Annotated in this window: 45 protein-coding genes and 1 tRNA gene (2 of these 46 only partly in view); 24 read left to right on the top strand and 22 right to left on the bottom strand. The window is 57.2% G+C overall.

Annotated elements, in window-relative coordinates; all coding sequences use genetic code 11:
• The 7 genes from menD to KGP25_RS16385 form a co-directional block, all read left to right on the top strand.
• On the top strand, positions 1-1,529 hold the 3' portion of the coding sequence (menD, locus tag KGP25_RS16415) for a 2-succinyl-5-enolpyruvyl-6-hydroxy-3-cyclohexene-1-carboxylic-acid synthase (protein ID WP_063622166.1). Its footprint begins 142 nt before the window's first position; 1,529 of the gene's 1,671 nt are visible here — the last part of the coding sequence; its start codon lies beyond the left edge, outside the window; its stop codon occupies positions 1,527-1,529.
• A complete protein-coding gene (gene menH / locus KGP25_RS16410) occupies positions 1,526-2,302 on the top strand; it encodes a 2-succinyl-6-hydroxy-2,4-cyclohexadiene-1-carboxylate synthase (RefSeq protein ID WP_223539303.1) in 777 nt (258 codons plus the stop codon). The genes menD and menH overlap by 4 nt, the downstream gene beginning before the upstream one ends.
• On the top strand, positions 2,299-3,156 hold the full coding sequence (gene menB / locus KGP25_RS16405; RefSeq protein WP_039023994.1) for a 1,4-dihydroxy-2-naphthoyl-CoA synthase: 858 nt from the start codon (positions 2,299-2,301) through the stop codon (positions 3,154-3,156). The genes menH and menB overlap by 4 nt, the downstream gene beginning before the upstream one ends.
• Positions 3,156-4,121 carry an o-succinylbenzoate synthase gene (gene menC, locus KGP25_RS16400; RefSeq protein WP_223539302.1) on the top strand — a complete coding sequence of 322 codons (966 nt, stop codon included), beginning with the start codon at positions 3,156-3,158 and terminating at the stop codon, positions 4,119-4,121. Before menB ends, menC begins: the two co-directional genes overlap by 1 nt.
• Positions 4,118-5,479, top strand: a complete 1,362-nt coding sequence (gene menE / locus KGP25_RS16395; protein ID WP_223539301.1) for an o-succinylbenzoate--CoA ligase — start codon at positions 4,118-4,120, stop codon at positions 5,477-5,479. The genes menC and menE overlap by 4 nt, the downstream gene beginning before the upstream one ends.
• A gap of 124 nt (positions 5,480-5,603) precedes the next feature.
• Entirely contained in the window at positions 5,604-6,143 is a 540-nt protein-coding gene (locus KGP25_RS16390; protein WP_023616384.1) for a YfaZ family outer membrane protein, read from the top strand.
• A gap of 93 nt (positions 6,144-6,236) precedes the next feature.
• Positions 6,237-7,436, top strand: a complete 1,200-nt coding sequence (locus KGP25_RS16385; protein WP_223539300.1) for a nicotinamide mononucleotide deamidase-related protein YfaY — start codon at positions 6,237-6,239, stop codon at positions 7,434-7,436.
• 33 nt (positions 7,437-7,469) lie between these two features.
• Here KGP25_RS16385 and glpC read toward each other — a convergent pair whose 3' ends face one another.
• From glpC to glpA, 3 genes are read right to left on the bottom strand one after another with little or no spacing between them, the layout of a single operon-like run.
• Entirely contained in the window at positions 7,470-8,660 is a 1,191-nt protein-coding gene (gene glpC / locus KGP25_RS16380; protein ID WP_063417583.1) for an anaerobic glycerol-3-phosphate dehydrogenase subunit GlpC, read from the bottom strand.
• A complete protein-coding gene (gene glpB / locus KGP25_RS16375; RefSeq protein WP_223539299.1) occupies positions 8,657-9,874 on the bottom strand; it encodes a glycerol-3-phosphate dehydrogenase subunit GlpB in 1,218 nt (405 codons plus the stop codon). Before glpB ends, glpC begins: the two co-directional genes overlap by 4 nt.
• A complete protein-coding gene (gene glpA / locus KGP25_RS16370; RefSeq protein WP_167211668.1) occupies positions 9,864-11,492 on the bottom strand; it encodes an anaerobic glycerol-3-phosphate dehydrogenase subunit A in 1,629 nt (542 codons plus the stop codon). Before glpA ends, glpB begins: the two co-directional genes overlap by 11 nt.
• Before the next feature lie 251 nt (positions 11,493-11,743).
• On the opposite strand from glpA, the gene glpT reads away from it, so the two are divergent.
• Complete coding sequence (gene glpT / locus KGP25_RS16365; protein WP_045354273.1) at positions 11,744-13,096, top strand: glycerol-3-phosphate transporter; 1,353 nt, start codon at positions 11,744-11,746, stop codon at positions 13,094-13,096.
• An 11-nt stretch (positions 13,097-13,107) separates the two neighbouring features.
• A complete protein-coding gene (gene glpQ / locus KGP25_RS16360; protein ID WP_223539298.1) occupies positions 13,108-14,163 on the top strand; it encodes a glycerophosphodiester phosphodiesterase in 1,056 nt (351 codons plus the stop codon).
• An 89-nt stretch (positions 14,164-14,252) separates the two neighbouring features.
• Here the strand turns inward: glpQ and yfaE are convergent, their stop codons facing one another.
• The 4 genes from yfaE to ubiG all read right to left on the bottom strand — a co-directional run bounded on the left by yfaE (position 14,253) and on the right by ubiG (position 19,099).
• Positions 14,253-14,507 (bottom strand): class I ribonucleotide reductase maintenance protein YfaE, encoded by a 255-nt coding sequence (yfaE, locus tag KGP25_RS16355; protein ID WP_025757202.1) that lies wholly within the window; start codon positions 14,505-14,507, stop codon positions 14,253-14,255.
• Positions 14,507-15,637, bottom strand: a complete 1,131-nt coding sequence (gene nrdB, locus KGP25_RS16350) for a class Ia ribonucleoside-diphosphate reductase subunit beta (protein ID WP_045908711.1) — start codon at positions 15,635-15,637, stop codon at positions 14,507-14,509. The genes yfaE and nrdB overlap by 1 nt, the downstream gene beginning before the upstream one ends.
• A 100-nt stretch (positions 15,638-15,737) precedes the next feature.
• Positions 15,738-18,023, bottom strand: a complete 2,286-nt coding sequence (nrdA, locus tag KGP25_RS16345) for a class 1a ribonucleoside-diphosphate reductase subunit alpha (RefSeq protein WP_045908710.1) — start codon at positions 18,021-18,023, stop codon at positions 15,738-15,740.
• Between the two features lie 347 nt (positions 18,024-18,370).
• Positions 18,371-19,099, bottom strand: coding sequence for a bifunctional 2-polyprenyl-6-hydroxyphenol methylase/3-demethylubiquinol 3-O-methyltransferase UbiG (ubiG, locus tag KGP25_RS16340; protein ID WP_045908709.1), 729 nt, complete (start codon positions 19,097-19,099; stop codon positions 18,371-18,373).
• Positions 19,100-19,245: 146 nt separating this feature from the next.
• On the opposite strand from ubiG, the gene gyrA reads away from it, so the two are divergent.
• Both gyrA and rcsC read left to right on the top strand, forming a co-directional pair.
• Entirely contained in the window at positions 19,246-21,882 is a 2,637-nt protein-coding gene (gene gyrA / locus KGP25_RS16335) for a DNA topoisomerase (ATP-hydrolyzing) subunit A (RefSeq protein ID WP_048224205.1), read from the top strand.
• Between the two features lie 135 nt (positions 21,883-22,017).
• Positions 22,018-24,864 (top strand): two-component system sensor histidine kinase RcsC, encoded by a 2,847-nt coding sequence (gene rcsC, locus KGP25_RS16330; protein ID WP_223539297.1) that lies wholly within the window; start codon positions 22,018-22,020, stop codon positions 24,862-24,864.
• 110 nt (positions 24,865-24,974) lie between these two features.
• Here the strand turns inward: rcsC and rcsB are convergent, their stop codons facing one another.
• Together rcsB and rcsD are read right to left on the bottom strand one after the other, a co-directional pair.
• On the bottom strand, positions 24,975-25,625 hold the full coding sequence (rcsB, locus tag KGP25_RS16325) for a response regulator transcription factor RcsB (RefSeq protein WP_003859405.1): 651 nt from the start codon (positions 25,623-25,625) through the stop codon (positions 24,975-24,977).
• A 16-nt stretch (positions 25,626-25,641) separates the two neighbouring features.
• A complete protein-coding gene (rcsD, locus tag KGP25_RS16320) occupies positions 25,642-28,314 on the bottom strand; it encodes a phosphotransferase RcsD (protein ID WP_063622157.1) in 2,673 nt (890 codons plus the stop codon).
• A 743-nt stretch (positions 28,315-29,057) separates the two neighbouring features.
• On the opposite strand from rcsD, the gene KGP25_RS16315 reads away from it, so the two are divergent.
• The 6 genes from KGP25_RS16315 (at position 29,058) to mgtE (ending at position 36,402) form a co-directional block, all read left to right on the top strand.
• Entirely contained in the window at positions 29,058-30,146 is a 1,089-nt protein-coding gene (locus tag KGP25_RS16315) for a porin OmpC (protein ID WP_032663173.1), read from the top strand.
• Between the two features lie 116 nt (positions 30,147-30,262).
• Complete coding sequence (gene apbE / locus KGP25_RS16310) at positions 30,263-31,318, top strand: FAD:protein FMN transferase ApbE (protein ID WP_045908705.1); 1,056 nt, start codon at positions 30,263-30,265, stop codon at positions 31,316-31,318.
• Positions 31,319-31,390: 72 nt separating this feature from the next.
• Positions 31,391-32,449, top strand: a complete 1,059-nt coding sequence (gene ada, locus KGP25_RS16305; protein WP_223539296.1) for a bifunctional DNA-binding transcriptional regulator/O6-methylguanine-DNA methyltransferase Ada — start codon at positions 31,391-31,393, stop codon at positions 32,447-32,449.
• Positions 32,449-33,105 carry a DNA oxidative demethylase AlkB gene (alkB, locus tag KGP25_RS16300; RefSeq protein WP_223539295.1) on the top strand — a complete coding sequence of 219 codons (657 nt, stop codon included), beginning with the start codon at positions 32,449-32,451 and terminating at the stop codon, positions 33,103-33,105. The genes ada and alkB overlap by 1 nt, the downstream gene beginning before the upstream one ends.
• A 69-nt stretch (positions 33,106-33,174) precedes the next feature.
• On the top strand, positions 33,175-34,818 hold the full coding sequence (locus tag KGP25_RS16295) for a multidrug ABC transporter permease/ATP-binding protein (protein WP_045908765.1): 1,644 nt from the start codon (positions 33,175-33,177) through the stop codon (positions 34,816-34,818).
• A 147-nt stretch (positions 34,819-34,965) separates the two neighbouring features.
• Complete coding sequence (gene mgtE, locus KGP25_RS16290) at positions 34,966-36,402, top strand: magnesium transporter (RefSeq protein ID WP_045414667.1); 1,437 nt, start codon at positions 34,966-34,968, stop codon at positions 36,400-36,402.
• Here mgtE and KGP25_RS16285 read toward each other — a convergent pair.
• A complete protein-coding gene (locus KGP25_RS16285; protein WP_223539294.1) occupies positions 36,365-37,654 on the bottom strand; it encodes a SulP family inorganic anion transporter in 1,290 nt (429 codons plus the stop codon). The genes mgtE and KGP25_RS16285 overlap by 38 nt on opposite strands.
• A 187-nt stretch (positions 37,655-37,841) precedes the next feature.
• On the opposite strand from KGP25_RS16285, the gene mqo reads away from it, so the two are divergent.
• Entirely contained in the window at positions 37,842-39,491 is a 1,650-nt protein-coding gene (gene mqo / locus KGP25_RS16280; protein WP_023344564.1) for a malate dehydrogenase (quinone), read from the top strand.
• A gap of 93 nt (positions 39,492-39,584) precedes the next feature.
• Here the strand turns inward: mqo and eco are convergent, their stop codons facing one another.
• On the bottom strand, positions 39,585-40,088 hold the full coding sequence (gene eco / locus KGP25_RS16275; RefSeq protein ID WP_223539293.1) for a serine protease inhibitor ecotin: 504 nt from the start codon (positions 40,086-40,088) through the stop codon (positions 39,585-39,587).
• 209 nt (positions 40,089-40,297) lie between these two features.
• Between eco and KGP25_RS16270 the strand changes: the two genes are divergently transcribed.
• On the top strand, positions 40,298-40,558 hold the full coding sequence (locus tag KGP25_RS16270; RefSeq protein ID WP_010433451.1) for a DUF2534 family protein: 261 nt from the start codon (positions 40,298-40,300) through the stop codon (positions 40,556-40,558).
• A gap of 125 nt (positions 40,559-40,683) precedes the next feature.
• On the top strand, positions 40,684-41,871 hold the full coding sequence (locus tag KGP25_RS16265; protein ID WP_223539292.1) for an MFS transporter: 1,188 nt from the start codon (positions 40,684-40,686) through the stop codon (positions 41,869-41,871).
• 38 nt (positions 41,872-41,909) lie between these two features.
• Here KGP25_RS16265 and KGP25_RS16260 read toward each other — a convergent pair.
• From KGP25_RS16260 to KGP25_RS16250, 3 genes are all read right to left on the bottom strand, one after another.
• Positions 41,910-41,986: transfer RNA gene (locus KGP25_RS16260), tRNA-Pro, on the bottom strand.
• 72 nt (positions 41,987-42,058) lie between these two features.
• Positions 42,059-43,819 carry an LPS biosynthesis-modulating metalloenzyme YejM gene (gene yejM, locus KGP25_RS16255; protein WP_223539291.1) on the bottom strand — a complete coding sequence of 587 codons (1,761 nt, stop codon included), beginning with the start codon at positions 43,817-43,819 and terminating at the stop codon, positions 42,059-42,061.
• A 19-nt stretch (positions 43,820-43,838) separates the two neighbouring features.
• Entirely contained in the window at positions 43,839-44,066 is a 228-nt protein-coding gene (locus tag KGP25_RS16250; protein WP_008500958.1) for a YejL family protein, read from the bottom strand.
• A gap of 134 nt (positions 44,067-44,200) precedes the next feature.
• On the opposite strand from KGP25_RS16250, the gene yejK reads away from it, so the two are divergent.
• Positions 44,201-45,208 carry a nucleoid-associated protein YejK gene (yejK, locus tag KGP25_RS16245; RefSeq protein ID WP_008500957.1) on the top strand — a complete coding sequence of 336 codons (1,008 nt, stop codon included), beginning with the start codon at positions 44,201-44,203 and terminating at the stop codon, positions 45,206-45,208.
• Positions 45,209-45,258: 50 nt separating this feature from the next.
• Here yejK and rplY read toward each other — a convergent pair whose 3' ends face one another.
• On the bottom strand, positions 45,259-45,543 hold the full coding sequence (gene rplY, locus KGP25_RS16240; protein WP_008500956.1) for a 50S ribosomal protein L25: 285 nt from the start codon (positions 45,541-45,543) through the stop codon (positions 45,259-45,261).
• A gap of 125 nt (positions 45,544-45,668) precedes the next feature.
• On the bottom strand, positions 45,669-47,429 hold the full coding sequence (locus KGP25_RS16235) for a DEAD/DEAH box helicase (RefSeq protein WP_223539290.1): 1,761 nt from the start codon (positions 47,427-47,429) through the stop codon (positions 45,669-45,671).
• Between the two features lie 152 nt (positions 47,430-47,581).
• Between KGP25_RS16235 and rsuA the strand changes: the two genes are divergently transcribed.
• The 3 genes from rsuA (at position 47,582) to KGP25_RS16220 (ending at position 50,124) form a co-directional block, all read left to right on the top strand.
• Positions 47,582-48,289, top strand: coding sequence for a 16S rRNA pseudouridine(516) synthase RsuA (rsuA, locus tag KGP25_RS16230; RefSeq protein WP_021241522.1), 708 nt, complete (start codon positions 47,582-47,584; stop codon positions 48,287-48,289).
• A 15-nt stretch (positions 48,290-48,304) separates the two neighbouring features.
• Positions 48,305-49,501 (top strand): Bcr/CflA family multidrug efflux MFS transporter, encoded by a 1,197-nt coding sequence (locus tag KGP25_RS16225; RefSeq protein ID WP_223539289.1) that lies wholly within the window; start codon positions 48,305-48,307, stop codon positions 49,499-49,501.
• A 278-nt stretch (positions 49,502-49,779) separates the two neighbouring features.
• Positions 49,780-50,124, top strand: coding sequence for a YejG family protein (locus KGP25_RS16220; protein ID WP_008500952.1), 345 nt, complete (start codon positions 49,780-49,782; stop codon positions 50,122-50,124).
• Between the two features lie 3 nt (positions 50,125-50,127).
• Here the strand turns inward: KGP25_RS16220 and yejF are convergent, their stop codons facing one another.
• The 6 genes from yejF to mepS form a co-directional block, all read right to left on the bottom strand.
• Positions 50,128-51,717, bottom strand: coding sequence for a microcin C ABC transporter ATP-binding protein YejF (yejF, locus tag KGP25_RS16215; protein ID WP_223539288.1), 1,590 nt, complete (start codon positions 51,715-51,717; stop codon positions 50,128-50,130).
• Between the two features lies 1 nt (position 51,718).
• The gene (locus KGP25_RS16210; protein ID WP_048224178.1) at positions 51,719-52,744 is read right to left on the bottom strand and encodes an ABC transporter permease; all 1,026 of its coding nucleotides are present in this window, start codon (positions 52,742-52,744) and stop codon (positions 51,719-51,721) included.
• Entirely contained in the window at positions 52,744-53,838 is a 1,095-nt protein-coding gene (locus KGP25_RS16205) for a microcin C ABC transporter permease YejB (protein ID WP_008500949.1), read from the bottom strand. Before KGP25_RS16205 ends, KGP25_RS16210 begins: the two co-directional genes overlap by 1 nt.
• Positions 53,839-53,847: 9 nt before the next feature.
• Positions 53,848-55,653: an extracellular solute-binding protein gene (locus KGP25_RS16200; RefSeq protein WP_048028192.1), complete on the bottom strand. Its 1,806-nt coding sequence runs from the start codon at positions 55,651-55,653 to the stop codon at positions 53,848-53,850.
• A gap of 74 nt (positions 55,654-55,727) precedes the next feature.
• The gene (locus KGP25_RS16195) at positions 55,728-57,284 is read right to left on the bottom strand and encodes a cyclic di-GMP phosphodiesterase (RefSeq protein ID WP_045334347.1); all 1,557 of its coding nucleotides are present in this window, start codon (positions 57,282-57,284) and stop codon (positions 55,728-55,730) included.
• Between the two features lie 127 nt (positions 57,285-57,411).
• Positions 57,412-57,671: the 3' end of a bifunctional murein DD-endopeptidase/murein LD-carboxypeptidase gene (mepS, locus tag KGP25_RS16190; RefSeq protein ID WP_008500946.1), read on the bottom strand. 310 nt of this gene lie beyond the right edge of the window; the window shows 260 of its 570 coding nt (coding positions 311-570); its start codon lies beyond the right edge, outside the window — the gene reads right to left on this strand; its stop codon occupies positions 57,412-57,414.

The raw sequence follows: 57,671 nt of genomic DNA, 5'->3' as shown, positions 1-57,671 counted from the left end.
TTCACCACACCCACTTTGATGAGCGTGGCCTCGGGCATCTCGCGCTGGGTCTGGCAAAGGTCAGCAAAGAACCCGTGGCGGTGATTGTTACTTCCGGTACTGCCGTGGCGAACCTCTATCCGGCTCTGATTGAAGCCGGGTTAACCGGTGAAAAGCTGATTCTGCTGACGGCTGATCGTCCCCCTGAGCTTATCGACTGCGGCGCCAATCAGGCCATCCGTCAGCCGGGACTCTTTTCTTCGCATCCTTCGCAGACGATTTCGCTGCCCCGTCCCACCCAGGATATTCCGGCAAGCTGGCTGGTCTCCACCGTCGATCATGCTATGGAGACGCTGCGCAGCGGGGCGCTGCATATTAACTGCCCGTTTGCCGAGCCGCTCTACGGCGAGCTGGACGATACGGGTCTTGACTGGCAGCAGACCCTTGGCGACTGGTGGCAGAGTGAGAAACCGTGGCTGCGCGAGCAGACGCACCTTGAGAGCGCGAAACAGCGCGACTGGTTCTTCTGGCGGCAGAAGCGTGGCGTGGTTATCGCCGGGCGCATGAGCGCCGCCGAAGGCAAGCTGGTCGCCGAGTGGGCGCAAACTCTGGGCTGGCCGCTGATAGGCGACGTGCTTTCCCAGACCGGGCAGCCGCTGCCGTGCGCGGATCTCTGGCTGGGTAATGCCAAAGCGGTCACCGAGCTGTCGCAGGCGCAGATTGTGGTCCAGCTTGGATCGAGTTTAACCGGCAAACGGTTACTGCAGTGGCAGGCCACCTGCACACCGGACGAATACTGGCTGGTGGACGCGCTGGAAGGGCGTCTTGACCCGGCGCACCATCGCGGTCGTCGTCTGGTCAGCCGTATCGACGCCTGGCTGGCGCTCCATCCGGCTGAAAAACGCAAACCCTGGGCGGTTACCCTCCCGGACCTGTCGCGGCAGGCGTGGGAATTGACCCATGCGCGCTGTGAAGCGTTCAGCGAGGCCGGGCTGGCGCACCGTATTCGCCAGTACCTGCCCGAGCAGGGGCAGCTGTTTGTCGGCAACAGCCTGGTCGTGCGGCTGATAGACGCCTTTTCGCAGCTGCCAGCAGGCTACCCGGTGTACAGCAACCGTGGCGCCAGCGGCATCGACGGACTGATCTCCACGGCGGCAGGCGTGCAGCGCGCCAGCGCGAAATCGACGCTGGCCATCGTGGGGGATCTCTCCGCGCTCTACGATCTCAATGCGCTGGCGCTGCTGCGTCAGGCGTCAGCCCCGTTCGTGCTGATTGTGGTCAACAACAACGGCGGGCAGATTTTCTCCCTGCTGCCTACGCCGCAGAGCGAGCGCGAGCGCTTCTATCTGATGCCGCAGAACGTACAGTTCGAACACGCCGCGGCGATGTTCAGCCTGAAATATCATCGCCCGGAAAGTTGGGAACAGTTGGGTGCCGCGCTCGGTACAGCCTGGAAACAGCCCGGCGCGACGCTGATTGAGCTGGTGGTGAACGAGGCTGACGGTGCGCAGACCCTGCAAAGCCTGCTGGCGCAGGTGAGCCAGCTGTGATCCTCTCGGGCGTGCAGCAGGCCGGAAAACCAGGCTATCCCTGGCTGGTCTTTTTGCACGGTTTTTCCGGCGATTGCCGCGAGTGGCAGGGTATTGGGGAGCGACTTCGTGACTATCCCCGGCTGTATCTGGATCTGCCGGGTCACGGTGCATCCCGGCACCTGGGCGTCGAGGGCTTCGACGAGATGAGCGCGTTGCTCACCCGAACTCTGATTAGTTACAACATACTGAAGTTCTGGCTCGTCGGGTACTCCCTCGGCGGCCGCATTGCGATGTTCCATGCCTGCCAGCAGCCAAAGGGGCTGTTGGGCCTGACGGTAGAAGGGGGACATCCGGGCCTGCAGGATGCCGATGCGCGACAGGCGCGGCTGGCATCCGACCGCCACTGGGCAGCACGTTTTCGCAGCGAACCGCTGGATAACGTATTCGCTGACTGGTACCAACAGCCCGTGTTTGCCTCCCTGACGGACGCCCAGCGCGACGCGCTGATTACCCTGCGCAGCCAGAACCGCGGCGCGACGCTGGCGATGATGCTCGAGGCAACATCGCTGGCCGTGCAGCCCGACCTGCGTGCTGCCCTGAGCGCGCGCCATTTCTCTTTTGATTATCTCTATGGCGAACGTGATGAGAAGTTTGCGGCCCTTGCCGCGGAGCTGAACGCTGTTCGCCATGCAATTCCCAACGCCGGACACAACGCCCACCGGGAAAACCCCGATGCGGTTGCGGCAAGTCTGGCTCAGATACTGCGTCTTCGAATAAAGGACACTCTATGATCTACCCTGATGAACACATGCTTTACGCCCCGGTTGAATGGCAGGACTGCTCCGAAGGCTACACCGACATTCGTTACCACAAATCCACCGACGGCATTGCCAAAATCACCATCAACCGCCCGCAGGTGCGTAACGCCTTCCGTCCGCTGACCGTGAAAGAGATGATTCAGGCCCTGGCGGATGCGCGCTACGACGACAACATCGGCGTGATTGTCCTGACCGGCGAAGGCGAGAAAGCGTTCTGCTCCGGTGGCGATCAGAAAGTGCGCGGTGACTACGGCGGATACCAGGACGACGCGGGTACGCATCACCTGAACGTCCTCGATTTCCAGCGTCAGATCCGCACCTGTCCAAAACCGGTGGTGGCGATGGTGGCGGGCTACTCCATCGGCGGTGGCCACGTGCTGCACATGATGTGCGACCTGACCATTGCCGCCGAGAACGCCATCTTCGGCCAGACGGGCCCGAAAGTGGGATCTTTCGATGGCGGCTGGGGGGCCTCCTACATGGCGCGCATCGTCGGTCAGAAAAAAGCCCGCGAAATCTGGTTCCTGTGCCGTCAGTACAATGCGCAGGAAGCGCTGGATATGGGCCTGGTGAACACCGTGGTGCCGCTTGCCGAGCTCGAAAAAGAGACCGTGCGCTGGTGCCGTGAAATGCTGCAAAACAGCCCGATGGCGCTGCGCTGCCTGAAGGCCGCGCTCAACGCCGACTGCGACGGTCAGGCGGGTCTGCAGGAGCTGGCGGGCAACGCCACCATGCTGTTCTACATGACCGAAGAGGGTCAGGAAGGGCGCAACGCGTTTAACGAAAAACGCCAGCCAGACTTCAGCAAATACAAACGGAACCCGTAATGCGTCGCGCGCAGGTTTACCGCTGGCAGATACCGATGGACGCGGGCGTGGTGCTGCGTGAACGGCGGTTAAAAACCCGTGATGGCTTCTTCGTGCTTCTGCAGCAGGGCGAGCGGGAAGGCTGGGGCGAGATTTCGCCTCTGCCGGGGTTTAGCCTCGAGTCGCTGGATGACGCGCGGGCGGCCTTGCTGGCGTGGGCGGACGCGTGGTGCGAGGGTGCAAATCCGGCGCTGCCGGAGGTGCCTTCCGCGGCCTTTGGTATCAGCTGCGCGCTGGCCGAACTGGACGGCAGCCTGCCGAAAGCGGGGAATTACCGCGCGGCGCCGCTCTGCACGGGCGATCCGGACGAGCTGTTCGCGCTGCTCTCCGCCATGCCGGGCGAGAAAGTCGCGAAAATCAAAGTTGGGCTCTACGAGGCGGTGCGTGACGGCATGGTCGCCAACCTGCTGCTGGAGGCGATCCCCGATCTGCATCTGCGTCTGGACGCCAACCGCGCCTGGACGCCGCTTAAGGCGCAGCAGTTTGCGAAGTACGTCAACCCGGCCTACCGGAGCCGCATTGCCTTCCTCGAAGAGCCGTGCAAAACCCGCGAGGATTCGCGCGCGTTTGCCCGCGAAACGGGGATTGCCATCGCCTGGGATGAAAGCCTGCGCGAGGCCGATTTTGAATTTGCCGCAGAGCCCGGCGTCAGCGCAGTGGTGATTAAACCGACGCTGACCGGCAGCCTGGCGAAAGTGCGCGAGCAGGTCGCGGCGGCGCATGCCCTAGGGCTGACGGCGGTGATCAGCTCGTCGATTGAGTCCAGCCTTGGGCTAACCCAGCTGGCGCGCGTGGCCGCCTGGCTAACGCCGGATACGGTTCCTGGCCTCGACACGCTGAACCTGATGCAGGCTCAGCTTCTCCGCCCGTGGCCGGACAGCGCGCTGCCGTGCCTCGACGTCGCGGCGCTGGAGCCGTTGCGATGAGTTTTACCGACTGGCCGTGGCGACACTGGTGCGCGCTGTTTGCCGATAAACCGGCCCTGAGGCTGAACGACGAGGTGCTCAGCTGGCAACAGCTGTGCGCGCGCATCGATAGCCTTGCGGCAGGCTTTCACCAGCAGGGCGTGGAGGAGGGCTGCGGCGTGCTGCTGCAGGCCCATAATCATCCGCAAACCCTGCTGGCGTGGCTGGCGCTGCTCCAGTGCGGGGCGCGTATTCTTCCCGCTAATCCGCAACTGCCGCGCCCGCTGCTGGACGTGCTGCTCCCGCAGATGACGCTGCGCTTTGCGCTGGTGCTGGACGGCAGCTACGACGCTCTTCCTGCCCTGCGCATGCACGAGACAGCCGATGCGTATCGCGCTGCGTGGCAGCCGGCGCGGCTGGCCTCCATGACGCTGACTTCAGGCTCCACCGGACTGCCGAAAGCGGCGGTCCATACCTGCGAGGCCCATCTTGCCAGCGCGCGCGGCGTTTTGGCGCTGATGCCCTACGGTGAAGACGACGACTGGCTGCTTTCGCTGCCGCTGTTTCACGTTTCCGGCCAGGGGATTTTATGGCGCTGGCTGCAGGCCGGCGCGCGGTTAACCGTACGCGAGAAACAGCCTCTGGAGCAGGCGCTGTGCGGCTGCACCCACGCCTCACTGGTGCCAACCCAGCTCTGGCGCTTGCTGAATGCCCACCAGCCTGTCGCACTGAAAGCGGTGCTGCTGGGCGGGGCGGCCATCCCTGTTGAATTGACCGAACAGGCGCGAGAGCAGCATATACGCACCTTCTGCGGCTACGGTCTGACCGAGTTTGCCTCTACCGTCTGTGCGAAAGAGGCGGACGGCGAGCCGGACGTGGGCTGTGCGCTGCCGGGCAGAGAGGTGCAGGTCGTTAACGGTGAAGTCTGGATCAGGGCGCAAAGCATGGCCTCAGGCTACTGGCGGGATGGCGAACTGATTTCGCTGACCAACGCGCAGGGTTGGTTCGCCACACGCGATCGCGGCGAATGGCATGACGGCCGTCTGACGATCCTTGGCCGCATGGACAACCTCTTTTTTAGCGGTGGAGAAGGGATCCAGCCGGAATCGCTGGAGCGCGTTATCGCCACGCACCCGCAGGTTAACCAGGTGTTTGTCGTTCCGCTGGACGACGCTGAATTCGGGCAACGCCCGGTGGCGGTCGTGGAGTGCGAGCCGGGAACGGATATCACCTGCTTACCCGACTGGGTGAGGGACAAGGTGGCGCGTTTTGAGCAACCCGTCCGCTGGCTGCTGCTGCCGACTGAACTCAAAAATGGCGGCATTAAAGTTTCGCGCCGCGCGCTGCAGGAGTGGGTTAACGCAACGCTGAAGGGATAATAGCCGTTTCAAATAGTTACAATCTACTGACCGGCCGCACGCAGAGTGCTTGATCCCCGAAAGACCCAGGTTAAAATCTCGCGGTTTTGGGACTTCTCTATAAAAATTGTGCGGGATCACGACAATGAAAAAAGTGGCATTACTGGGCTTCGGCCTGATGGTTGTATCTGCGGCGGCGAACGCCATTAGCATTAACGGCTCGGCGGGTCAGGATTATACCCACCTGGGCTTTGGCATGGGTACCGAGACATCCGGTCTGGCGATGACCGGCGGCTGGACGCATAACGATGACGACGGCGACGCGGCCAGCCTCGGCCTGGGTCTCAACGTTCCTCTTGGCCCGTTCCTGGCGACCGTCGGTGGTAAAGGTATCTATACCAACCCAAATGACGGTGATGAAGGGTACGCGGCGGCAGTGGGCGGCGGTCTGCAGTGGAAAATTGGCGACAGCTTTGGCCTGTTTGGTGAGTACTACTACTCTCCGGACTCCCTCTCAAGCGGTATCGACAGCTATGAAGAGGCCAACGCTGGCGCACGCTGGACCATCATGCGTCCAATCACCATCGAAGCAGGCTATCGCTATCTGAACCTGGCCGGCAAAGACGGTAACCGCGATAACGCGCTGGCCGACGGCCCGTACGTGGGCGTCAGCGCAGGCTTCTAATCTCTCCGGCGCGGCATGCTGTCGCGCCAGTTTCTCTCTGCTCCACCCCGCGTTTGCGCTATAGTGTTTTGACCAAATAAGCGGGAGAACACAATGATTAACGTGGAGATGTTATCCACCGGCGACGAAGTGCTGCATGGACAAATTATTGATACCAATGCTGCCTGGCTGGCCGATCTTTTCTTTGAGCAAGGATTACCGTTAACGCGCCGCAATACGGTGGGCGACAATCTTGAGTCACTGGTCGCTGTTCTGCGCGAGCGCAGTGAACAGTGCGACGTGCTGATTGTGAACGGCGGGCTCGGCCCCACCAGTGACGATCTCAGTGCCCTGGCCGCCGCGACCGCAAAAGGCGAAGGGCTGGTGCTGCATGAGGCGTGGCTCTCGCAGATGGCGCGTTTTTTCTCCGAACGTGGCCGCGTCATGGCCCCCAGCAACCGCAAACAGGCTGAAATTCCCGCCAGTGCTGAACTGGTCGATAACCCGGTCGGTACCGCGTGTGGGTTTGCCATGCAGCTGAACCGCTGTCTGATGTTCTTCACGCCGGGCGTGCCCTCAGAATTTAAAGTGATGGTCGAGCAGCAGATCCTGCCGCGCCTTCGCGATCGTTTTACCCTGCCGGAACCGCCGCTGTGCCTGCGTCTGACCACCTTTGGCCGCTCGGAAAGCGATCTGGCCCAGAGCCTCGATCACCTTCCTCTGCCGCCGGGCGTGTCCATGGGCTATCGCTCCTCCATGCCGATCATTGAACTTAAGCTGACAGGCCCGGTCGAACAGAAAGAGGCGATGCTGGCGTTGTGGCCCGAGGTGCAGCGCGTGGCGGGCGAAAGCCTGATCTTTGAAGGTACGGAAGGGTTGCCCGCGCAGATTGCGAAGCAGCTGCAGGCGCGTCAACTGAGCGTGACCTTAAGCGAGCAGTTCACCGGTGGCCTGCTGGCACTTCAGCTGTCGCGCGTCAACGCGCCGCTGCTGGCGAGCGAAGTGGTGCCGTTCCAGCAGGAGACCCTGGCGCAGACCGCCCGCTGGGCGTCCGAGAGAAGGGTGAAGCATTTTGCCGGTCTGGCGCTGTTTGTCGGTGGGCTGGATGAAGAACATCTCAACTTCGCGCTGGCGACGCCCGAGGGCACCCACGCCCTGCGGGTAAAAATGAGCATTACCCGCCACAGCCTGACGGTGCGTCAGGAGGTGTGCGCTATGATGGCACTGAACATGCTGCGCCGTTGGCTGAATGGCAAAGAGGTGGCCAGCGAGCACGGCTGGATTAACGTGGTTGAGTCGCTGTTCGTGGAGTAACGCCTGTGCCGGGGCCTTTCGCCCCGGCCATGTTCACCCGAGCGCCTTTGCCAGCAGCGTAATCGGATGCTCGCAGCGCTTGCTGGTGGACATCTCAATCTGCCACTTGCAGGTTTCGCAGTCCGTCACCACGATATCCGCGCCGCTCTCCTCAATCTGACGGAACAGCGGAGCGCCGATCGCCTGAGACGTTTCGTAGTTTTCACGCTTAAAGCCGTAGGTTCCCGCGATCCCGCAGCAGCGCGAGTCCAGCACCGTCAGCTCCAGCCCCGGGATTAACCGCAGCAGCTCCAGCGTATAGAGCGACCAGCCCATCTTCTCCATATGACACGGCGTGTGGTACACCACTTTCAGCGGCAATTTCCCCAGCGGCAACGTCTGCCCGCTGTCCAGCTTGCGCCACAGGAAGCGTGTTGCCAGCTCGATGTGCTCTCGCAGGCCGGTGTTGTCCACGTCCAGCAGATGCGGATACTCATCGCGCAGGGTGAAGGTACAGGTGGACGAGGTCGCCAGCACCGGTATGCCCTTGTCGACGATGGCTTCGCGCAGGGAGGTGACATTGCTTTGAGCCTGCCTGCGCGCTTTATCGGTAAACCCGTTAGCAATCAGCGGCACGCCGCAGCACTTCTCCTTGCTAAGCAGCTGTACGCCGGTTCCCATGGCGTTCAGCACCTTCAGCAGATCTTTACCCAGCTGCGGATGGTTGTAGTTCACATAGCAGCCGTGGAAAAAGGCCACCTGCTCGGCGTACTGCGCCTGCTCCGCCGCCACGGATTTATACCAGCGGCGGAAGGTGCCGTGAGAATATTTCGGCAGGCTGCGGTGATGGTCTATCTTCAGCGTGGCATCCAGCAGCTGGCGCACCGGTTTGAGAGCGGTCGCGGCATTCACCAGCGGGGCAAACGGCGTAGAGACGCTGCCCATCAGATCGGTGTGGCTCAGAATCGCGTCCCGCAGCGACGGCTTTTGCGTACTGTAGCGCGCCCGGGCACGCTGGATAATATCGCCGATTTTCACATCCGACGGGCAGGCGACTTCGCAGCGTTTGCAGTTGATGCAGTATTTCAGGGCTTCATCGTACAGCTTGCCGTCCTTCAGGCGCAGGCGCTCGCCGTCCGGGCCGGCCTGTTTAGGCCCGGGATAGCGTGGGTTCACGCCGCTGACCGGGCAGACGGTGGTACACACCGTGCATTTGATGCAGCTTTCAAAACGGGTGTCGTTCATTGTTCAGCCTCCGTGCGCTGGCTAATCTGCTCTGCCACATACAGCGCCGTGACGGCACAGACGCCGCCACCGCATCCCTGGGCAATGGGATCGTATCCGCCCAGCAGCGAGCCGATGGCGAAGAGATTTCTGACGGGTTTGCCGGAAAGCTGCGGATGCAGCTGGTTATCGACAATCACGCCGAACTGCTGCCAGGGCTGCGGCGAGAAGAAATCACTCTGATACCAGTCCGCGCGGGAGGCTCGCTGGCGAACATCCAGGCCCATAATGGCTTCCCGAATGCCTTCCCGGCTGCTTAGCAGCCCGTTGCTGAAGAAACTGCCGCTTGCCAGCACCGTATAGCGGGCGCGAAGCGGAATATCCTCGTGGTTTCGCGTCCAGATTTCGCTTACCGCGCCGTCCACCAGGGTAATTTTCTTCACCTCATCCCCCGCCATCCACACGCCGCCCTGGGCAACAAACTGGCGCTGGAGCTGGGTGTGCAGGCGGATGCCGGGCACGGACGGGGGCAGCGTGGGCAGCAGGCCGAGCGAGCAGGGCAGACGATCCGAGAGCCAGCGCCAGAGCCGGTTGTCGCGTAAACCGAAGCAGGCGGGCATCAGCAGGGCGTCACAGTTGTCGCTAAGCGGCCTGAGGGCGTCATACAGCAGCGGCCATTTCTCTTCGTTATCCAGAAAACGGGCGATATTCACCGCGCGAAACTCGCTCGGGTTATCGCGCAGGACATCAAGCTCAGGCAGTTCTATCTCTGCCGTTTCGGCGTTAACGCCCTGGCGACAGAGCGACGCCGCCGCGAGATGGGGCTGGAAATCCAGAAAGCCGCTAATCCCTACCACCCGCACGCGTTCCGCGCGAATGGGGGCAACGGGCACCTCCTCCGGGCTGAGCCACGCGGAACGCAGGGTGCCGAGCGGCGTGACGCGCTGGTGATTGAGCCGGGCGCTGCCCTGCAGACGTGCGCCGCAGTCTGCCAGCAGCGCTTCGGTCTCCAGCGCAAAGCGGTCAATATGCTGCGCGCCAATCAGGTGATACGGATGCTCGGGTGGCAGCTTATCGCGGTACGCTTCGTCCACCAGATCCAGCGAGCCCGACGAGAAGTGCAGGGCGCTCTGCCCCCAGGTGATAATCGCGCAGCGCAGCCCCTGCTTCGTGAGCTTAATGCCGCAGAGCAGGCCCGCCAGCCCGCCGCCGACAATCACGGTATCAAATTTCATCGTGTTGCTCCTTCTCAAGACCGCAAAGCCCCTGGTAGACCCAGCGGGTAAATTCACTTTCACGCAGGGCATCGCCCCAGGCGACAGGCTGAATACCTTTCCAGCGCTCGTTTAAAAACGCGCTGAGCTGATCGAGCGACTGGGTAGCGGTGGTGGTGTGAAAACGCTGCAACAGCCCGGCGGCGCGACAGGCGCACAGTTCGCCCTGGCAGGTGCCCATTCCGACGCGGGTGCGTCGGCGAAGATCGAGCAGGCTGGTGACCGTCAGGTTCTCCACCGCGTACTGCACCTCACCGGCGGTGACGGCTTCGCACTCGCACACGAGGCTGCGGCTTACTCGTCCTTCACCGAGCCACGGTGGCGTTCTGTCGCCGTGGCGGTATACCGCGGACCCGCGCAGCGGCGCGGGCAGAGAGATGATTTTTTGCAGCGTTTTTTCGGTGGACTGCCGCGATCCCGGCAGCGGCTGTTCTGCCGTCACGCACGGCCTGGTATTCCCCAGCTTGCGGCAGACGGCATCGGTTGCCCACTCGGCCATCAGGCGATAGGTCATCAGCTTGCCGCCAGTGATGGTGATAAACCCGTCCATGCCGTCGCGCGCGGCGTGATCGAGCAGCACGATGCCCCGGCTGACGTTACGTCCGCTCGGATCGTTGTCGCTGGCGACCAGCGGACGCACGCCCGCGTAGGCGCGCAGAATGCGCGTCTGCGCCATCACCGGCGCCAGTTTTTCCCCTTCGCGCAGCAGGATATCCACCTCTTCAGCGGTGACGCGGTTGTAGTCAATTTCGCTGTAGTCCACGTGGGTTGAGGTCGTCCCGATTAACGAAATGGTATCTCCCGGCACGAGGATATCGGCGTCAGACGGTTTGCGGCAGCGGTTGATCACGTGGTTATTGATGCGGTGGTCGAGGATCAGCAGCGAGCCTTTCGCCGGGAACATGCGCACCGACAGGTCAGCGTATTCCGCAATCCGCTGCCCCCAGATCCCCGCCGCGTTGACCACCACGGTGGCATACAGCTCGCTGTGCTCATTGTATTGCGTATTAAAAAGCCGCACACCGCAGATGCGGTGGCCTTCGCGGATAAGGCCGGTCACTTCGTGCCCGGTGAGGATATGTGCGCCATGCTCCCGGGCGTCCAGCATGTTGGCGGCGGTCAGGCGGAACGGATCGACGGTGCCGTCAGGGACTTTCACCGCGCCGATAAGCGCCGGGTTAACTGACGGTTCCAGCCTACGCGCCAGCGCCGGATCCATGGCTTCAGCCTGAATGCCCGCGGCGCCGCAGGCGGTAATAAAGGTGTCCTGAAAGGCGAGGTCATCTTCAGGAAGGGTAATAAAGAGGCCGTCGGTCGGTTCAATGCAGTGTCGGGCGATACGCTTGAGGATCTGGTTTTCAGCAATACATTCGCGTGCGGATTCCGCGTCGGTGACCGCATACCGGGCGCCGCTGTGCAGCAGGCCGTGGTTACGCCCGGTTGCGCCCGTGGCGATATCATGGCGTTCCAGAAGCGTGACGCTTAAGCCGCGAAGGGCGCAATCGCGCGCGATCCCGGCGCCGGTTGCGCCACCACCAATGATTATCACATCGCTATAACGAGGATCGTGACTGGTCATTGTTTACCCTCTATGTTCGTTTTTTATCATTTAGCCATATTAATTTTGTGGTTTGTTTGATTTCGAACATAAACGCGCGGAATTCGAAAGTGAAGTGTGATTTCATGCGCTTTTTTGCGCATTCTGTCATATTTCTGTAACAATCTGTGCGTTGATTCACAGTAACAATCACCGTGATTTCTTAACATCCCCGCCTCTGGAATTCAGGTGCGAGCCACCTGCTCATTCATTTCAAGGCCACGGAGGCTGTTATGCTCAGTATCTTCAAACCTGCGCCCCACAGGGCGCGTCTGCCAGAGGCAGAAATAGATCCGCTCTATCGCCGCCTGCGTTGGCAAATCTTCCTGGGGATCTTCTTCGGGTACGCGGCGTACTACCTTGTACGTAAAAACTTCGCGCTCGCTATGCCGTATCTGGTGGAGCAGGGCTTTTCCCGCGGCGATCTGGGGTTCGCGCTGTCGGGGATCTCTATCGCCTACGGTTTTTCCAAATTCATCATGGGCTCCGTGTCGGATCGCTCGAATCCGCGCGTGTTCCTGCCCGCCGGTCTGATCCTGGCGGCCGCGGTCATGCTGTTCATGGGCTTTGTGCCGTGGGCAACCTCCAGCATTGCCATCATGTTCGTGCTGCTGTTCCTCTGCGGCTGGTTCCAGGGGATGGGGTGGCCGCCGTGCGGGCGTACCATGGTGCACTGGTGGTCGCAGAAAGAGCGCGGTGGCATCGTGTCGGTGTGGAACTGCGCCCATAACGTGGGCGGCGGTATTCCGCCTCTGCTGTTCCTGCTGGGGATGGCCTGGTTCAACGACTGGCACGCGGCGCTCTACATGCCTGCCTTTGGCGCCATTCTGGTAGCGATTATTGCCTTCGCCCTGATGCGCGATACGCCGCAGTCCTGCGGTCTGCCGCCGATTGAAGAGTACAAAAACGACTATCCGGATGATTACAGCAAGGAACATGAAGAAGAGCTGACCGCAAAACAGATCTTCATGAAGTACGTGCTGCCGAACAAGCTGCTGTGGTACATCGCGGTCGCGAACGTGTTCGTTTACCTGCTGCGCTACGGCATCCTCGACTGGTCGCCAACCTACCTGAAAGAGGTGAAGCACTTCGCGCTGGATAAATCCTCCTGGGCGTACTTCCTGTATGAATACGCCGGGATCCCAGGCACGCTGCTTTGCGGCTGGATGTCGGACAAAGTGTTTAAAGGTAACCGCGGTGCGACGGGCGTGTTCTTTATGACGCTGGTGACCATCGCGACCGTGGTGTACTGGCTCAACCCGCCGGGTAACCCATCAGTAGATATGGCCTGCATGATCGTCATCGGTTTCCTGATTTACGGTCCGGTGATGCTGATCGGTCTGCATGCCCTGGAGCTGGCGCCGAAAAAAGCGGCGGGCACGGCGGCGGGCTTTACCGGCCTGTTCGGCTACCTCGGCGGTTCGGTCGCGGCGAGCGCCATTGTGGGCTACACCGTTGACTTCTTCGGCTGGGACGGCGGCTTTATGGTGATGATCGGCGGTAGCGTGCTGGCGGTACTGCTGCTGATTGTTGTGATGATCGGGGAAAAACGTCACCACGCTGAAGTGCTGGCACGTCGTCAATAAGGAGCTTTGCGATGAAATTAACTCAGTTAGCGACAGGCCTGCTGCTGGCGGGCCTGATGACCGGGTCCGCGCTGGCGGCGGATAAAATCGTTATTGCCCACCGCGGCGCGAGTGGCTATCTGCCGGAGCATACGCTGCCGGCGAAAGCGATGGCCTATGCGCAGGGCGCGGATTACCTGGAGCAGGATCTGGTGATGACGAAGGATGACCAGCTGGTCGTCCTGCACGATCACTATCTTGACCGCGTGACGGACGTGGCGGAGCGCTTTCCGGACCGCGCCCGTAAAGATGGCCGCTTCTATGCCATCGACTTCACGCTGGCGGAGATCCGCTCTCTGAAGTTTACCGAAGGCTTCGAGATTGAAAACGGCAAGAAGGTACAGGTCTATCCGGGACGTTTCCCGATGGGCAAATCTGACTTCCGGATCCATACCTTCCAGGAAGAGATTGAGTTTGTTCAGGGGCTGAACCACTCAACCGATAAAAACATCGGCATCTATCCGGAAATCAAAGCGCCGTGGTTCCACCATCAGGAAGGGAAGGACATTGCCGCGAAGACGCTGGAGGTGCTGAAACAGTACGGCTACACCAGCAAGAAGGACAAGGTCTACCTGCAGTGTTTTGATGCCGCCGAGCTGAAGCGCATCAAAACCGAGCTGGAGCCGAAGATGGGCATGAACCTCAACCTGGTGCAGCTGATTGCCTACACTGACTGGAATGAAACCCAGGAGAAGCAGCCGGACGGGACGTGGGTGAACTACAACTACGACTGGATGTTTAAGCCGGGCGCGATGAAGCAGATTGCGCAGTACGCCGACGGCATTGGGCCTGATTACCATATGCTGGTAGCGGAAGGCTCAACGCCGGGCCACGTGAAGCTGACGGCGATGGTGAAAGAGGCGCATGCCAGCAAGATGCAGGTGCATCCGTACACCGTGCGTGCAGACCAGCTGCCGCCGTATGCCACGGATGTGAATCAGCTTTATGAGGTGTTGTATAAGCAGGCGGGCGTGGACGGACTGTTTACGGATTTCCCGGATAAAGCGGTGAGCTTTTTGAAGGATTAACGCTGAAAATGCCGGGTGGCGGCTGCGCCTTACCCGGCCTACGAACTGCGGTTTTGTAGGTCGGGTAAGCGAAGCGCCACCCGACACATTCACATCTCGATCTCGATATCGCCTTTTGCCCGGCAGCAGCAGGGCAAAATTTCCCCTTCGTTGATAAAGGCCAGCGGTTCGGTCAGCCAGTCCACCTGGCCGGCGACCAGACGGCAGCGGCACGAGCCGCAATAGCCTTCACGACACTGATACTCGACCTCCACCTGATGCGCTTCAAGCGCCACCAGCAGGGAAGGGTGCTCTTCCTGGCACAGCACTTCTGTACCCGAAAGGCTCAGCGTGACGCGCGTCATCAGAGCTGGAAATCGCTCAGGTCGTCGGTGTTGACTTCAGAATCAATCTGACCGACCAGATAAGAACTCACTTCCACTTCCTGCGGCGCGACCTGCACGTTATCGGACACCAGCCAGGTGTTGATCCACGGGATAGGGTTAGAGCGCGTCTGGAACGGCAGGTCGAGACCGACAGCCTGCATGCGGATGTTGGTGATGTACTCCACGTACTGGCACAGGATGTCTTTGTTCAGGCCAATCATGGAGCCGTCACGGAACAGGTAGTCTGCCCACTCTTTCTCCTGCTGGGCCGCCAGCACGAACAGGTCGTAGCACTCCTGCTTGCACTCTTCGGCGATTGCCGCCATCTCAGGATCGTCCGTGCCGCTGCGCAGCAGGTTCAGCATGTGCTGGGTACCGGTCAGGTGCAGGGCTTCATCACGGGCAATCAGACGGATGATCTTGGCGTTGCCTTCCATCAGCTTGCGCTCGGCAAAGGCGAAGGAGCAGGCGAAGCTCACGTAGAAGCGGATCGCTTCCAGCGCGTTGACGCTCATCAGGCACAGGTACAGCTGCTTTTTCAGCGCACGCAGGTTTACGGTGATGGTTTTGCCATCCACGTGGTGGGTGCCTTCACCCAGCAGATGCCAGTAGCTGGTCATCTCGATCAGCTCGTCGTAGTAATGAGCAATGCCTTCCGCGCGCTTCTGGATCTGCTCGTTGGTGACGATATCGTCAAACACCACCGCCGGATCGTTCACGATGTTGCGGATGATGTGCGTATAAGAGCGGGAGTGGATCGTCTCGGAGAACGCCCAGGTTTCCACCCAGGTTTCCAGCTCTGGAATCGAGATCAGCGGCAGCAGCGCCACGTTCGGGCTACGGCCCTGAATGGAGTCCAGCAGCGTCTGGTACTTCAGGTTGCTGATGAAGATATGTTTTTCGTGATCCGGCAGAGACTGGTAGTCAATACGGTCGCGGGAGACGTCCACTTCTTCCGGACGCCAGAAGAAGGAGAGTTGCTTTTCAATCAGCTTTTCGAAGATGTCATATTTTTGCTGATCGTAGCGTGCCACGTTGACCGGCTGGCCGAAGAACATCGGCTCTTTGAGCTGGTCGTTTTTCGTCTGTGAAAAGGTGGTATATGCCATTGCGGTGAGTCCTGTTGAGATTTTATTGCCCGGCGGCACTGCGTTTGCCGGGCCTACAAAACCGTAGGCCGGGTAAGCGTAGCGCCACCCGGCGAAGTGCTTAGATCTTACATGCGCCGCTTTCGCAGCCATCGTCCTGAATTGACGGAACCAGGTCGTCCTGCGCGTCTTCCGCACCATCACGGGTGTTGTGATAGTACAGCGTTTTCACGCCAAATTTGTAGGCGGTGAGCAGGTCTTTCAGCAGTTGCTGCATCGGAACCTTGCCTGACGGGAAGCGCGTCGGGTCATAGTTGGTATTGGCAGAGATCGACTGGTCGATAAACTTCTGCATGATACCCACCAGCTGCAGGTAACCGTCGTTGTTTGGCATTTCCCACAGCAGCTCGTAGTTGTCACCCAGCGTCTCGTAATCCGGCACCACCTGACGCAGCACGCCGTCTTTCGAGGCTTTGATGCTGACGTGGCCGCGCGGTGGCTCAATGCCGTTGGTGGCGTTAGAGATCTGCGAAGAGGTCTCAGACGGCATCAGGGCAGAGAGAGTGGAGTTACGCAGGCCGTGCGTTTTAATGGACTCGCGCAGGCCTTCCCAGTCGAGATGCAGCGGCTCGCTGACGATCGCATCCAGGTCTTTCTTGTAGGTGTCGATCGGCAGAATGCCTTTCGCGTAGGTGGTTTCGTTGAACCACGGGCACGCGCCTTGCTCTTTCGCCAGCTCGTTAGAGGCTTTCATCAGGTAGTACTGAATCGCTTCGAACGTCTGGTGCGTCAGGTTGTTAGCGCTGCCGTCGGAGTAACGCTTGCCGTTTTTCGCCAGCCAGTAGGCGAAGTTGATCACGCCGATACCCAGGGTACGGCGGCCCATCGCACCGCGTTTCGCGGCCGGGATTGGGTAATCCTGGTAGTCCAGCAGAGCGTCGAGGGCACGAACTGCCAGCACGGCCAGCTCTTCCAGCTCGTCCAGGCTCTTAATTGCGCCCAGGTTAAATGCGGACAGCGTACACAGCGCAATTTCACCGTTTTCGTCGTTCACGTCTTCCAGCGGTTTGGTCGGCAGGGCGATCTCCAGGCACAGGTTAGACTGGCGCACTGGCGCAACGACCGGATCGAACGGGCTGTGGGTATTGCAGTGGTCAACGTTCTGGATGTAGATACGGCCGGTAGAGGCACGTTCCTGCATCATCAGGGAGAACAGATCGACCGCCTTCACGCGCTGCTTGCGGATGCTGTCGTCTTTTTCGTATTTGGTGTACAGACGCTCGAACTCGTCCTGATCGGCGAAGAATGCGTCGTACAGGCCCGGGACGTCGGACGGGCTGAACAGGGTAATGTCTTCGCCCTTCAGCAGACGGGTGTACATCAGCTTGTTGATCTGCACGCCGTAGTCCATGTGACGCACGCGGTTGCCTTCGACACCACGGTTGTTTTTCAGAACCAGCAGGCTTTCCACTTCCAGGTGCCACATTGGGTAGAACAGGGTCGCAGCACCGCCGCGTACGCCGCCCTGAGAGCAGGATTTTACTGCCGTCTGGAAGTGCTTATAGAACGGGATACAGCCGGTGTGGAAAGCTTCACCGCCGCGAATCGGGCTGCCCAGCGCACGGATGCGGCCGGCGTTGATGCCGATACCGGCGCGCTGGGAAACGTATTTCACAATGGCGCTGGAGGTGGCGTTGATGGAATCCAGGCTGTCACCACACTCGATCAGCACGCAGGAGCTGAACTGACGGGTAGGGGTGCGCACGCCAGACATGATTGGCGTAGGCAGAGAAATCTTGAACGTCGATACCGCATCGTAGAATCGCTTCACGTAATCCAGACGGGTATCACGCGGGTAGTTTGAGAACAGGCAGGCGGCCACCAGAATGTAGAGGAACTGGGCGCTTTCGTAGATCTCACCGGTTACACGGTTCTGAACCAGGTATTTGCCTTCGAGCTGCTTCACCGCCGCGTAGGAGAAGTTCATGTCGCGCCAGTGATCGATAAACCCGTTCATCTGCTCGAACTCTTCTTCCGTATAGTCTTCCAGCAGATGCGTGTCGTATTTGCCCAGCTCAACCATTTTCACCACGTGATCGTAAAGCTTCGGCGGCTCAAACTGGCCGTAGGCTTTTTTACGCAGGTGGAAAATCGCCAGACGTGCAGCCAGGTACTGATAATCCGGTGCTTCGCGGGAGATCAGGTCCGCCGCCGCTTTGATGATGGTTTCGTGGATATCAGACGTTTTGATGCCGTCGTAGAACTGAATATGAGAACGCAGTTCAACCTGGGAGATAGATACGTTGTTCAGTCCTTCTGCTGCCCAGTCGAGAACTCGATGGATTTTGTCCAGATTGATACGCTCGGTAGTACCGTCGCGCTTTGTCACCAGCAGACTCTGATTCATGTGGGTTTTACCTGTCCGTGAAATAAAAAATATCCCCCGCTTATCCACAGAACCGTCTTGTGACTAACTCTGTGGATAAATACTACATATAGGGGGTTTGCGATAAGAAAAACGCTATATGGTGAGTATTCTAGTATCGAATCTTTTCAGCACAAGGGTTGATTTTGACGTTAAATTGAGGTTGTGAAAGGGTAAAAAAGGCTAAGTCCTCGTACCGTAAGGCCTGGAAGACATGTCAATAATTAAGAAAAAAAATTCAAAATTTGATCGAGTGCTGATTTCTTCAACGGGAGGTCAGAATTGCGCAACATGATGTCGCGCAATCTTTATAAGAATAACGAATGACGTTAGTCGTTTTTGGCGGTTGTGTGCAACATATAGTTAACATCAACGCCCGGTGCGAGTTTGAATTTATTGGTCAGCGGATTGTAGTGCAGGCCGGTGATGTGCTGCTCCTTGAGCCACGTCTGGTCAACCCAGCTTAACAGCTCCGCCGGCTTGATGAATTTCTTCACGTCATGCGTGCCTTTCGGCACCATGCGCAGCACATACTCCGCGCCGACGACGGCCATCAGCCAGGCTTTAGCGTTGCGGTTGAGGGTTGAGAAGAAGACCTGGCCGCCCGGTTTCACCAGTTTTGCACAGGCGTGCACCACGGATTGCGGATCGGGAACGTGCTCCAGCATCTCCATGCAGGTCACCACGTCGTACTGATGGGCATGTTTTGCCGCGTGTTCTTCCACGGTTTCCTGCACGTAGTCAACCTGTATGCCAGACTCCAGCGCGTGAAGACGGGCAACCTGCAGCGGTTCAAAACCCATATCCAGGCCCGTGACGTTCGCCCCTTCGCGCGCCATGCTTTCCGCCAGGATACCGCCGCCGCAGCCGACATCGAGCACTTTTTTACCGAACAGACCGCCGGAACGCTCCGCAATATAGCCCAGACGCAGCGGGTTAATACGGTGCAGCGGTTTGAACTCACCTTCGAGATCCCACCAGCGGGACGCCACCGCTTCAAATTTGGCAATCTCTTCGTGGTCAACGTTGTGAGCCACCGGGGATTTTTCGGCATTCATGGGCGCTTTTACTCCTTATTTAGCAAGACGAATGAGTATATCAGGCAATCCCTGTGAATAAAGCGTATAGGTTTACCTCAATCACCTCGGCTGTGTTATAATTTGCGACCTTTGAATCCGGGATACAGTAGAGGGATAGCGGTTAGATGAGCGACCTTGCGAGAGAAATTACACCGGTTAACATCGAGGAAGAGCTGAAGAGCTCCTATCTGGACTATGCGATGTCGGTCATTGTTGGCCGTGCGCTGCCGGACGTCCGCGATGGCCTGAAGCCGGTACACCGTCGCGTACTATACGCCATGAACGTATTGGGCAATGACTGGAATAAAGCCTATAAAAAATCTGCCCGCGTCGTCGGTGACGTCATCGGTAAATATCACCCGCATGGTGATACCGCCGTTTATGACACCATCGTTCGTATGGCGCAGCCATTCTCCTTGCGCTACATGCTGGTAGATGGCCAGGGTAACTTTGGTTCAGTCGACGGCGACTCCGCTGCGGCGATGCGTTATACGGAAATCCGTATGTCGAAAATCGCTCATGAGCTGATGGCCGACCTGGAAAAAGAGACCGTTGATTTCGTCGATAACTACGACGGCACCGAGCGCATCCCAGATGTGATGCCCACCAAGATCCCGAACCTGTTAGTGAACGGTTCGTCCGGCATCGCGGTCGGTATGGCAACCAACATTCCGCCGCACAATATCACCGAGGTGATCAACGGCTGTCTGGCCTATATCGATGATGAAGACATCAGCATTGAAGGGCTGATGACACACATCCCGGGCCCGGACTTCCCAACGGCGGCGATCATCAACGGTCGTCGCGGTATTGAAGAAGCGTACCGTACCGGCCGCGGCAAGATTTACATCCGTGCCCGTGCCGAAGTGGAAGCGGACGCCAAAACCGGCCGTGAAACCATCATTGTTCACGAGATCCCGTATCAGGTGAACAAAGCGCGTCTGATTGAAAAAATCGCCGAGCTGGTAAAAGAAAAACGTGTTGAAGGCATCAGCGCGCTGCGTGACGAGTCTGACAAAGACGGTATGCGCATCGTGATTGAGATCAAACGCGACGCGGTGGGTGAGGTTGTCCTGAACAACCTGTACTCCCAGACGCAGCTTCAGGTCTCCTTCGGTATCAACATGGTTGCACTGCACCATGGTCAGCCGAAGATCATGAACCTGAAAGAGATCCTGAGCGCGTTTGTCCGTCACCGCCGTGAAGTGGTGACCCGTCGTACCATCTTCGAACTGCGCAAAGCGCGCGACCGTGCGCACATCCTTGAAGCGCTGGCGGTTGCGCTGGCCAACATCGACCCGATCATCGAACTGATCCGTCGTGCGCCAACCCCGGCGGAAGCGAAAACTGCGCTGATTTCCCGTCCGTGGGATCTGGGCAACGTCGCCGCGATGCTGGAACGTGCGGGCGATGACGCGGCGCGTCCTGAGTGGCTGGAACCTGAGTTCGGCGTGCGTGACGGTCAGTACTACCTGACGGAACAGCAGGCCCAGGCGATTCTGGATCTGCGTCTGCAGAAACTGACCGGCCTTGAGCATGAAAAACTGCTCGACGAATACAAAGAGCTGCTGGAACAGATTGCTGAGCTGCTGCACATTCTGGGCAGCGCAGAGCGCCTGATGGAAGTGATCCGCGAAGAGCTGGAGCTGGTCCGCGACCAGTTCGGCGACGAGCGCCGCACCGAAATCACCGCCAACAGCGCGGACATCAACATCGAAGACCTGATCAACCAGGAAGACGTTGTTGTGACCCTGTCTCACCAGGGCTACGTGAAGTATCAGCCGTTAACCGACTACGAAGCACAGCGTCGTGGCGGTAAAGGCAAATCTGCAGCACGTATTAAAGAAGAAGACTTCATTGACCGCCTGCTGGTGGCGAACACCCATGACACGATCCTCTGCTTCTCCAGCCGCGGTCGTCTGTACTGGATGAAAGTCTATCAGCTGCCGGAAGCAAGCCGTGGCGCGCGTGGTCGTCCAATCGTTAACCTGCTGCCGCTGGAAGCGAACGAACGTATCACCGCTATCCTGCCGGTACGCGAGTACGAAGAGGGCGTGAACGTCTTTATGGCGACCGCCAGCGGTACCGTGAAGAAAACCGCGCTGACCGAATTCAGCCGTCCGCGTTCTGCCGGTATTATCGCCGTAAACCTGAACGAAGGCGACGAGCTGATTGGCGTGGATCTGACCTCCGGTTCCGATGAAGTGATGCTCTTCTCTGCGGCCGGTAAAGTGGTGCGCTTCAAAGAAGACGCCGTTCGTGCGATGGGTCGTACCGCGACGGGCGTGCGTGGTATCAAGCTGGCTGGCGAAGACAGCGTTGTTTCTCTGATTATTCCGCGCGGTGAAGGGGCTATCCTGACCGTGACGCAGAATGGTTACGGTAAACGTACGGCGGAAGGGGAATACCCAACCAAGTCTCGCGGCACGCAGGGCGTAATCTCCATCAAGGTGACCGAGCGCAACGGTTCCGTTGTCGGCGCGGTGCAGGTGGACGATGCGGACCAGATCATGATGATCACCGATGCCGGTACGCTGGTGCGTACCCGCGTGTCTGAGATCAGCGTGGTGGGTCGTAACACCCAGGGCGTGATCCTCATCCGTACAGCGGAAGATGAAAACGTGGTGGGTCTGCAGCGCGTTGCCGAGCCGGTGGATGACGAAGAGCTCGACTCCATCGACGGTAGCGTCGCGGAAGGCGATGAGGATATCGCGCCGGAAGCCGACACCGACGATGACGTAGCGGACGACGCTGACGAGTAATGTCTCCTGATGCAAAAAAGGGCCGGATTCCGGCCCTTTTCTTTTGCACAAGCAGATAAGTCAACGTTGCGACCTGGCGCGTTTACCGCTACCTTAACCACATTCTTTTGACCCCGACGGCGGAGCCTCGCCCCCTTGAAATACCTCGTCTCCTTTCGTACTACGCTGAAAGTCTCTCGCTATCTGTTTCGGGCGCTGGCGCTCCTGCTTTGGCTGCTGGTAGCCCTGTTCTCGGTGTTTTACATCGTTAACGCCCTGCACCAGAAAGAAGCGGAGATCCGCCAGGAGTTTAACTTAAGCTCCGACCAGGCCCAGCGCTACATTCAGCGAACGTCTGACGTGATGAAGGAGCTGAAGTATATTGCCGAAAATCGTCTGACGGCGGAAAACGGTATCCTTGCGCTTCGCGGGCGTGATGACAAAACCGAAGTCCCGGACTTCCAGCCGCTGTTCCCGGATTCCGATTGCTCCACCATGAGCAATACCTGGCGCGGCTCTCTGGAATCGCTCGCCTGGTTTATGCGCTACTGGCGCGACAATTTCTCCGCCGCCTATGACCTGAACCGCGTCTTCCTGATTGGCAGCGAGAATCTCTGCATGGCTGACTTTGGCCTGCGCGACGTACCCGTTGAGCGTGACGATGCGCTGAAAAGCCTGCATGAACGTATTGTCAAATACCGCAATGCACCGCAGGACGAGCGCGGCAATAACATCTTCTGGGTGAGCCAGGGCCCGCGTCCGGGCGTGGGCTATTTCTACGCCCTGACGCCGGTTTATCTGGGCAATCGCCTGCAGGCGCTGCTGGGGATTGAGCAGACCATTCGCATGGAAAACTTCTTCACCCCGGGCAGCCTGCCCATGGGCGTGACCATTCTGGATGAAAACGGTCATCAACTGATCTCGCTTGCCGGGCCTGATAACCGTCTAAACGTCGAACCGCACTGGATGCAGGAGCGGTCGTGGTTTGGCTATACCTCAGGTTTCCGCGAGCTGGTGCTGAAGAAGAGCCTGCCGCCTTCGTCGCTCAGTATCGTCTATTCGCTGCCGGTGGATATGGTGCTTGAGCGGATACGCATTCTTATCATGAATGCGATTCTGCTCAACCTGCTGGCGGGGGGCGCGCTGTTTACGCTGGCGCGCATGTATGAGCGAAAAATCTTTATTCCTGCCGAAAGCGACGCCCAGCGACTGGAGGAACACGAGCAGTTTAACCGCAAGATTGTTGCCTCGGCGCCGGTGGGGATCTGTATTCTGCGTACCCAGGACGGGACCAATATCCTGAGTAACGAACTGGCACATAACTACCTGAACATGCTGACGCACGAAGACCGGCAGAGGCTGACGCAAATTATCTGCGGTCAGCAGGTTAACTTTGTCGACGTGTTGACCAGTACGCACACCAACCTGCAGATCAGCTTTGTGCATTCCCGCTATCGCAATGAAAACGTGGCGATTTGCGTGCTGGTGGATGTCTCCGCGCGCGTGAAGATGGAAGAGTCGTTGCAGGAGATGGCGCAGGCGGCAGAGCAGGCCAGCCAGTCGAAGTCCATGTTCCTTGCCACCGTCAGCCACGAGCTGCGTACGCCGCTGTACGGGATCATCGGTAACCTCGACCTGCTGCAGACTAAAGAGCTGCCGAAAGGCGTCGACCGGCTGGTGACGGCGATGAACAACTCCTCCAGCCTCCTGCTGAAGATCATCAGCGATATTCTCGACTTCTCTAAAATCGAGTCCGAGCAGCTGAAAATCGAGCCGCGCGAGTTTTCGCCGCGCGAGGTGATGAACCATATCAGCGCCAACTATCTCCCGCTGGTGGTGCGTAAACAGCTGGGGCTCTACTGCTTTATCGAACCGGACGTGCCGCTGACGCTGCACGGCGATCCGATGCGCCTGCAGCAGGTCATCTCTAACCTGCTCAGCAACGCCATTAAATTCACCGATACCGGCTGTATTGTGCTGCACGTCTGCCGGGCGGGGGATTACCTGAGCATTCGCGTGCGCGACACGGGCGTCGGCATCCCGGCGAAGGAGGTGGTTCGTCTGTTCGATCCGTTCTTCCAGGTCGGTACCGGCGTGCAGCGTAACTTCCAGGGAACCGGACTGGGGCTGGCGATTTGTGAGAAGCTCGTCAGCATGATGGATGGCGACATCTCCGTGGATACCGAGCCCGGCATGGGCAGTCAGTTCACCATCCGCATTCCGCTCTATTCGGCGCAGTATCCGGCAAAAGCCACGGTAGACGGGCTGAGCGATAAGCGCTGCTGGCTGGCGGTGCATAACGCCTCGCTGAATGACTATCTGACGGCGCTGCTTACCCACAGCGGCGTGAGGGTGTGCCGCTATGAAGGTCAAACACCGGACGTGGACGATGTGCTGATCGCCGACGAGATGCCAGAACAGCCGTGGCAGGGGAGAGGGTCAGTGCTCTTCTGCCGTCGCCACATCGGTATCCCGGTTGAGCGTGCGCCAGGGGAATGGATACACAGTGTCGCCACCCCGCACGAGCTGTTGAGCCTGCTGGCGCGCATCTACAAAGTGGAACTGGAAGAGAGCGACGGTGCGGGCGGACTGCCGTCACCGGAGTCTCTGGCGTCGGTGAATGACGATATGATGATTCTGGTGGTGGATGATCATCCGATTAACCGTCGCCTGCTGGCTGACCAGCTTGGATCGCTGGGCTACCAGTGCAAAACCGCCAATGACGGCGTGGATGCGCTGAACGTGCTGAGTAAGAATCATATTGATATCGTGCTGAGCGACGTCAACATGCCCAACATGGACGGCTACCGTCTGACGCAGCGCATCCGACAGCTTGGCCTGACGCTGCCGGTGGTGGGCGTAACGGCGAACGCGCTGGCGGAAGAGAAGCAGCGCTGTCTGGAGTCAGGCATGGACAGCTGTCTGTCGAAACCGGTGACGCTGGACGTGCTGAAGCAGACATTGTCGATTTACGCGGAGCGCGTGAGAAAAACACGGATATAAAAAAGGCCCGGAAGGGCCTTTTTAATTGCCCGGCGGCACTGCGCTTGCGCGGGCCTGCGGGTTCTGTAGGCCGGGTAAGCGCGAGCGCCACCCGGCATAAACAGCGGAGATCAATCCTTGTCGGTTGCGCTCAGCGTGACGGAGGAGAGATAGTTCAGCAGAGCAATATCGTTATCCACGCCCAGCTTCATCATCGCTGATTTCTTCTGGCTGCTGATGGTTTTAATACTGCGGTTCAGCTTCTTGGCAATCTCGGTCACCAGGAAACCTTCTGCGAACAGGCGCAGAACTTCACTCTCTTTCGGCGACAGGCGTTTGTCACCGTAGCCACCCGCGCTGATTTTTTCCAGCAGACGAGAAACGCTTTCAGGCGTGAACTTCTTGCCTTTCTGCAGCGCCGCAAGCGCTTTAGGCAGATCGGTCGGTGCGCCTTGTTTCAGTACAATCCCTTCGATGTCCAGATCCAGTACCGCGCTCAGGATCGCCGGGTTGTTGTTCATGGTCAGAACAATGATCGAGATATCCGGGAAGTGACGTTTGATATATTTGATGAGCGTGATCCCATCACCGTATTTGTCTCCAGGCATGGAGAGATCGGTAATGAGCACGTGTGCATCAAGCTTTGGGAGGTTATTGATCAGTGCTGTAGAGTCTTCAAATTCACCGACTACATTCACCCACTCGATCTGTTCAAGTGATTTGCGAATACCGAACAGTACAATCGGATGGTCATCGGCAATAATTACGTTCATATTGTTCATGTATAAGGCTACCTTGCTACAGCAAGCTTTTGACGTAGGCGTCAATGTCGCTGATGTATTTTTCAATGCCAGAGGCATCTTTCTCACGAATTAGATGTTCCAGCGTTTCACATAACTGCTTGCCGGGAACCAGATTAAGCATGGCAAACACCCCTTTAAGCCGGTGTGCTGTCTGTGCCAGCGCTGCAAAATCATTCGCAGCGGACTCAGTATACAACCGCTTAACATCATCTGGTACTGTATCAACAAAGAGTGAATAGTATCCGCTGGCGTGAAGCTCGGCATTTTCATTACCGCCTAACGGTGATTCCGCTATCTCTTCCTGCGCCAGCTGCTCTTCTATTAGTTGTAGTACAGCTTCCTGCATCGCATTGCTTATATTAAAGTTGACGCGCAGCTGGCCAGGGCCGATTTTCCGCACGCCTGACTCATCATCGCTTAAAAGCAAGCCGGAGGCAGTAAGATTAGACGGATTATCAGTTAAAAACAGATCAAATTCTTGACTTGCAAGTCTTTCATCCGGCGTGATGCAGGCCGCACCCCAGTTTTCTAACTGACGAACGACAATATTGCGGATCTCGTTCGACGTAACATCGACCATCACCACGACATCATCCAGCAGACGCTCTTCATCTTCTTCCTGCGGATTGGCCGCCATTTTCACGTGCAGAGAATAGCGGGTGCCGAGAGATTCACGGGCCTTGATATTGAGATGGCCGCCGAGCTTACGCGCCAGCTGATCGCACAGCCAGAAGGTTAGGGCATTTGCCTTGCCGTAGCGATCGCTTTGCGTGTCATTCAGGAACGGGAAGTGCAGATTATCAATTTCACTCGTGGTGACGCCTTCCCCGGTGTCCAGAATGCGGAACGTCAGGCGGTCTTCTGCCGACTCCTCCGTACTGACTTCGAGGGTGATCTTGCCGATCTGCGTGGTGGTTACCGCGTACTGAATAATCATCAACAGTATGCGGCGCAGCGCTTCACGATCGCCGTGGCGCTCGTCATTTGCCGGAAGATTGTTATTGATCAGCAGCTGCAGCCCTTTGCGCTTAATCACGGGCAGGACTTCCGGAACCACTTCATCGATCAGATCCTGAATGGAGAAGAGGGTGGGGGTTCCCTTCCAGAAATCATTCTCCAGCATGTTCGCCAGCTGGATCTCATCAACCATTCTGACCAGCGAGTCGGCCTGACAGGCAAGCTGGTGGCTTTCTGACGTATTTAACGCCGCCGCCTGGGTCGCCAGCGTTTTTAACGGCTGCTTGAAGGCATCGCCAATGTTCTGCATAAATGCGGCGCGCCCCTGCTGGTTTTTCTCATACAGTCTTTGCGCCTGCTTGAGCTTTTTATTCACCAGCACTTCGCGATCCTGATCGCGGATGATGAAGATTTGCGTGCGGGGAGCCACCTGGCTGCGGAACTGGCGGATCTCGTACAGTTCATTGTTGATGGTGGCCTGAATCACCCCCTGGTGCTGATCCGCCATGGTGGTGATGTTCTGCAGGTTAAGATGCGGCAGCAGATGGTCGGCAATTTTATTGCTCATTACCGTACGATTTGCTTCCTGATCGTGAACTAAGACCCCAAGCGGCAGCACGGAAACAATCTCTTCATTCAGCGCGCGTAATACGCGCAGCTCATTGCTGGTACCGGCCGGGACCGCCGCGGCGTCGCTCTGACGTCCCGACTGGAAGCGGAAGGTGCTGTAGCCAAACAGCGCCAGCGCCAGCAGACCGATATTCAGCAGCAGAGGCAGCAGGATATTTTGCAGCGTGTCGAGTAACAGCGTGCCAAACGGCACCTGCCACACCAGGCGCATACCGGTCGAGTTCAGGGATGAGGCAATTTCGATTTTTGAACCGTTAAAGGAGATCGATACGCTCTCTGCGGCCTCTTTGTCAGACGCCGCACGCATGTTCTGGGTGCTGCTGTCGGGCTCCAGACGGAAGCTATCGAGCGGCATGTCCGGCGGGATTAAATCATTAATGGGTAAATCGAAGGCGACCACCGTCGCCAGATGTCCTGGCTGGTTGAAGGTGGTGCGCAGAGTAAAATAATGACCGTTTTGCCAGGCCAGGCGGCGCAGGGAAGAGAAGCTCTCACGTTCATCAAGGGCGTTCGCCTGCTGCAGCATCTCTGCCCGGCGGGAATCGACGATGCTGCCCACGGTGGTCTCTTTAAACCCGGAAGAGAGATCTTTTAACGGCAGCGTTGAGATCAGGATCATGCTGTTGTCCTGACCGTTCAGATAATACATCGACCATGGCACCGTTTCGGCACCCCAGAGGGTATCCAGATAGGTCGAAATACGCTGCGTCATCTCAAGCGTCGCGCTGTCGTGAGAGCCAAAAATAAGCGCCTCAGTCTTACGCTGCGGTTTTTCGAGGTAATAGACATCCTGCTTAAGCCGTGTCTCCTGAAGTCCATCTCCGGATGAGGAGGCCGGTGCAGCTGCAATATTGTCGTAAATCTGCCAGGTGGCGTAGCGCCAGGTATCGATGCGCTTATGCACGGCGTGGGTGATATCGACGACCTGATAGCTCTTGTCCTTCAGCCAGGCATTAACCGCGCTCTGTACCATCACCCCCATGGTCACTAACAGCACAACGATCAAAAGAAGAAAGAAACGGGTGATGCTCCCGGGGAGGAGGGAGAATTTGCTCGGGGCGGTGGTTTCAGTCTGACTCATTGATATCTTTAACCCGTCATGGTCATGCTCTGTGGCGATAGGGCAGTATAAAGGGTAATAACTGAATTTCCAGCGCCACTGTCCGGGAAAAGGCGACTTTTTCAACGGACAATATCGGCGGCGGGCGGCGCAGTAAACATGTACAAACACGCCGGGCGCGTACAAATAATACGTGCGCTGAGCCAGTAAATAGCACGAATTAACAAGAAATTAAGTTTTACATCAATTGTGTGTTCGCGAAGGACGGCCGATGAGAATTTAGTTAATAGTCGTTACAATTTCGGTGCGGTAGCACAAAAAACGAGAAGTTACGTAAAGAAAGGTAAAAAAAAACCGAATGCGAAGCATCCGGCTCAATTAGGGATAAACAGACATTCAAAACTGAATGACGGTAATAAATAAAGTTAATGATGATAGCGAGAGATATTTTAGAGATTAGGTGAGATCTTGTTTTGTCATTCAGTGCTGTAACGATTTTTATTATAACTTATTGATTATTATTGGTATGTTTTTCCTTTTGATTATAAGTGCTAAATTTCTAAGCTATTTGTGCTTTGTAAAAGTTCCTTGTTATTTACATTTTGAAACATGTTGATGGATAAATGAAACATCTTCAAAGTTTTCGTATCATATTCGCGTTGGATTATTCTGTAATTTTGCGGAGAATGAAATTGCCGACTGGTTAATGAGGGTTAACCAGTAAGCAGTGGCAATTATAAGGCATATAACAGAGGGTTAATAAAATGAAAGTTAAAGTACTGTCCCTCCTGGTACCAGCACTCCTGGTGGCAGGCGCAGCAAATGCGGCCGAAATTTATAACAAAGATGGCAACAAATTAGATCTGTACGGTAAAGTTGATGGTCTGCACTATTTCTCCGATGACGACAGCGCTGATGGCGACCAGACCTACATGCGTCTTGGCTTCAAAGGCGAAACCCAGGTTAACGATCAGCTGACCGGTTACGGCCAGTGGGAATACCAGATTCAGGGTAACTCAGGTGAGAATGAAAACAACGCCTGGACCCGTGTGGCGTTTGCCGGTCTGAAATTTGGTGACGCGGGTTCTTTCGACTACGGTCGTAACTACGGCGTAGTTTACGATGTAACTTCCTGGACCGACGTTCTGCCAGAATTCGGCGGTGACACCTACGGTTCTGACAACTTCATGCAGCAGCGTGGTAACGGCTTTGCGACCTATCGTAACAGCGATTTCTTCGGCCTGGTTGATGGCCTGAACTTTGCTGTTCAGTATCAAGGTAAAAACGGTAGCGTAAGCGGTGAAGACCAGACCAACAACGGTCGTGAAGCACTGCGTCAGAACGGTGATGGCGTTGGCGGTTCTATCACTTATAACCTGGGCGAAGGCTTCGGTATTGGTACTGCCGTGTCCAGCTCTAAGCGCACCAGTTCCCAGAACGACATGGGCTTCGGTACTGGCGACCGCGCTGAAACCTATACCGGCGGTCTGAAATACGACGCGAACAACATCTACCTGGCTGCTCAGTATACTCAGACCTACAACGCGACTCGCGCAGGCGATCTGGGTTGGGCCAACAAAGCGCAGAACTTCGAAGTGGTTGCTCAGTACCAGTTCGACTTCGGCCTGCGTCCATCCGTGGCTTACCTGCAGTCTAAAGGCAAAGACATCGAAGGTTACGGCGATCAGGATCTGCTGAAATATGTTGATGTGGGTGCGACTTACTACTTCAACAAAAACATGTCCACCTACGTGGATTACAAAATCAACCTGGTTGATGAAAATGACTTCACCCGTCAGGCGGGTATCGGTACTGACGATATCGTCGCGCTGGGCCTGGTTTACCAGTTCTAATCGCGTTAACGTGTGACGTAAGGGGGCCTGATGGCCCCCTTTTTTGTGCTTGCTGGATTCTCACAACGCCCCTTTTTTGGTGTACTCTTGCCGCCCTGGCATGAGGATAATAATGAATGGACATGACTTTTTTACGCGCCAGCTTTCTGGCTATGCTTTTTTTCCTGACCGCGTGTAACGATCCCGCGACCGTGGCGAAAACCGATGCACCTGCCGCGACGGTGCTCGAAGGTAAAACGATGGGCACCTTCTGGCGCGTCAGCGTGATGAACCTCGATAAAACACGCACGGATGAACTTCGCGGCAAAATCCAGTCGCAGCTGGACGCCGACGATCAGCTGCTGTCGACCTATAAAAATGACTCGGCGCTGATGCGCTTTAACCTCTCGACCAGCACTTCTCTGTGGCCGGTGAGCGAGGCGATGGCCGATATCGTGACCGAGGCAATGCGCGTGGGTTATAAAACCAACGGGGCGATGGATGTGACCGTCGGTCCTCTGGTGAACCTCTGGGGATTTGGCCCCAATAAACAGCCGGTGAAGACGCCCGAACAGGCGGCCATTGATGACGCCCGCGCCCGGACAGGGCTACAGCATCTGACCGTGATCAACCAGTACGGGCAGCAGTACCTGCAAAAAGATATCCCCGATCTGTTTGTCGATCTGTCGACGGTCGGGGAAGGCTATGCGGCGGATCATCTTGCTGCACTGATGGCGCAGGAAGGGATTTCCCGTTATCTGGTCTCGGTGGGCGGTGCGTTGGTCAGTCGGGGTATGAACGCCAGCGATAAACCGTGGCGCGTAGCGATTCAAAAACCAACCGATCGGCAAAATGCCGTGCAGGCGATAGTGGATATCAACGGACATGGCATCAGCACCTCCGGAAGCTATCGCAACTATTACGAGCTTGACGGGAAGCGTATTTCGCACGTGATTGATCCGCAGACCGGACGCCCCATCACGCATAACCTGGTCTCGGTAACGGTCATTGCCCCCACCGCGCTGGAAGCGGATGCCTGGGATACCGGATTAATGGTTCTCGGCCCGGAAAAAGCCAAAGAGGTGGTCCGTCAGGAAGGGCTGGCGGTTTATATGATCACCAAAGAGGGCGACGGGTTCAAAACCTGGAGCTCGCCGCAGTTCAACAGTTTCCTGGTCAGCGACAAAAATTAAAAAGCAAGGTTGCGGGTTTTTTATCGGTGGCGCTCAGGCACGCTCTATGTATGCTTATACGAGGAGCCGATCATGAAAAACCCAACCTTAATGACCGATGAGGATCGCTGGCAGGCCGTGCTGGCCCGCGATCCGCTCGCAGACGATCAGTTTGTCTTCGCCGTGCAGACGACGGGTATTTTCTGCCGCCCGTCATGCCGTGCCCGCCACGCGCTGCGTAAAAATGTCCGTTTTTATCCTGATGCCCGGCACGCCACTCAGGCAGGCTTTCGTCCGTGCAAGCGCTGCATGCCGGACAAACGCGATCCGCAGGCGCAGAAGCTGGCAAAAGTAGAACATGCCTGCCGGCTTCTGGAGCAGGATCCCGCGTTAACCCTGGAGAGACTGGCGGAGCAGGTTGCCATGAGTCCTTTCCATTTCCACCGCCTGTTTAAGTCGGTAACCGGCATGACGCCCAAAGCCTGGCAGCAGGCGGCGCGGGGTCAGCGTCTGCGCACCGCGCTTACGCAGGGAGACAAAATTACCGATGCCGTGCTGGCGGCGGGGTTTCCCGACAGCAGCAGCTATTATCGTAAAGCCAACGATGCGTTGGGCATGACGGCGAAGCAGTACCGTAAAGGAGAGGTGGCCGTGCGGTATGCCATCCATGACTGTTCGTTAGGACGCTGTCTGGTCGCCGAAAGCGAGCGGGGGATCTGCGCGATTCTGCTGGGTGACACCGATGCGGAAGTCACCGCAGAGCTTGCCACGCAATTTCCAAAAGCTACGCACGCGCCGCTGGACGACGCCTTTGTGCAGCGGATCCACCAGGTCATTGCCAGTATTGATAACCGCGACGTACCGCTTGCGCTGCCGCTGGATATTCGCGGTACCGCGTTCCAGCAGCGCGTCTGGCAGGCCCTTCGCACTATTCCCTGCGGCGAAACGGCAAGCTACCAGCAGGTGGCGCAGGCGATTGGCCAACCCAGTGCGGTACGCGCCGTAGCAGGCGCCTGTGCGGCAAACACGCTGGCAATTGTGATCCCCTGTCATCGGGTGGTTCGCAACGACGGTGCGCTGTCGGGCTATCGCTGGGGGACGGCGCGAAAAGCGCTGTTACTGAAACGTGAGGCGAAACGCCGGGAGGAATAATGCTCGATCTTTTTGCGGATGCTGAACCCTGGCAGGAACCGCTTGCGCCAGGGGCGGTGATCCTCCGCCGCTTTGCACTCTCCCGTGCGGCGGCGTTGCTTGCCGGTATTGAAGAGGTCACGGCGGTTTCACCGTTTCGCCATATGGTGACACCGGGCGGCTACACCATGTCGGTGGCCATGGCCAACTGCGGCGAACTGGGCTGGGCGACAAACGAACGTGGGTATGTGTATGCTCCAAACGATCCCACGACCGACCGGCCGTGGCCTCCCATGCCTGCGGTTTTTCAGGCACTTTGTCACGAGGCTGCCGTGGCGGCGGATTATCCGGATTTTCGTCCTGATGCCTGTCTGATTAACCGCTACGCCGTCGGTGCGAAGCTCTCGCTGCATCAGGACAAGGATGAGCCCGATTTGCGCGCGCCTATCGTATCGGTATCGTTAGGCCTGCCCGCCGTCTTTCAGTTTGGGGGATTACGCCGCAACGATCCGCTCAAACGCATTATGCTGGAACATGGCGATGTGGTGGTGTGGGGCAGGGAATCGCGGCTTTATTATCACGGCATTCAGCCGCTGAAACCCGGCATTCACCCCCTCACGGGCGAGTACCGCTTTAATCTGACCTTCCGTCAGGCGGGGATGCGTAAACTAAAATAAGAATTATTCTTGATGTCCGCGCAGGGCAGTTTACACTGCTCGCTGATTTTTATTGTCCGGATTGCCTGCATGCAACTACTTCTCCTCGTCTGGCGTCAGTACCGCTGGCCCTTCATCGCCGTTATGGCGTTAAGCCTGGCCAGCGCCGCACTGGGTATTGGCCTGATCGCGTTTATTAACGTGCGGTTGATTGAAATGGTCGACACCTCGCTCTCCGTATTGCCGGAGTTTCTTGGCCTGTTGCTGCTGCTGATGGCGGTTACGCTCGGCTCCCAGCTGGCGCTGACCGCGCTCGGCCACCATTTCGTTTTTCGTTTGCGCAGTGAGTTTATCAAGCGGATCCTGGACACCCAGGTCGAGCGCGTTGAGCAGCTCGGCAGCGCCTCGCTGCTGGCGGGGCTGACCAGCGACGTACGCGCCATTACCATCGCGTTCGTTCGTCTGCCAGAGCTGGTGCAGGGGATCATTCTGACCTTTGGCTCGGCGGCCTATCTCGCCTGGCTCTCCAGCAAAATGCTGGCGGTGACTGCGCTGTGGATCGCCATCACCATCTGGGGCGGTTTTGTCCTGGTGTCACGCGTCTATAAACACATGGCGGTGCTGCGCGAAACCGAAGATAAGCTCTATAACGACTACCAGACGGTGCTGGAAGGGCGCAAAGAACTCACCCTGAACCGCGAGCGCGCCGAGTATATCTTTAACCATCTCTATATTCCGGACGCACGCGAGTACCGGCATCACATCATTCGCGCTGATACCTTCCACCTGAGCGCGGTGAACTGGTCAAACATTATGATGCTGGGTGCCATTGGCCTGGTATTCTGGATGGCGAACAGCCTGGGCTGGGCGGACACCAACGTCGCGGCAACCTACTCGCTGACGCTGCTGTTTTTGCGCACGCCGCTGCTCTCTGCGGTCGGCGCGTTGCCCACCTTACTGAGTGCGCAGGTGGCCTTTAATAAGCTCAACAAATTCGATCTCGCGCCGTTTAAAGCCGAATTCCCGCGCCCGCAGGCCTTCCCTGACTGGCAGACGCTGGAGCTGCGTAACGTCACGTTCCGCTATCAGGACAGCGCCTTCTCCGTGGGGCCGGTCAACCTGACGATCCGCCGCGGCGAGCTGCTGTTCCTGATTGGCGGCAACGGCAGCGGTAAATCGACGCTGGCGATGCTGCTCACCGGGCTTTATCAGCCGCAGTCGGGCGAGATTTTACTGGATGGCAGAGCGCTGAGCGCGGAGAAGCCCGAGGATTACCGCAAGCTTTTCTCGGCGGTGTTCACCGACGTCTGGCTGTTTGAGCAACTGCTGGGCCCGGAAGGGCAGCAGGCCAATCCTGCGCTGGTGGAAAAATGGCTGGCGCAGCTGCAGATGTCCCACAAGCTGGAACTTCAGGACGGTAAAATTCTCAATCTGAAGCTTTCCAAAGGGCAGAAAAAGCGCGTGGCGCTGCTGCTGGCGCTGGCGGAAGAGCGTGACATCATTCTGCTGGATGAGTGGGCGGCGGATCAGGACCCGCACTTCCGCCGCGAGTTTTATCAGGTGCTGCTGCCGCTGATGCAGCAGATGGGTAAAACCATTTTCGCCATCAGCCACGACGATCATTACTTTATTCATGCCGACCGTCTGCTGGAAATGCGCGACGGCAGGCTGAGCGAGCTGACCGGTGAAGAGCGCGATGCCGCCTCGCGTGACGCGGTGGCGCGTACGGCCTGATGCCCTCACCCTAACCCTCTCCCACAGGGAGAGGGGATAATCGTGGCCGTAATGCTGCTTTTTTCTCCATCCCGCCCCGTTGTTTATTCTTATTTACATATCCTCGCGCTATGCTTAATACCAACTTATTTCATGGATTTATGATTGATGTCGGTATTAAAGAAAAACAGCGCCAGACAGCGTGACCAGGAACGTGCGCGACTGATCTGGCTTCTCACGACCGATAAAGCGGTCACCTCTACGCTATTAGGCAAACTGACCCTGGCTGAGCAATATGATGTCGGCACTTTAGCCGACGATATTGCTGAGGTAGGTGCGCTGGTTGCTCACTTACCCCCGCCGGATCTGGCGGATACCCTGGAAGCGCTTCCCTCGGAAGAACGTCACGCCCTGTGGCGGCTGGTGCAGGATCACGAGCGCGGACAGGTGCTGCTTGAGGCCTCCGAAAACGTCTGGGACGACCTGATCGACGAGATGAGCGACCGGGATATCCTCGACGCTCTGCAAACCCTGGATATCGACGAGCAGATTTACCTGGTTCAGCACCTGCCGCGAAACTTGACCGGCCGTCTGCTGGCGTCACTGCCTGCCGATGAACGCGCGCGCGTGCGTCAGGTGATGCACTACGAGAAAAACAGCGTCGGCGCGATTATGGAGTTCGGCGTTATCACGGTGCGTCCGGACGTGACGCTCGGCACCGTGCAGCGCTATCTGCGTCGCCTGGGCAAAATGCCGGATAACACCGATAAGCTGTTTGTTACCTCCCGGGATAAAACTCTGCTCGGCGAGCTGGAGCTGAAAACCATCCTGCTCAACAGCACCCAGCGGAAGGTGAGCGAGGTGATGGAAAACGAGCCGATGGTCTTCTCCCCGGAGGACGATGCGGAGAAAGCGGCGCGTACCTTCGAACGTGACGACCTCGTGAGTGCCGCCGTCGTGGACTCCGTCGGCAAACTGATGGGGCGTCTGACCATCGACGAGATCGTTGACGTCGTTTATGAAGAAACCGACAACGACCTGCGTGCGCTGGGGGGGATCAGTGCGGGAGATGACGTCCATGCCTCCGTCGGCAAGGCGGTGAAAACGCGCTGGGCGTGGCTGGCCATTAACCTGTGTACCGCGTTTATCGCCTCCCGCGTAATTGACGGTTTCGAACACACCATTTCGCAGCTGGTGGCGCTGGCCTCGCTGATGCCGATTGTGGCCGGGATTGGCGGTAATACCGGCAATCAGACTATCACGATGATCGTTCGCGCGCTGGCGCTGGAGAATATTCAGCCCGGCAACTTTGCCTTTCTGATCTTCAGAGAGATGGGTGTGGCGTTGATCAACGGCCTGGTCTGGGGCGGGATTATGGGGGGCATCACCTGGTGGTTGTATGACGATATGGCGCTGGGTGGGGTGATGATGCTGGCGATGGTGCTGAATCTGCTGGTGGCATCGATGATGGGCGTTATTATCCCGTTGACCATGACCAAACTGGGGCGCGACCCCGCGGTGGGGTCGAGCGTGATGATCACCGCCATCACCGATACCGGCGGTTTCTTTATTTTTCTTGGGCTGGCGACGATTTTTCTGCTTTAAGCCGACGCTTAATGCGGGCGGGAAGCAGCACCATGACGATAATCCCGCCCAGCACGCCAATCGCCAGATTGCCGGTTGATACCGTGGCGGCAACGGTCACCAGCATGACGACCGTTTCTGCAATCGGAGCCGTTTTCAGTGTGGCCGGCTGAAGGCTGTGCCAGCTGAAGGTTTTGACGGCGACAATCGCCATAATACCCGCCAGCACCGCCATCGGGATGTTGGCCATCACGTCGCTGAGCGCCGTCACCAGGATCAGCAGTACGATACCCGCAGCGAAGGTTGAAATGCGGCTTCGGCCTTTTCCCATCTCCACGTTAACGATGGTTTGTCCGATCATCGCGCAGCCCGCAATACCACCGTAAAATCCGGCCAGGATATTGCCGACGCCTAATCCAATGCTTTCGCGGCGTTTACTTGACGGTGTCGCGGTCAGCTCATCCACCAGCTTTGCGGTCAGCAGGGATTCCAGCAGGCCGACAAACGCGATGCTCAACGCGCACGGCCAGATTATGCTCAGCGTCTGGAGATTGAGAGGGACCAGAAGTTCACTAAGTCCCGGCAAGCCGCCGCTCATGGCGCCTTCATCGCCCACGGTCGGCAGGCTTTGCCCGGTTGAAACGGTAAACAAGGTTAACAGCACAATCGCAATCAGTGGGGAAGGGATGCTTTTGATATAGCGCGGCACCCACAGCACGATCAGTATCGTCAGCACGAACAGGCCCACAATCAGCGGGCTTCGGCTCCAGAAATGGGGAACCTGCGCAAAGAAAATCAATATCCCGAGGGCGTTAACAAACCCGGTCATGACCGACTGGGGAATAAAGCGCATCAGCCTTGCCATGCCCAGCACGCCAAACAGAATCTGAATCAGGCCAGCCATGAGCACGGCGGGAAGAATGTACTGTACGCCGTGCTGATGCACCATGGGCCCAATAACCAGCGCCACGGAACCGGCCGCGGCCGTGACCATCGCCGGGCGACCGCCCACTACAGACAGGGCAAGACAGAGCACCACGGAAGCGATCAGGCTGACCTTCGGGTCAACGCCCGCCACCACGGAAAATGAGATGACCTCGGGGATCAGCGCCAGGGCGGTAATCACGCCCGCCAGCGTTTCACGCGTCAGCTGCTTAGGGGAACGCAGCACGCTGGCGACACGGTTTTCGGGAGATAAAGGAGAATGGGGTAGGGACATAACGTTTCGCTGGTTAGGGCAGGCTTCCGTGCGCGCGATCACAAAACGCAACATACTAGCCCGTTAAACCGCCCTTTACCAGACGCTTCGATAATTCCTCACAAACAATCCATCATTAAATTTCACAATTACAATAATTTCGTAACCTTTAAACAATATTTAAAAGTTGTTACCGTGCCCCCGCAGCTTTTTTCACCTGCAATTTCCACGCATCAAGCACTTTTACACTAAGGCATAAATTATGAAAAAAATGACTGCCATGCTCTTTTCTCTGGCCGTGGGGCTTAACACCGTCTCCATGGCGGCGAAAGCTGACGCACCAAAAGAGCAGGAAACGGACGTCCTTTTAATCGGTGGCGGTATCATGAGCGCCACGCTGGGAACCTATCTGCAAGAACTGCAGCCGGACTGGTCAATGACCATGGTCGAGCGCCTTGATGGCGTGGCGCAGGAGAGTTCGAACGGCTGGAACAACGCCGGTACCGGCCATTCGGCACTCATGGAACTGAACTATACGCCGCAGAAAAAGGACGGTTCCATTAGTATCGAGAAAGCGGTAGAGATCAACGAGGCGTTCCAGGTTTCTCGCCAGTTCTGGTCTCACCAGGTCAACAGCGGCGTGCTGCACGACCCGCACTCCTTTATCAATACCGTACCGCACATGAGCTTTGTGTGGGGCGAGCAGAACGTCAACTTCCTGCGCGCGCGCTACGCCGCACTGCAGCAGAGCACGCTGTTCCGCGGGATGAAATACTCTGAAGATCACGCGCAGATTAAAGAGTGGGCTCCGCTGGTCATGGAAGGTCGTGACCCGAACCAGAAAGTGGCGGCGACCCGTACCGAAATTGGTACCGACGTCAACTACGGTGAAATTACCCGTCAGCTGGTGACGTCTCTGAAGAAAAAAGAGAACTTCAATCTGCAGCTCAGCACCGAAGTGCGCGGTTTCAAGCGCAACGCGGATAACAGCTGGAGCGTGACCGTTGCCGATCTGAAAAACAATGAAGCCGAGCACGTCATCAAGGCGAAGTTTGTCTTTATCGGTGCGGGCGGCGCGGCGCTGAAGCTGCTGCAGGAGTCCGGCATTCCGGAAGCGGACGACTACGCGGGCTTCCCGGTCGGCGGTCAGTTCCTGGTGTCCGATAACCCGGAAGTGGTGAACCGTCATCTGGCAAAAGTGTACGGTCAGGCTTCCGTGGGCGCGCCGCCAATGTCTGTTCCGCACATTGACACCCGTATGCTTGACGGCAAACGCGTGGTGCTGTTTGGACCGTTCGCGACCTTCTCCACGAAGTTCCTGAAAAACGGCTCCCTGTGGGATCTGCTGAGCGCAACCACCACCTCTAACGTCAAACCAATGATGGACGTGGGGCTGGATAACTTCGATCTGGTGAAATACCTGATTAGCCAGGTGATGCTCTCTGACGACGACCGTTTCGAGGCGCTGAAAGAGTACTATCCGCAGGCGAAGAAAGAAGACTGGCGCCTGTGGCAGGCGGGTCAGCGCGTACAAATCATCAAGCGCGATCCGAAAGAGGGCGGCGTGCTGCGTCTGGGTACCGAAGTGGTAAGCGATAAGGATGGCACCATCGCCGCGCTGCTGGGTGCGTCACCGGGTGCGTCTACCGCTGCGCCAATCATGCTGCACCTGATGGAAAAAGTGTTTAAAGATAAAGTCGCCAGTCCGGAATGGCAGGCGAAGCTGAAGACCATTATTCCATCTTACGGCACGAAGCTGAACGGTAACGTGAGCGCGACGGAGCAGGAGCTGGAATACACCAGCCGCGTACTGCAGCTGCAGTACATCAAACCGCAGGCTGCGGATGCTGCGCCAAAAGCGGAGCTGAAGCCTCAGCCGGAAAACAAACCGGTTGCGGATATCGCGCTGTAAGGTAAAAAAGCCGGGTGGCACTGACGCCTACCCGGCCTATGTTCGGTGTTGTTTTGTAGGTCGGGTAAGGCGAAGCCGCCACCCGACTTAATTTCAACGTACGACAGCCTGCTCAATCTTCTCTTCAGCCTTCCACACGCGATACTTCACTTCCACGTTTTCAGGCGTATAAACCACGATCGGCAACTTGCTGTTGTAGCGCAGCAGGCTATTGTCGCCCAGATACGCTGTCACAAATTTCTTCTCTTTCTTGCCATCCGGGCAGGCCATCATGGTGGAGACCGGCGAGGTCACTTTATCAAAGACGTAGTAGTCGTAACCCCAGCCTTCCAGCGTTTTGCTTTCCAGCTGACCACCCAGGCGATGCTGGTTGCAATCCACTTCCAGCGTCTTGCCAATTAACAGCTCTACTTTGAAATTCGCTTCATCCTGCTGTGCCGGCAGCTGGATCACCTGACGCTTCATCCCTTTATCCGCTTTCGGATACGGGGAGACTTTTTCCAGCGGCTGCTCTTTAGGGGTTTCGCTGGCGAAAGCACTGGTGCTGACACACGCGGCGGCGATGAGTGCGATGGCAAATTTAGGTGCGTTTTTCATTGTCATTCCTTTATGTCAAAACGATCCTGCACAGGTTAACATATCAACTATGAATGATTGGTGTTATTTACTTACATTTTCAATATGAATAGCGTAATAAACCACATATTTGCCATTTAAGTAGAGATTTATACTAGCGTGGAGTCCGTCAGCCGTTTGTGTTATTTTAGACCCTCTGTAATGTTATTCATCTGTAAAAGGAAAGAGAGATGGTTCGTGCAAAACTGAAAACGCCTGAAGGCCGCAAGTTCCTCCTGGCGCTGCTGGTTGTGTTTATGATTGCTGCCGCGTGCGTGGGGCGGGCCACCATTGTTGGCGTCATCGAACAGTACAACATTCCTCTCTCTGCCTGGACAACCAGCATGTATGTCCTGCAATCGGCGATGATCTTTGTCTACAGCCTGGTGTTCACCGTTCTGCTGGCCATCCCGCTGGGCATTTTCTTCCTGGGCGGACGTGATAAACACTAGACGCCGATTTGCGATATCGAAGCCATCCTGCGGGGTGGCTTTTTTTATGTCTAATAATTTTTATTCGCATTTCCAGGATATTCTGTTTCGAATAAGACAGTTCAACATGAAGCAGGAGATGCGCAATGTTATCCCGGTTTGCAACGCTCAGCCGGATCCCGAAAGGAGTCTGGGTGGTGGGCGGCGTCAGTATGTTAATGGATATCTCCTCGGAGATTATTCACAGCCTGCTGCCGCTGTTCATGGTGACGACGCTCGGAGCCAGCGTTATTTTCATTGGTTTGATTGAAGGTCTGGCTGAGGCTACGGCGCTGTTTATCAAGGTGTTTTCCGGCGCCATCAGTGACTATCTGGGCAAGCGTAAAGGACTGGCGGTTCTGGGCTACGGTCTTGGCGCATTGAGTAAACCGTTGTTCGCTATCGCCTCTTCTTCCGGCATGATCCTTGGGGCGCGCTTAATCGACCGGGTCGGGAAGGGGATACGGGGAGCGCCGCGCGATGCGCTGGTTGCTGACGTTACGCCGCCGGAACTTCGCGGCGCGGCCTTTGGGCTGCGTCAGTCGATGGACACCGTCGGCGCATTTCTCGGGCCGCTGCTGGCCGTAGGATTAATGCTGCTGTGGAACGATGATTTCCGCACGATTTTCTGGATCGCGGTGATCCCCGGCGTTCTCGCCGTGGCGCTGCTTTTCTTCGGCCTGCATGAGCCGAAAACGCCCGTCGAACATAAACGCACGAACCCTATCAAAAAAGAGAACCTCAGGCGTCTCGGGAAAGGCTGCTGGTGGGTCATTGGCCTGGGGGCCATCTTCACGCTCGCACGTTTCAGTGAAGCCTTTCTTGTCCTGCGCGCACAGCAGTCGGGGGTGCCGCTGGCGCTGATCCCGCTGGTGATGGTGGCCATGAATCTGCTCTATTTCCTCTCTGCCTATCCGTTTGGCAAGTTATCGGACGGGATGAGCCACACCCGATTACTGCAGTGGGGGCTGGTGATGCTGATTGGGGCAGATGTTGTGCTGGCGCTGAGCACCCACTGGGCTGGAATGCTTCTGGGCGTTGCGCTTTGGGGAGTGCATATGGGGATGACGCAGGGGCTGCTGGCGGCAATGATTGCGAAAACCGCGCCTGCGGATCTGCGCGGTACCGCCTACGGCATTTTTAGTCTGGTCAGTGGCGTGGGATTGTTAATCGCCAGTCTGGGCGCCGGGGTCATCTGGGAAACGTTTGGCGCGGAATATACGTTCTATGCCGGAGCGGTGATTTGCCTGGTTACGCTGGTGTACCTGCGCAAAACGCCGGACGAGGCGAAATAAAAAAACCAGCCATAAGAGGCTGGTTTTCAATGTGTTTTTGGTCGGCACGAGAGGATTTGAACCTCCGACCCCCGACACCCCATGACGGTGCGCTACCAGGCTGCGCTACGTGCCGACGCATAGAAAGAATACTACTCGATTCCGTTTCGAATGCAAGGGAATCCGTCGCTAACTGGTTTATTATTAATCAGTTAGCGACGAAGCGCTTCTCATCCGTCAGGACCTGCAGCAGCAGGCTCAGCTGCGGTTTCTGGTCTTTAAGCCGTTCACCCTGCAGGTTATACGTCTGATAATTCCCATTGTTGTTCAGCACCAGCGTCAGCTTCGGCGTGGTCACCACCAGCGTATTATTCCCCGCAGCCGTGACCCAGCTATGGCGGCGCGCGGCGCTGAAGAGATCCTGCCCCTGAGAATACTCGTTGGCTGGCGTGCTGACGTGCAGCAGGCGTTGCATCAGGGTGGTCATCACATCTTTATGCTCGGTAAGCATATTGATGCGCTGCGCCGGCGTACCCGGCCAGTGGATGACCAGCGGAACCTGCAGGTTCGGGCGTGACCAGTTCATGCTCTTCGTCTCGTCACCTAACGGGACGCCATGGCCTGCGGTCACGATCACTACGGTGTTATCCAGCTTGCCGGACTCACGTAGCGCGTCAAGCACGCGGCCAATCTGCGCATCAACATCACCCGCCGCGCGGCCGTAGCGGCGCGCGAAATCACTCTTGTTGCTGTTAGCAAGCGTAGTGCCGTTAAAGGAGACCCATGAGAACCAGCGGTTATCTTCCTGAGCATAGCGCTGGAGCCAGTTTATCCATTGGCTGGCGGTCTGCGCATCGGACTGATTTTGTGCCGCTGGCAGTGAGAAATCAGACAGCAGCGCCTGGCGGTAGAGCGGGCTGTTAAAGCCATCGGATGAGAACAACCCTAACTGATAGCCCTGCTGATTCAGCCCGGTGATCAGCGCCGCAGGTGTGCGGGTAGAGAGTACGCCGTCCATGTATCCGGCTGAAATGCCATAGAAGAGGCCAAAGATGCCCGCGTCGGTTGTGTTACCGGAGCTCATATGCTGAGTAAACGTGACATTTTGACTCGCGAAATCGGCCAGCGCAGGCATCTGCTTCTCGTAACGGGAATAGTTCAGGCCATCAACGGTGATCAGCAGGACGTTTTGCCCGCGGCCCATATCGCGATAGCGCAGGTCGCTCAGCGGATACTGCACGCTGACGGCTTCCGGGTTACCTTGCTCGATAAGACGTCGCTGGTACTCCTGCGCATCAAGCAGGCCATGTTTTTCGAGGAAGCGACGTGCCGTCATCGGGTACGAGAGCGGCAGGTTCGCGCGCTGCATGGTAATCGGGCGATAGAAGTTCGCATCCGCCCAGATATACATGATGTGCGAACTGATAAAGGAGACGAAGAAGAGCGCGGCGACGGGCTTCGCGTAGTGGCGTCGGCGGGTCAAGCTGCGCAGTTTTTGCCAGCTCCAGGTGGCAAACAGCATCTCAATCAACAGGATCACCGGGACGCTGATAAACATCAGCTGCCAGTCACGGGCCGTTTCGTTCTGGTCGGGGTTAATCACCAGTTCCCAGACGATAGGGTTGAGATGCAGGTGGAAGCGGGTGAACACTTCACTGTCGATAAGCAGCAGCGTCATCCCCACCGTCGCAAGGATGGCGGACAAGAATCGCATCAGACGCTGCGACATGACGATAAACGTCAAGGGGAACAGGATCAGCAGATAGGTGGCGAAAACCAAAAAGCTAAAGTGACCGACAACGCTTATCCAGGAGTAGATACGCCCGGTGAGCGTTGTTGGCCAGTCTGCGACAAACAGATAACGACAGCCAATGACCGTCGCCAACAGAATGTTGAACAGGGCAAACCAGTGCCCCCAGCTGACCATCTGGGAGACTTTTTCACGGTAGCGCTGACGATTCGTCACCATAAACTGTTGTTCGTATCCCTTAATGGGCCGGGTCGTTGCTGACGGACGACTGTAAAGCCTGGGCGAAAGATTTTGCGATCGCCTGACGCTGAGCCGGAGCAACGCTGGTGTTAATCAGGTTGGTGACCATATTTCCCAAAACCATCAGGGAGAGATCGGTCGGCGTTTTATGTTTTTCCAGTACGTTGACCAGCTCACTGAGCAGTTGTTCAACGTGTTCATCACTGTAGCGGGAATGTTGTGGCATAAATCAAAATCAGTTTGTTGATGAAAGGGCAACATATTACCGTAGCAACAGCTTTTTTTCCCCTTTTTTATCTGTTGTTGCACACATGTCCTGGTGGTGGTTGAATACCGCCCGGTCTAAAAGGAGAGTTTATCATGAGTCTGGAAATCAACCAGATTGCCTTGCACCAGCTTATCAAGCGCGATGAGCAAACCCTTGAAGTGGTGCTACGCGATTCGTTACTGGAACCTACGGCGACCGTTGTGGAGATGATGGCAGAGCTGCATCGCGTCTACAGCGCCAAAAATAAAGCCTATGGGCTGTTCAGCGAAGAGAGTGAACTGGCCGATAGCCTGCGCCTGCAGCGCCAGGGTGAAGAGGATTTCCTGGCGTTTAGCCGTGCGGCAACCGGGCGTCTGCGCGACGAGCTGGCGAAATATCCGTTCGCCGACGGTGGGATCGTGCTGTTCTGCCACTACCGCTACCTGGCGGTCGAGTATCTGCTGGTTACCGTGCTGAATAACTTAAGCAGCATGCGCGTGAACGAGCAGCTGGATATCAGCTCGACGCATTATCTGGATATTAACCATGCGGATATCGTGGCGCGTATTGATTTGACCGAGTGGGAAACCAACCCGGAATCGACCCGCTACCTGACTTTCCTGAAGGGACGCGTGGGTCGCAAAGTGGCGGATTTCTTCATGGACTTCCTCGGTGCCAGTGAAGGGCTTAACGCCAAAGCGCAGAACAAAGGGCTGCTCCAGGCGGTGGACGATTTCACAGCCGAAGCGCAGCTTGATAAATCTGAGCGCCAGACGGTGCGCCAGCAGGTTTACAGCTACTGCAACGAACAGCTGCAGGCTGGGGAAGAGATTGAGCTGGAGTCGCTGTCAAAAGAGTTGGCGGGCGTCAGCGAAGTCAGCTTCCAGGAATTTACCGCAGAGAAGGGCTATGAGCTTGAAGAGAGCTTCCCGGCAGATCGCAGCACGCTGCGTCAGTTAACCAAGTTTGCCGGCAGCGGCGGCGGGTTAACCATCAACTTTGATGCGATGCTGCTGGGGGAACGTATCTTCTGGGATCCGGCCACCGATACGCTGACCATTAAGGGGACGCCGCCGAATCTGCGCGATCAGCTTCAGCGTCGCACCTCGGGCGGTAAATAGCAGGCACAAAAAACCCCGCAGAAGCGGGGTTTTTTTCGACAGGTTTGCGATTACGCGCGAACGAAGTCGATGTGAGTCAGTTTTGGCTTGAACGCGTGACGCTGAACAGCCTGAACTTTCACTTTTTCTTCTTTACCGCCAACAACGATGGTCAGAACTTCGCTGTAGAATTCAGCTTTGGTCTGCAGGTTCCACAGTTTGTCGTGATCCAGTTCGATTGCAACTGGAGCAGCTTCGCCACCGTAAACGATAGCCGGGAACTTGTTAGCGGTACGCAGGCGGCGGCTCGCACCCTTACCCTGCACGTTACGTACTTCTGCTTCGATAGTAAACATTGATTTCTCTCTGTATTTAAAACCCTACTACAGGCGACCCAGCAGCAGGTGAGTGTTCTGCCTCACGGATGTGAAGCGGGCGGCATTTTATACTCAAATGCCCCTCACATCAATGAAAAGTCCCGCTACCCGCGCAATTCGTTGGCGCGACGGAAGCGACCTTCGTAGTCGAAGAGTTTTTCGCGCACCTGCCAGAACTGGCCTTTTTTGCGGGCGACCACAAAATCCGGATGGCGCAATAGCACCTGCTGGCGCACGATATCGGCCACGGTGATCCAGCGCAGGGGCACGCCCGGAGTGCGGGTGTGCGGGCGGATAAACAGCTGTTCGAAGGCCGTTCGCTGGGCAGGCGTCTGAAGCCGGAAGCGCTCGCTGACGTCCGCCCCGTCTTCATCGTAATAGGTGATTTTCAGCCATTCGCCTTTTTCATCGGCGCCGGGCTGCAACGCCATGCCGGAACAGCGCAGCACCAGCGCATCTTTCAGCTTTAATGCCGCTTTCAGCATGTCGTCCGGGTCAACCAGCACCGTGTCGCACTCCCGACAGCGGCGAGCGGCAATGTCATTTTCGGCGTTGCACTGCGGGCAGTTTTTAAAGCGGAAACGAAAATCGCACTGCTCGCGATGCCCATCATCATCTTCAAACCAGCCCTGACAGCGGCGGCCAAAATGTTCGATCAGCGTGCCGTCGGCGGTGGTTTTGCCCCAGAAGGTGTTGGCAAACCCGCAGGCAGGGCAAAAGACCTGCACGGGCACGTTGTCACTTTTCCCTTTTGGCGCGCCGACCTCAGGCGTATAGAGATCGTGCGGGTTACCGGCATAATCCAGAATCAGGCAGTCGGTTTTCCCCGGCGCCAGACGCAGGCCGCGGCCAACAATTTGCTGATACAGACTGACCGATTCGGTTGGACGCAAAATAGCGATCAGGTCGACGTGTGGGGCGTCAAAGCCGGTGGTCAACACCGACACGTTAACCAGATAGCGGAACTGCTGGGCTTTAAAGGCCTCAATCAGGCTGTCGCGCTCCGGGCCGGGCGTCTCGCCGGTGATGAGCGCCGCGTCGCCGGGGGGCAGTAACCCGGTGATTTCGCGTGCGTGCTCAACGGTGGCGGCAAAGATCATCACCCCTTTGCGCGTCGCGGCGAACTCCTCAATCTGGCTGATGATATGCGGCGTGATGCGCTTTTGCTTTTTCAGCTCCTGGTTAAGATCCGCTTCGCTGAATAACCCGTTGCTCTGCGCCTGCAGGCGGCTGAAGTCGTACTGCACCACCGGCATATCCAGCCGTTCAGGCGGCGTCAGGTAGCCATGTTTAATCATGTAGCGAAGCGGAAGCTCGTAGATGCAGTCGCTAAACAGGGCCTTGTCATCGCCGCGCACCATGCCGTGATAATGGTAGCGATAGATCCAGCCTTTCCCCAGACGAAACGGGGTCGCCGTCAGGCCCAGCAGGCGCAGGTGAGGGTTCACCTCTTTCAGGTGGCACAGGATTTGCTGATACTGGCTGTCGTCGTCATCGCTGATGCGGTGACATTCATCGACAATCAGCAGCGAAAATTCGCTGCGAAACAGATCCAGATTGCGGGCCACCGACTGCACGCTGCCAAACACCACTTTGCCGTGGCTCTCTTTACGCTTTAGCCCGGCGGCGAAAATGTCGGCTTCCAGTCCAAGCGCACAATATTTGGCATGGTTTTGCGCGACGAGCTCTTTGACGTGCGCCAGCACCAGCACGCGGCCGCGGGCCAGACGCGCCAGTTCGGCAATGACCAGGCTTTTGCCTGCACCGGTCGGGAGCACAATCGCCGCCGGCTCGCAATGTTTTCGGAACCAGGCGAGGGTGGCGTCAACGGCTTCCTGCTGATAGGGACGAAGTGTAAAAGTCATGGGGTCTCGGTTTCGTTATTCCGCACATAGTATGCCACGAAACTTTTTCCCTTGAGTGGCGCAACCAGACCATTATACTGAACCGTTCCAGACTGCTTCTTTTTTCGGACCTGTTGTCCGACTTCCTGCACCATTAAGGCTAAAAAGATTTCATGCGACTTGATAAGTTTATCGCTCAGCAACTCGGCGTAAGCCGCGCTATTGCCGGGCGCGAAATTCGCGCCAGCCGCGTTACCGTGGATGGCGACATTGTGAGAGACAGCGCGTTCAAACTGCAACCTGACCATCAGGTGGAGTATGACGGCAATCCTCTGACCCAGCAGCACGGTCCGCGCTACTTCATGCTCAATAAGCCGGAAGGCTACGTCTGCTCAACGGACGATCCGGATCACCCGACGGTGCTCTATTTCCTCGACGAGCCGGTGGCGCACAAGCTGCACGCCGCAGGTCGACTCGATATCGACACCACCGGGCTGGTGCTGATGACCGACGACGGTCAGTGGTCGCACCGCATCACCTCTCCACGCCACCACTGCGAGAAAACCTATCTCGTGACGCTGGAGTCACCGGTGTCGGATGACACGGCAGAGCACTTCGCGAAAGGCGTTCAGCTGCATAATGAAAAAGATCTGACCAAACCGGCGGTGCTCGAAGTCATCACCCCGACCGAGGTCCGTCTGACCATCAGCGAAGGGCGCTATCATCAGGTGAAACGTATGTTTGCCGCGGTGGGGAACCACGTTGTTGGCCTGCATCGCGAACGGATTGGTGCGATTGAACTCGATCCCGACCTGGCGCCTGGCGAATATCGCCCGTTAACGGAAGAAGAGATCGCCAGCGTCGGTCTGCCTTCGCACTAATTTCAGGAGAACTCTGTGACCACCAGGCCACACTCGTCGTTCAAAATCGTCTTCATTCTTGGCCTGCTGGCCATGCTGATGCCGCTGTCTATTGATATGTACCTGCCCGCGCTGCCGGTGATTTCCGCGCAGTTTGGCGTTCCGGCGGGCAGCGCGCAGATGACGCTCAGCACCTATATTCTTGGCTTTGCCCTCGGCCAGCTGTTTTATGGCCCGATGGCCGACAGCCTTGGACGCAAGCCGGTCATTCTGGGCGGGACGCTGGTCTTTGCAGCCGCAGCGGTTGCCTGCGCGCTGGCGCAGACCATCGATCATCTGATTTTCATGCGTTTCTTCCACGGTCTGGCGGCGGCAGCGGCAAGCGTGGTGATTAATGCCCTGATGCGCGATATCTACCCGAAAGAAGAGTTCTCCCGCATGATGTCGTTTGTCATGCTGGTGACGACGATTGCGCCGCTGGTGGCCCCGATGGCCGGTGGTGCGGTGCTGGTGTGGTTCAGCTGGCATGTGATTTTCTGGATCCTGGCCCTGGCCGCGCTGCTGGCCTCCGCAATGATCTTCTTCTTTATTGTTGAAACGCTTCCCGTCGAGCGCCGCCAGAAGTTTCACATCCGAACCACAATTGGTAACTTTGCCTCGCTGTTTCGCCACAAGCGCGTGCTCAGCTATATGCTGGCGAGCGGGTTCAGCTTCGCCGGAATGTTCTCCTTCCTGAGCGCCGGGCCGTTTGTCTACATCGAGCTGAACCACGTTTCGCCGCAGCACTTCGGCTATTACTTTGCGCTTAACATCGTCTTCCTGTTCATTATGACCATCATTAACAGCCGCTTTGTCCGACGGGTGGGGGCGCTGAACATGTTCCGCGCCGGGCTGTGGATCCAGTTTGTGATGGCGATCTGGCTGGTGGTGAGCGCGTTTCTGGGGGTGGGCTTCTGGGCGCTGGTGGTCGGCGTGGCGGCCTTTGTCGGCTGCGTGTCGATGGTGTCATCCAATGCGATGGCGGTGATTCTGGATGAGTTCCCGCACATGGCAGGAACCGCATCTTCCCTGGCCGGGACATTCCGCTTCGGCATTGGCGCTATCGTCGGCGCGTTGCTTTCGATGGCCACCTTTACGACGGCATGGCCCATGCTGTGGGCGATGGCTTTTTGCGCAACCAGCTCGATACTCTTCTATCTTTACGCCAGTCGACCGCGAAAAGCGGTCCACTAAAACACAGAGAAGGCCCGGCAGGGCCTTTTTTGTTGATGCATATCAACCAAACCCCGTTCGTTTATGCTGTGTTTGTTTATTTTATGTAAAATCTATTTGTGTAAAAAGTCACATCATTGTATTCAAAAAGGTTGAGTTAGATCGCAGAAACGGGTACATATAGCGCCGACGCGAGCCTGAATACCGATAAAAAAGTGCTGAATAGTGCAGGCTGACGATGATGTGTTACTATAAATGTAAATAAATTGTGAAGTAAATTTTGCTTCCGGGGAACGAACGTGAATACATTACAACTTTCTATTGTCCATCGCTTGCCCCAGAGCTATCGCTGGTCGGCGGGTTTTGCTGGTTCGAAAGTTGAACCGATTCCGCAAAACGTCGCGGGCTGTGAAAACTGCCTGGTGGCGCTCAAGCTGTTAAGCCCGAGTGACGAAAATGCCTGGCGGGTGATGGAGCGTCTCAGTCAGGCCCTGACGGATATCGAAGTGGACAGCTCCGTGCTGGAGTGCGAAGGTGAGCCGTGCCTGTTTGTGAAAAGCCAGGACGAGTTTGCTGCCACCTGCCGTCTGAAAAATTTTGGCGTTGCCATTGCCGAGCCTTTCTCCGGCCAGTACCCGTTCTGAGCGCTAGTCTGACGACAACAGCTGGCGCGTGTAGCGCTGCGTTGGCGCGCTAAATACGCGCTGGCAATCACCTTGCTCGACCACCTCTCCCTGACGCAACACAATCACCTGATGGCATAGCGCCCGCACCACCTGCAAATCATGGCTGATAAAGATATAGGCCAGCCGGTGCTTTTCCTGTAACCCTTTCAGCAGCGCCAGGATCTGCGCCTGTACGGTCCTGTCCAGCGACGACGTGGGTTCATCCAGAATAATCAGCTCCGGTTTCAGGATCAGCGCGCGGGCAATGGCGATACGCTGGCGCTGCCCACCGGAAAATTCCGCAGGGTAGCGGTGGCGCGTCTCGGGATCGAGACCCACTTCGGTCATGACCCGCATGACCTCCTGCTCGCGTTGCTGCGCGCTCAGGCCGGGCTGATGGACGCGCAGACCCTCTTCGATAATCTGTAGCACGCTGAGCCGTGGGTTAAGCGAGGAGTTGGGATCCTGAAACACCACCTGCATGCGGGGCCGCACGGGCAGCATCTGGCGGCGGTTCCAGCGGTGCAGCGGCATATCGTCAAACAGGATCTCGCCCTGGGAGGCAATTAAGCGCAGCAGCGCCAGACCGGTGGTGCTTTTACCCGAGCCGGATTCGCCCACCAGCCCCAGGGATTCCCCCGGGCGCAGCGAGAAGCGGAGGTTTTTCAGCACCGGGTTGCGATCGACAATGCGTCGCAGAATACCTTTGCGGATCGGGAACGAGACGGACAGATCCTCAACGCGCAGCAGCGGCGTGCTGTCCGCATCGAGAGGAACCGGGTCGCCGGAGGGTTCGCTGTCGAGCAACCGCTGCGTATAGGGGTGCTGCGGTGCGCTCAGCAGCGTTGATGCCGTATTCTGTTCAACGCAGCGCCCGTTCTGCATCACCGCCACGCTGTCGGCCAGCTTTCTGACAATGCTCAGGTTGTGCGTGATAAACAGCAGGCTCATGTTCAGCTCGTCACGCAGTTCCCGCAGCAGCGTCAGTATTTGCGCCTGTACCGTCACGTCCAGCGCCGTTGTGGGCTCGTCGGCTATCAGCAGTTCGGGGCGCGTGAGCAGGGCCATGGCGATCATCACGCGCTGGCGTTCGCCGCCGGAGAGTTGATGCGGAAAATCATTCAGTCGTTTGGGCGCATTGCGTATGCCTGTGCGTTCAAGACAATCCAGAATTTCTCCCCGCGCGGCCTCTTTGCGCATCCCACGGTGCAGGGAGAGCACTTCATAGAGCTGTTTTTCCAGGCTGTGCAGCGGGTTAAGCGACACCATCGGCTCCTGGAAAATCATCGCGATTTTGTTGCCGCGAATGCCGCGCAGGGTCTGTTCGTCGGCATGCAGCAGCGAACGGCCGTGAAAGAGAATATCCCCTTGCGGGTAGCTCACCGGCGGAGAGGGCAGCAGCCGCAGGATGGAGAGCGCCGAAACGCTCTTGCCTGAACCCGATTCACCTACCAGGGCCAGCGTTTCACCGCGCTGGATCTGCAGCGTCAGGTCGCTGACCACGGTGCGCGTCTCGTCCTGTTTTGAAAATGCAATCGACAGGTTATCAATACTGAGCAGGGGCTGGGTCATCTTATACCGCCTTGTTCGGATCAAAGGCATCGCGCACGGCTTCGCCAATAAAAATCAGCAGCGACAGCAGCACGGCCACGGAAAGAAAGGCGGCGATGCCTAACCACGGCGCCTGCAGGTTGTTCTTGCCCTGCAGCAGCAGTTCGCCAAGCGATGGGGAACCCAACGGTAACCCGAAACCGAGAAAATCCAGTGAGGTGAGGGTGGTGATGGAGCTACACAGAATAAACGGCAGGAAGGTGAGCGTTGCCACCACGGCGTTGGGCAACATATGGCGGAAAATGATCCCGCGATCGCTCACGCCAAGCGCCTGCGCGGCGCGAATATAGTCGAAATTACGGGTGCGCAGAAACTCGGCCCTTACCACACCGACCAGCGCCATCCAGCCGAACAGGACGGTGATGCCTAATAGCCACCAGAAGTTGGGCTGTACGACGCTGGAAAGCAGGATGATCAGAAACAGCGTCGGCATGCCTGACCAGACTTCAATAATCCGCTGACACCACAGGTCAATCTTCCCGCCGTAGTAACCCTGAACGGCGCCCGCCACGACGCCCATCACGCTGGAGAAGAGCGTTAGCATCAGTCCAAAGAGAAGCGAGATTCGCGTGCCGTACAGGATGCGTGCCAGCACGTCGCCGCCGTTAGCATCCGTTCCCAGCCAGTTTTGCGCGGAGGGCGGGGAAGGGAAGGGGCTTGTGGTGGCGAAGTTAATGCTGTTTGCGCCAAAACGTACCGGCGCCCAGAGCGCCCAGCCATGCTGCTCAATCTGCTGGCGAAGCCACGGATCCTGATACTCCGCTGGTGTCGCAAACGGGCCGCCAAAGTCGCTTTCGCTGTAATTGGCGATGACCGGCACGTACCAGCGATCGTTAAAATGCACCAGCAGCGGTTTGTCGTTGGCGATCAGTTCTGAAAACAGGCTTAAGACAAACAGCACGGCAAAAATCCACAGCGACCAGTAGCCGCGGCGGTTGTGGCGAAAGCGGGCCCAGCGGGCCTGGTTGACGGGGCTTAAACGCGGCATCATCGGCCCTCAAAATCGATTCGGGGATCGACCAGCGTATAGCTGATATCGCTGATGATATTCAGCAGCAGGCCAATCAGGGTAAATATATAGAGTGTGCCAAACATTACCGGATAATCGCGCGACACGGTGGCCTCATAGCCCAGCAGTCCCAGGCCGTTGAGCGAGAACATCACCTCTATCAGCAGCGAGCCGGTAAAAAACATACTGATGAACGTAGCCGGAAACCCGGCGATCACCAGCAGCATGGCGTTGCGGAACACGTGTTTCCACATGATCTGCTTCTCGCTCACGCCCTTGGCGCGGGCCGTGACGACGTACTGTTTACGAATTTCATCGAGAAAGGCGTTTTTAGTCAACATGGTCAGGGCCGCAAACCCGCCAATGACCGTTGCCAGAACCGGCAGCGTAATATGCCAGAGATAGTCGGTAATTTTCTGGTACCAGGGCAGGGAACTGAAATCGGCGGAGACGAGCCCTCGCAGCGGGAAAAGGTCGAAATAGCTTCCCCCGGCAAAAAAGACGATCAGCAGGACGGCAAACAGAAACGCCGGGATGGCATAGCCGATAATAATGAACGTGCTGCTCCAGATATCGAACCGGCTGCCGTTGTACACCGCTTTGCGGATCCCGAGCGGAATAGAGACCAGATAGATGATAAGCGTACCCCACAGCCCCAGCGTGATCGAAACCGGCAGGCTTTGCTTGATCAGCGTCAGCACTGACGCACTGCGAAACAGGCTATCGCCAAAATCAAAGCGGATGTAATCCCAGAGCATTTTGAAATAGCGCTCGTGAATCGGTTTGTCAAAGCCGTAGCGGTGGGTGATCTCGGCGATCACTTCCGGATCCAGACCGCGTCCGCCGCGGTAGTGGCTTTCACTGATATTCCCTACGCCGGTTCGCGCATGGCTGGCGCCCATCCCTTCACCGCCGCCGCCGGGCATGCCGCCGCTGTTGCCAAATTCAATGGCGGCAATGGCCTGATCGACCGGCCCACCGGGGGCGATTTGCACGATAAAAAAGTTAATCGTGATGATGGCCCACAGGGTAGGGATGACCAGCAGCAGACGGCGGAGAAGATAGGCACCCATGATAATTCCTTATCGCCGCTCAGCGGGAAGTCTGGCGGCTTTGTTAACGTCATACCACCAGGTATCAAAGCCCAGGGAGTAGACAGGGCGCACGGCAGGCACGGAGAACTTATCCCAGCGCGCAAGGCGATCTTCGCCCATATACCACATCGGCAACATGTAGTAGTTCCAGGTTAAGACCCTGTCGAGGGCGCGCCCGAGTGGCAGAAGCTTTTCTTTATCCCCCTGCGCCGCCACGATTTTCGCAATCAGCGCATCAATCGCCGGGCTTTTAACCCCCGGCGCGTTGTACGAGGAGTCGATGTAGCTCGAGGCCCAGGAGATTTGCAGGTCCGAGCTGGGCCACGGTTGGGCGGGCCACAGGCGCTGCATCATGTCGTAATCACGGCTGCGCATGCGGCTGGTGATCTGCGCGTTATCCACCTGGCGAATGTTCATGGTCACGCCCAGCCGCTCAAGATTGTGCTTAAACGGCAGCACCCACTGATCGTTGCCTCCGGACGAGAGAAGCAGCTCAAAGCTGAGCGGCTTGCCCGTTTTGGCATCCACACGTTTTTGATTTTTCAGGTGCCAGCCCGCCTCATCCAGCAGCTTGCTGGCCTTCAGCAGGTTGTCACGGTCGTAGCCGTCACCCTTCGATGCGGGCGGCTGAAACACGGTGGTGAAAACCTGCGGTGGCAGTTCCGCTTTCAGCGGCGCCAGCAGGACCAACTCGTCGGCTTTCGGATAATCGCGCGCGGCGTATTCGGTATTCTGAAAATAGCTGTTGGCGCGGCTGTAGGCACCGTAAAACAGCGCTTTGTTCATCCACTCAAAATCAAAGGCCAGGGAGATGGCTTCCCGCACCCGGCGATCGCTAAATACCGGACGTTGAATATTAAACGCCAGCCAGCGCGTGTCTTGCGCAGACGCATTTTTGTGCTCGTCTTTGACGATATAGCCTTTAGCAAAATTTTTGCCGATATAGCGGGTCGCCCAGTTTTTGGCGCTGCTCTCGACGCGCAAATCGAAGGCCCCGGCTTTGAACGCCTCAAACGCCACGTTATCGTCGAGGTAGTAATCATAGCGAAGGGTGTCGAAGTTCCAGCGTCCGCGGTTTACCGGCAGATTGGCCGCCCAGTAGTCTTTGACGCGGGAATAGACGACATATTGCCCCATGCGCCAGTCGGTAATGCGGTAGGGGCCGCCAGCCAGTGGTGGCGTGGAGAGCGGGTCGCTCAGCTTATGATCTTTCCAGAACGATTCCGGCATCACCGGCAGCGAGAACAGGCTCAGCATATTCTCTTTGTTGGGGTCGCTCAGTTCGATGCGCACGGTGAGCGGCGCAATGGCTCTGACCGACGCGCCTTTATATACGATGCGGAACTGGGGCACGCCTTCGGTCATGAATTTATGGAAGGTGAAGGCGACGTCGCTGGCCTTAACCGGCGTGCCATCGTGAAAACGTGCTCGCGGGTTCAGCGAGATTTCCGCCCAGGCGAAGTTATCGGCGTAGCGCACGTTCTCGGCAATAAGCGGATAGTAGCTGCCGGGCTCGTCATCGGAGGTGACAAAGAGCGTATCGTAAAGGGATTCCGTCCGCGCGGCCGCCACGCCGCGCAGGGCGTAGCGGTTGAAGTTGTCGAAGGTTCCCGTGGCGGAAAGCGTGACCTTACCGCCCTTCGGCGCGGCAGGGTTGACGTAATCAAAGTGCGTAAAATTGACCGCGTATTTCGGCTCGCCAATCACCGCGAAGGCGATATTTTCTTTGATGGCTTGCGCCTGGCTGGACAGGCTCGTGAATGCCAACATCAGCAACATAAAGCGCATAAGCATCTCGCGGCAGCTCCCTCTTTTACAGACCGGCTCGGTTAAGCTGAATAATAAGTGACGTCGCGGACAATGTGAAATTAATCGCCCTCGGGCGAAATATCAGGACGCCATTCGCGGAACTGCGCCAGCGGCATGGGACGGCTAATCCAGTATCCCTGCAGGAAGTTAACGCCGTGTTCGCGTAGCCAGGCCGCCTGTTCCGGCGTCTCTACCCCTTCGGCGACGGTCGACATATTCAGTCGTCTTGCCAGCGTCAGAACGGCATCCAGCACCGGCGACGTCACGGTCTCAGTACCGATCGCATTAACAAAACCACGGTCTATTTTGAGGTAGTCCATGGTGAAATGCTCAAGATAAATCAGCGCGCTGTGGCCGGTTCCAAAATCATCAATGGCGATTTCAAACCCTTCGTTATGCAGCCATTCGAAGAGGCTGTTGGCTTCCCGATGGTTAAGCATATCGCGCTCGGTAATTTCCAGCACGATCTGGAAATAATCCGGCGGCAGTAACGCTTTGAAGGTGCGCATATCGTCCTTGAAGCTTTCCGCATGCAGATGCCCCGGCGCAATGTTAATGCCCACCTTGGCGCCCGGAGGTAACAGCGTTTGTAATACGGGAGCGTCGTGAATGATAAGATCAAAGAGATGCAGCGTCAGCGGGACAATCAGCTTTTGCGCTTCGGCAAAATTAATAAACGCGTCCGGCGGAATTTCTCCCATTGTCGGGTGTTTCCAGCGCATCAGGACCTCAAGCCCGGTCATCCTGAGCGATTTGGCATCGACGACGGGTTGATAGACCACATAAAACTGACCGCGCTTGATGGCGCTTAAAATTTCTTTACCCGGGTTGAGCCGAATGCTGAGGATGTAGTAGTTAAGCGATCCGGCACAAATACCGCATACCAGCCCGAAAAACAGCGCATAGAGGATTTCATCGCCTGTCCATGCGTCCGCATACAGGTTGATGGTCAGGGGGACGTCTTTCAGTGTCGCCGTGCGGACCGGGATGTCATGCAGTTCGTGTGCATGAACCAGGGTGCTGGACCGCGTCGACAGCGCGTTATCGCCGATGATGATGGCGATACCCGCGAACTCGTCCTGGCGCTCCGTGTAGAGCAGGTAAGGCGTCAGATTAATATTCACTGACGTGAACACGCCGCCATCCTTTACTAATGGGTTGCGGTACCAGATCGCAATCGCAGGCTCATCAGGCAGCATGGGGGTACCCGGAAGCAGGGCCATATCGATCTGTTTATCGATGTTCAGCTCAGGTATCAGCGTCTTCATCGGGACATTCATCGGGCCTGTCGCGGAAGAGCAGAACGCCATCTTGTCCCTGACCAGCAGGAAGGCGCGAACGTTAATGCTGAAGGCCGCGCGTGAGGTGAGTTCCTGATTGACGTCGTGGCAGGTATTTAGCGTGAGAGGCTGGAGAACATTGACCGCTTTTTTTAAATCGTCGAAATAGCTCCCCATGTAGGCGCTCACATCATTCACCAGGGTGTCGAATTTGACTTCTCGCTTGTGGTAACTCCAGGAAAATTGCAGGGAACCCAGGAGCAGGGCGGTAATGAGACCAGTGATAATACTGAGGATCAGTATCTTGCGATTACTGGAGAAGTAGCGGGTAAGCATAGACGTCGTGATTCCTGAAAAGCCGCTGGATGTATTCAGTGTAACGGGCAAAAAAAAACACTGCCGAAGCAGTGCTTTTTTTCATCATATCGCCAGCCAAGGGATAACCAACGATACAATAGCGATATTAACTGCGGGTCAGTACGCGGCGCGCTTCGTTATAACGCTTCTTCCAGTACGGTTCGTTCATGCTGGAAATGGTCACACCGCTGCTGGTGGAGGCATGTACAAACTGGTCATTACCAATGTAGATGCCAACATGTCGACCTGTCGAACCGGCACGGAACAGAACTAAATCACCGGTGCGCAGTTTGGTACGTGAAATCGACTTGCCCATCTCCTGCTGTTCATAGGTCGAACGCGGAAGATCTAACCCAAATTGCTCGC

Source organism: Enterobacter sp. JBIWA003 (assembly GCF_019968825.1).
GTDB lineage: Bacteria > Pseudomonadota > Gammaproteobacteria > Enterobacterales > Enterobacteriaceae > Enterobacter > Enterobacter quasiroggenkampii.
This window is presented reverse-complemented; position numbering and strand designations above follow the sequence as displayed.

Excerpts from the sequence above, each read along its gene's own strand:
- nrdB (WP_045908711.1), bottom strand. The coding sequence starts at position 15,637 with ATGGCATATACCACCTTTTCACAGACGAAAAACGACCAGCTCAAAGAG.
- nrdA (WP_045908710.1), bottom strand. The coding sequence starts at position 18,023 with ATGAATCAGAGTCTGCTGGTGACAAAGCGCGACGGTACTACCGAGCGT.
- mgtE (WP_045414667.1), top strand. The coding sequence starts at position 34,966 with ATGTCGGTATTAAAGAAAAACAGCGCCAGACAGCGTGACCAGGAACGT.
- KGP25_RS16265 (WP_223539292.1), top strand. The coding sequence starts at position 40,684 with ATGTTATCCCGGTTTGCAACGCTCAGCCGGATCCCGAAAGGAGTCTGG.
- KGP25_RS16200 (WP_048028192.1), bottom strand. The coding sequence starts at position 55,653 with ATGCTTATGCGCTTTATGTTGCTGATGTTGGCATTCACGAGCCTGTCC.
- menE (WP_223539301.1), top strand. The coding sequence starts at position 4,118 with ATGAGTTTTACCGACTGGCCGTGGCGACACTGGTGCGCGCTGTTTGCC.
- KGP25_RS16210 (WP_048224178.1), bottom strand. The coding sequence starts at position 52,744 with ATGCCGCGTTTAAGCCCCGTCAACCAGGCCCGCTGGGCCCGCTTTCGC.
- glpT (WP_045354273.1), top strand. The coding sequence starts at position 11,744 with ATGCTCAGTATCTTCAAACCTGCGCCCCACAGGGCGCGTCTGCCAGAG.
- ubiG (WP_045908709.1), bottom strand. The coding sequence starts at position 19,099 with ATGAATGCCGAAAAATCCCCGGTGGCTCACAACGTTGACCACGAAGAG.
- apbE (WP_045908705.1), top strand. The coding sequence starts at position 30,263 with ATGGACATGACTTTTTTACGCGCCAGCTTTCTGGCTATGCTTTTTTTC.
- yejK (WP_008500957.1), top strand. The coding sequence starts at position 44,201 with ATGAGTCTGGAAATCAACCAGATTGCCTTGCACCAGCTTATCAAGCGC.
- KGP25_RS16205 (WP_008500949.1), bottom strand. The coding sequence starts at position 53,838 with ATGGGTGCCTATCTTCTCCGCCGTCTGCTGCTGGTCATCCCTACCCTG.
- yfaE (WP_025757202.1), bottom strand. The coding sequence starts at position 14,507 with ATGACGCGCGTCACGCTGAGCCTTTCGGGTACAGAAGTGCTGTGCCAG.
- KGP25_RS16235 (WP_223539290.1), bottom strand. The coding sequence starts at position 47,429 with ATGACTTTTACACTTCGTCCCTATCAGCAGGAAGCCGTTGACGCCACC.
- KGP25_RS16195 (WP_045334347.1), bottom strand. The coding sequence starts at position 57,284 with ATGCTTACCCGCTACTTCTCCAGTAATCGCAAGATACTGATCCTCAGT.
- KGP25_RS16295 (WP_045908765.1), top strand. The coding sequence starts at position 33,175 with ATGCAACTACTTCTCCTCGTCTGGCGTCAGTACCGCTGGCCCTTCATC.
- KGP25_RS16315 (WP_032663173.1), top strand. The coding sequence starts at position 29,058 with ATGAAAGTTAAAGTACTGTCCCTCCTGGTACCAGCACTCCTGGTGGCA.
- yejF (WP_223539288.1), bottom strand. The coding sequence starts at position 51,717 with ATGACCCAGCCCCTGCTCAGTATTGATAACCTGTCGATTGCATTTTCA.
- glpQ (WP_223539298.1), top strand. The coding sequence starts at position 13,108 with ATGAAATTAACTCAGTTAGCGACAGGCCTGCTGCTGGCGGGCCTGATG.
- gyrA (WP_048224205.1), top strand. The coding sequence starts at position 19,246 with ATGAGCGACCTTGCGAGAGAAATTACACCGGTTAACATCGAGGAAGAG.
- KGP25_RS16270 (WP_010433451.1), top strand. The coding sequence starts at position 40,298 with ATGGTTCGTGCAAAACTGAAAACGCCTGAAGGCCGCAAGTTCCTCCTG.
- glpA (WP_167211668.1), bottom strand. The coding sequence starts at position 11,492 with ATGACCAGTCACGATCCTCGTTATAGCGATGTGATAATCATTGGTGGT.
- eco (WP_223539293.1), bottom strand. The coding sequence starts at position 40,088 with ATGAAAAACGCACCTAAATTTGCCATCGCACTCATCGCCGCCGCGTGT.
- rcsD (WP_063622157.1), bottom strand. The coding sequence starts at position 28,314 with ATGAGTCAGACTGAAACCACCGCCCCGAGCAAATTCTCCCTCCTCCCC.
- menB (WP_039023994.1), top strand. The coding sequence starts at position 2,299 with ATGATCTACCCTGATGAACACATGCTTTACGCCCCGGTTGAATGGCAG.
- rsuA (WP_021241522.1), top strand. The coding sequence starts at position 47,582 with ATGCGACTTGATAAGTTTATCGCTCAGCAACTCGGCGTAAGCCGCGCT.
- yejM (WP_223539291.1), bottom strand. The coding sequence starts at position 43,819 with ATGGTGACGAATCGTCAGCGCTACCGTGAAAAAGTCTCCCAGATGGTC.
- menC (WP_223539302.1), top strand. The coding sequence starts at position 3,156 with ATGCGTCGCGCGCAGGTTTACCGCTGGCAGATACCGATGGACGCGGGC.
- KGP25_RS16385 (WP_223539300.1), top strand. The coding sequence starts at position 6,237 with ATGATTAACGTGGAGATGTTATCCACCGGCGACGAAGTGCTGCATGGA.
- glpC (WP_063417583.1), bottom strand. The coding sequence starts at position 8,660 with ATGAACGACACCCGTTTTGAAAGCTGCATCAAATGCACGGTGTGTACC.
- mqo (WP_023344564.1), top strand. The coding sequence starts at position 37,842 with ATGAAAAAAATGACTGCCATGCTCTTTTCTCTGGCCGTGGGGCTTAAC.
- glpB (WP_223539299.1), bottom strand. The coding sequence starts at position 9,874 with ATGAAATTTGATACCGTGATTGTCGGCGGCGGGCTGGCGGGCCTGCTC.
- ada (WP_223539296.1), top strand. The coding sequence starts at position 31,391 with ATGAAAAACCCAACCTTAATGACCGATGAGGATCGCTGGCAGGCCGTG.
- KGP25_RS16250 (WP_008500958.1), bottom strand. The coding sequence starts at position 44,066 with ATGCCACAACATTCCCGCTACAGTGATGAACACGTTGAACAACTGCTC.
- rcsB (WP_003859405.1), bottom strand. The coding sequence starts at position 25,625 with ATGAACAATATGAACGTAATTATTGCCGATGACCATCCGATTGTACTG.
- KGP25_RS16285 (WP_223539294.1), bottom strand. The coding sequence starts at position 37,654 with ATGTTGCGTTTTGTGATCGCGCGCACGGAAGCCTGCCCTAACCAGCGA.
- rplY (WP_008500956.1), bottom strand. The coding sequence starts at position 45,543 with ATGTTTACTATCGAAGCAGAAGTACGTAACGTGCAGGGTAAGGGTGCG.
- alkB (WP_223539295.1), top strand. The coding sequence starts at position 32,449 with ATGCTCGATCTTTTTGCGGATGCTGAACCCTGGCAGGAACCGCTTGCG.
- KGP25_RS16390 (WP_023616384.1), top strand. The coding sequence starts at position 5,604 with ATGAAAAAAGTGGCATTACTGGGCTTCGGCCTGATGGTTGTATCTGCG.